This window comes from Rhizobium sp. SJZ105, assembly GCF_007828365.1.
Lineage (GTDB): Bacteria > Pseudomonadota > Alphaproteobacteria > Rhizobiales > Rhizobiaceae > Agrobacterium > Agrobacterium tumefaciens.
In genome coordinates, this window is record NZ_VIUP01000002.1 from 230,012 (window position 1) to 287,682 (window position 57,671).

At 59.5% G+C, this 57,671-nt stretch carries 49 protein-coding genes and 1 riboswitch (2 of these 50 running past the window's edge); of the genes, 16 read left to right on the forward strand and 33 right to left on the reverse strand.

Features of this window, described 5'->3' with window-relative positions; translation table 11 throughout:
• The 12 genes from FB593_RS10230 to FB593_RS10285 form a co-directional block, all read right to left on the reverse strand.
• Window positions 1–157, reverse strand: the beginning of a protein-coding gene (locus FB593_RS10230) for an ABC transporter permease (RefSeq protein ID WP_003511004.1). 662 nt of this gene lie to the left of the window's left edge; the window shows 157 of its 819 coding nt (coding positions 1–157); it begins with the start codon at window positions 155–157; its stop codon lies off the left edge, out of view.
• Window positions 154–1,098: an ABC transporter permease gene (locus FB593_RS10235; RefSeq protein ID WP_003511005.1), complete on the reverse strand. Its 945-nt coding sequence runs from the start codon at window positions 1,096–1,098 to the stop codon at window positions 154–156. The genes FB593_RS10230 and FB593_RS10235 overlap by 4 nt, the downstream gene beginning before the upstream one ends.
• A gap of 180 nt (window positions 1,099–1,278) precedes the next feature.
• Entirely contained in the window at window positions 1,279–2,184 is a 906-nt protein-coding gene (locus FB593_RS10240; protein ID WP_065704200.1) for a LysR family transcriptional regulator, read from the reverse strand.
• Window positions 2,185–2,301: 117 nt separating this feature from the next.
• Window positions 2,302–3,246, reverse strand: a complete 945-nt coding sequence (locus FB593_RS10245) for an isoaspartyl peptidase/L-asparaginase family protein (RefSeq protein ID WP_145166531.1) — start codon at window positions 3,244–3,246, stop codon at window positions 2,302–2,304.
• A gap of 45 nt (window positions 3,247–3,291) precedes the next feature.
• Window positions 3,292–4,830: a hydantoinase/oxoprolinase N-terminal domain-containing protein gene (locus tag FB593_RS10250; RefSeq protein ID WP_145166532.1), complete on the reverse strand. Its 1,539-nt coding sequence runs from the start codon at window positions 4,828–4,830 to the stop codon at window positions 3,292–3,294.
• Entirely contained in the window at window positions 4,827–5,903 is a 1,077-nt protein-coding gene (locus tag FB593_RS10255) for a DUF917 domain-containing protein (RefSeq protein ID WP_145166533.1), read from the reverse strand. Before FB593_RS10255 ends, FB593_RS10250 begins: the two co-directional genes overlap by 4 nt.
• A gap of 115 nt (window positions 5,904–6,018) precedes the next feature.
• A complete protein-coding gene (locus FB593_RS10260; RefSeq protein WP_186438806.1) occupies window positions 6,019–7,614 on the reverse strand; it encodes an ABC transporter substrate-binding protein in 1,596 nt (531 codons plus the stop codon).
• 43 nt (window positions 7,615–7,657) lie between these two features.
• The gene (locus FB593_RS10265) at window positions 7,658–8,791 is read right to left on the reverse strand and encodes a DUF917 domain-containing protein (protein WP_080850012.1); all 1,134 of its coding nucleotides are present in this window, start codon (window positions 8,789–8,791) and stop codon (window positions 7,658–7,660) included.
• Complete coding sequence (locus FB593_RS10270) at window positions 8,784–10,340, reverse strand: hydantoinase/oxoprolinase N-terminal domain-containing protein (protein ID WP_026330690.1); 1,557 nt, start codon at window positions 10,338–10,340, stop codon at window positions 8,784–8,786. The genes FB593_RS10265 and FB593_RS10270 overlap by 8 nt, the downstream gene beginning before the upstream one ends.
• Window positions 10,341–10,357: 17 nt before the next feature.
• Complete coding sequence (locus FB593_RS10275) at window positions 10,358–12,004, reverse strand: ATP-binding cassette domain-containing protein (protein WP_060642307.1); 1,647 nt, start codon at window positions 12,002–12,004, stop codon at window positions 10,358–10,360.
• Between the two features lie 4 nt (window positions 12,005–12,008).
• Window positions 12,009–12,890 carry an ABC transporter permease gene (locus tag FB593_RS10280; protein WP_019564714.1) on the reverse strand — a complete coding sequence of 294 codons (882 nt, stop codon included), beginning with the start codon at window positions 12,888–12,890 and terminating at the stop codon, window positions 12,009–12,011.
• A complete protein-coding gene (locus tag FB593_RS10285; RefSeq protein ID WP_060642308.1) occupies window positions 12,890–13,918 on the reverse strand; it encodes an ABC transporter permease in 1,029 nt (342 codons plus the stop codon). The genes FB593_RS10280 and FB593_RS10285 overlap by 1 nt, the downstream gene beginning before the upstream one ends.
• A 136-nt stretch (window positions 13,919–14,054) precedes the next feature.
• On the opposite strand from FB593_RS10285, the gene FB593_RS10290 reads away from it, so the two are divergent.
• Complete coding sequence (locus FB593_RS10290; protein ID WP_060642309.1) at window positions 14,055–16,406, forward strand: helix-turn-helix transcriptional regulator; 2,352 nt, start codon at window positions 14,055–14,057, stop codon at window positions 16,404–16,406.
• Between the two features lie 33 nt (window positions 16,407–16,439).
• On the opposite strand, the gene FB593_RS10295 is transcribed toward FB593_RS10290, so the two are convergent.
• The 10 genes from FB593_RS10295 to FB593_RS10340 all read right to left on the reverse strand — a co-directional run bounded on the left by FB593_RS10295 (window position 16,440) and on the right by FB593_RS10340 (window position 29,438).
• Window positions 16,440–17,753, reverse strand: a complete 1,314-nt coding sequence (locus FB593_RS10295; protein WP_060642310.1) for an HlyD family type I secretion periplasmic adaptor subunit — start codon at window positions 17,751–17,753, stop codon at window positions 16,440–16,442.
• Window positions 17,740–19,587, reverse strand: a complete 1,848-nt coding sequence (locus FB593_RS10300) for a type I secretion system permease/ATPase (protein WP_060642311.1) — start codon at window positions 19,585–19,587, stop codon at window positions 17,740–17,742. The genes FB593_RS10295 and FB593_RS10300 overlap by 14 nt, the downstream gene beginning before the upstream one ends.
• 14 nt (window positions 19,588–19,601) lie before the next feature.
• Window positions 19,602–20,357 (reverse strand): hypothetical protein, encoded by a 756-nt coding sequence (locus tag FB593_RS10305; RefSeq protein ID WP_145166534.1) that lies wholly within the window; start codon window positions 20,355–20,357, stop codon window positions 19,602–19,604.
• Between the two features lie 105 nt (window positions 20,358–20,462).
• On the reverse strand, window positions 20,463–23,297 hold the full coding sequence (locus tag FB593_RS10310; RefSeq protein WP_060642312.1) for a TonB-dependent receptor: 2,835 nt from the start codon (window positions 23,295–23,297) through the stop codon (window positions 20,463–20,465).
• A gap of 148 nt (window positions 23,298–23,445) precedes the next feature.
• Entirely contained in the window at window positions 23,446–24,441 is a 996-nt protein-coding gene (locus tag FB593_RS10315; protein ID WP_060642313.1) for a FecR family protein, read from the reverse strand.
• A gap of 111 nt (window positions 24,442–24,552) precedes the next feature.
• On the reverse strand, window positions 24,553–25,053 hold the full coding sequence (locus FB593_RS10320) for an RNA polymerase sigma factor (RefSeq protein ID WP_013761633.1): 501 nt from the start codon (window positions 25,051–25,053) through the stop codon (window positions 24,553–24,555).
• A gap of 207 nt (window positions 25,054–25,260) precedes the next feature.
• A complete protein-coding gene (locus tag FB593_RS10325) occupies window positions 25,261–26,013 on the reverse strand; it encodes an ABC transporter ATP-binding protein (RefSeq protein ID WP_003511038.1) in 753 nt (250 codons plus the stop codon).
• Window positions 26,007–27,074, reverse strand: coding sequence for a FecCD family ABC transporter permease (locus tag FB593_RS10330; protein WP_019564724.1), 1,068 nt, complete (start codon window positions 27,072–27,074; stop codon window positions 26,007–26,009). Before FB593_RS10330 ends, FB593_RS10325 begins: the two co-directional genes overlap by 7 nt.
• Window positions 27,071–28,210, reverse strand: a complete 1,140-nt coding sequence (locus FB593_RS10335) for an ABC transporter substrate-binding protein (RefSeq protein ID WP_060642501.1) — start codon at window positions 28,208–28,210, stop codon at window positions 27,071–27,073. The genes FB593_RS10330 and FB593_RS10335 overlap by 4 nt, the downstream gene beginning before the upstream one ends.
• Window positions 28,211–28,304: 94 nt before the next feature.
• Window positions 28,305–29,438, reverse strand: coding sequence for an ABC transporter substrate-binding protein (locus FB593_RS10340; protein ID WP_060642314.1), 1,134 nt, complete (start codon window positions 29,436–29,438; stop codon window positions 28,305–28,307).
• A gap of 113 nt (window positions 29,439–29,551) precedes the next feature.
• Here FB593_RS10340 and FB593_RS10345 point away from each other — a divergent pair, with 113 nt between their 5' ends.
• On the forward strand, window positions 29,552–30,376 hold the full coding sequence (locus tag FB593_RS10345) for a class I SAM-dependent methyltransferase (RefSeq protein ID WP_060642315.1): 825 nt from the start codon (window positions 29,552–29,554) through the stop codon (window positions 30,374–30,376).
• A gap of 173 nt (window positions 30,377–30,549) precedes the next feature.
• Here the strand turns inward: FB593_RS10345 and FB593_RS10350 are convergent, their stop codons facing one another.
• The 5 genes from FB593_RS10350 to FB593_RS10370 all read right to left on the reverse strand — a co-directional run bounded on the left by FB593_RS10350 (window position 30,550) and on the right by FB593_RS10370 (window position 35,201).
• Complete coding sequence (locus FB593_RS10350) at window positions 30,550–31,032, reverse strand: pseudoazurin (protein WP_060642316.1); 483 nt, start codon at window positions 31,030–31,032, stop codon at window positions 30,550–30,552.
• Complete coding sequence (locus tag FB593_RS10355; RefSeq protein ID WP_035199503.1) at window positions 31,029–31,829, reverse strand: ABC transporter ATP-binding protein; 801 nt, start codon at window positions 31,827–31,829, stop codon at window positions 31,029–31,031. Before FB593_RS10355 ends, FB593_RS10350 begins: the two co-directional genes overlap by 4 nt.
• Window positions 31,826–32,854: a FecCD family ABC transporter permease gene (locus FB593_RS10360; protein ID WP_003511052.1), complete on the reverse strand. Its 1,029-nt coding sequence runs from the start codon at window positions 32,852–32,854 to the stop codon at window positions 31,826–31,828. Before FB593_RS10360 ends, FB593_RS10355 begins: the two co-directional genes overlap by 4 nt.
• On the reverse strand, window positions 32,851–33,882 hold the full coding sequence (locus FB593_RS10365; RefSeq protein WP_013761640.1) for an ABC transporter substrate-binding protein: 1,032 nt from the start codon (window positions 33,880–33,882) through the stop codon (window positions 32,851–32,853). Before FB593_RS10365 ends, FB593_RS10360 begins: the two co-directional genes overlap by 4 nt.
• Window positions 33,883–34,046: 164 nt before the next feature.
• A riboswitch (cobalamin riboswitch) is annotated at window positions 34,047–34,283 on the reverse strand.
• A gap of 39 nt (window positions 34,284–34,322) precedes the next feature.
• Entirely contained in the window at window positions 34,323–35,201 is an 879-nt protein-coding gene (locus tag FB593_RS10370) for a GNAT family N-acetyltransferase (RefSeq protein WP_060642317.1), read from the reverse strand.
• A 211-nt stretch (window positions 35,202–35,412) separates the two neighbouring features.
• Between FB593_RS10370 and argE the strand changes: the two genes are divergently transcribed.
• From argE to FB593_RS10400, 6 genes are all read left to right on the forward strand, one after another.
• On the forward strand, window positions 35,413–36,537 hold the full coding sequence (gene argE / locus FB593_RS10375; protein ID WP_145166535.1) for an acetylornithine deacetylase: 1,125 nt from the start codon (window positions 35,413–35,415) through the stop codon (window positions 36,535–36,537).
• 24 nt (window positions 36,538–36,561) lie between these two features.
• Window positions 36,562–37,485, forward strand: coding sequence for a 2-hydroxyacid dehydrogenase (locus FB593_RS10380; RefSeq protein WP_060642319.1), 924 nt, complete (start codon window positions 36,562–36,564; stop codon window positions 37,483–37,485).
• A 26-nt stretch (window positions 37,486–37,511) separates the two neighbouring features.
• Window positions 37,512–37,868, forward strand: a complete 357-nt coding sequence (locus tag FB593_RS10385; RefSeq protein WP_019564733.1) for a cupin domain-containing protein — start codon at window positions 37,512–37,514, stop codon at window positions 37,866–37,868.
• A 307-nt stretch (window positions 37,869–38,175) separates the two neighbouring features.
• On the forward strand, window positions 38,176–39,639 hold the full coding sequence (locus FB593_RS10390; RefSeq protein ID WP_003511064.1) for an aldehyde dehydrogenase family protein: 1,464 nt from the start codon (window positions 38,176–38,178) through the stop codon (window positions 39,637–39,639).
• A 13-nt stretch (window positions 39,640–39,652) separates the two neighbouring features.
• The gene (locus tag FB593_RS10395) at window positions 39,653–40,696 is read left to right on the forward strand and encodes a tartrate dehydrogenase (RefSeq protein ID WP_060642320.1); all 1,044 of its coding nucleotides are present in this window, start codon (window positions 39,653–39,655) and stop codon (window positions 40,694–40,696) included.
• Window positions 40,697–40,711: 15 nt separating this feature from the next.
• Window positions 40,712–42,169, forward strand: a complete 1,458-nt coding sequence (locus FB593_RS10400; RefSeq protein WP_060642321.1) for an NAD-dependent succinate-semialdehyde dehydrogenase — start codon at window positions 40,712–40,714, stop codon at window positions 42,167–42,169.
• Window positions 42,170–42,440: 271 nt separating this feature from the next.
• Here FB593_RS10400 and FB593_RS10405 read toward each other — a convergent pair whose 3' ends face one another.
• Both FB593_RS10405 and FB593_RS10410 read right to left on the reverse strand, forming a co-directional pair.
• Window positions 42,441–43,715, reverse strand: a complete 1,275-nt coding sequence (locus tag FB593_RS10405) for an NAD(P)/FAD-dependent oxidoreductase (protein ID WP_060642322.1) — start codon at window positions 43,713–43,715, stop codon at window positions 42,441–42,443.
• Between the two features lie 14 nt (window positions 43,716–43,729).
• Window positions 43,730–44,398, reverse strand: a complete 669-nt coding sequence (locus FB593_RS10410; protein WP_003511068.1) for a haloacid dehalogenase type II — start codon at window positions 44,396–44,398, stop codon at window positions 43,730–43,732.
• Window positions 44,399–44,722: 324 nt separating this feature from the next.
• Here FB593_RS10410 and FB593_RS10415 point away from each other — a divergent pair, with 324 nt between their 5' ends.
• The 7 genes from FB593_RS10415 (at window position 44,723) to FB593_RS10445 (ending at window position 53,271) form a co-directional block, all read left to right on the forward strand.
• Window positions 44,723–45,559: a GNAT family N-acetyltransferase gene (locus FB593_RS10415; protein ID WP_060642323.1), complete on the forward strand. Its 837-nt coding sequence runs from the start codon at window positions 44,723–44,725 to the stop codon at window positions 45,557–45,559.
• 14 nt (window positions 45,560–45,573) lie between these two features.
• Window positions 45,574–46,947 carry an aspartate aminotransferase family protein gene (locus tag FB593_RS10420; protein WP_025595551.1) on the forward strand — a complete coding sequence of 458 codons (1,374 nt, stop codon included), beginning with the start codon at window positions 45,574–45,576 and terminating at the stop codon, window positions 46,945–46,947.
• A gap of 256 nt (window positions 46,948–47,203) precedes the next feature.
• A complete protein-coding gene (locus FB593_RS10425) occupies window positions 47,204–47,917 on the forward strand; it encodes an HAD-IA family hydrolase (protein WP_019564741.1) in 714 nt (237 codons plus the stop codon).
• Between the two features lie 88 nt (window positions 47,918–48,005).
• Window positions 48,006–49,616, forward strand: a complete 1,611-nt coding sequence (locus FB593_RS10430) for an ABC transporter substrate-binding protein (protein WP_145166536.1) — start codon at window positions 48,006–48,008, stop codon at window positions 49,614–49,616.
• Window positions 49,617–49,814: 198 nt separating this feature from the next.
• Complete coding sequence (locus tag FB593_RS10435) at window positions 49,815–50,765, forward strand: ABC transporter permease (protein ID WP_003511075.1); 951 nt, start codon at window positions 49,815–49,817, stop codon at window positions 50,763–50,765.
• Window positions 50,765–51,616 carry an ABC transporter permease gene (locus FB593_RS10440; protein ID WP_127966152.1) on the forward strand — a complete coding sequence of 284 codons (852 nt, stop codon included), beginning with the start codon at window positions 50,765–50,767 and terminating at the stop codon, window positions 51,614–51,616. Before FB593_RS10435 ends, FB593_RS10440 begins: the two co-directional genes overlap by 1 nt.
• Window positions 51,616–53,271 (forward strand): ABC transporter ATP-binding protein, encoded by a 1,656-nt coding sequence (locus tag FB593_RS10445; RefSeq protein WP_025595543.1) that lies wholly within the window; start codon window positions 51,616–51,618, stop codon window positions 53,269–53,271. Before FB593_RS10440 ends, FB593_RS10445 begins: the two co-directional genes overlap by 1 nt.
• A gap of 103 nt (window positions 53,272–53,374) precedes the next feature.
• Here FB593_RS10445 and FB593_RS10450 read toward each other — a convergent pair whose 3' ends face one another.
• Window positions 53,375–53,851 carry an Lrp/AsnC family transcriptional regulator gene (locus FB593_RS10450; protein WP_013761655.1) on the reverse strand — a complete coding sequence of 159 codons (477 nt, stop codon included), beginning with the start codon at window positions 53,849–53,851 and terminating at the stop codon, window positions 53,375–53,377.
• A 231-nt stretch (window positions 53,852–54,082) separates the two neighbouring features.
• Between FB593_RS10450 and FB593_RS10455 the strand changes: the two genes are divergently transcribed.
• Window positions 54,083–55,408 (forward strand): NAD(P)/FAD-dependent oxidoreductase, encoded by a 1,326-nt coding sequence (locus FB593_RS10455; protein WP_025595541.1) that lies wholly within the window; start codon window positions 54,083–54,085, stop codon window positions 55,406–55,408.
• Between the two features lie 87 nt (window positions 55,409–55,495).
• On the opposite strand, the gene FB593_RS10460 is transcribed toward FB593_RS10455, so the two are convergent.
• The 3 genes from FB593_RS10460 to FB593_RS10470 form a co-directional block, all read right to left on the reverse strand.
• Complete coding sequence (locus FB593_RS10460) at window positions 55,496–56,431, reverse strand: ABC transporter substrate-binding protein (RefSeq protein WP_025595539.1); 936 nt, start codon at window positions 56,429–56,431, stop codon at window positions 55,496–55,498.
• 133 nt (window positions 56,432–56,564) lie between these two features.
• A complete protein-coding gene (locus FB593_RS10465; protein ID WP_145166537.1) occupies window positions 56,565–57,503 on the reverse strand; it encodes an ABC transporter substrate-binding protein in 939 nt (312 codons plus the stop codon).
• A 25-nt stretch (window positions 57,504–57,528) separates the two neighbouring features.
• Window positions 57,529–57,671, reverse strand: partial view of an amino acid ABC transporter permease/ATP-binding protein gene (locus FB593_RS10470; RefSeq protein WP_080670484.1) — the 3' end only. Its footprint extends 1,663 nt past the window's final position; 143 of the gene's 1,806 nt are visible here — the last part of the coding sequence; the start codon falls outside the window, past its right edge; its stop codon occupies window positions 57,529–57,531.

Below are 57,671 nucleotides of genomic sequence, written 5' to 3' on the forward strand. Positions count from 1 at the left end.
TGCCGAGAAGATGGCTGGGACCGGGCGCGGCCAGCCGCGAGGCGAAACCGAGCTTCATCGGATCATAGGGCGTCCAGAACAGGCCGGTAATGGCGGTGATGAGCAGGAGGCCGATGAGAACGCCGCCGATAAGCCCGTTGAGTGTGAACTTTTTCATTCGGCAACCACACGCGGATCGAAGAGAGGATAAAGAAGGTCGACGAAGAGATTGACCAGCACGTAGGACAGGGAAACGAACAGCAGGCAGCCCTGTATGACGGGGTAGTCACGCGCAAAGATACTGTCGACCATCAGCCGCCCGAGCCCTGGAATGGTAAAGACCGTCTCAATGACGGCGATGCCGCCGAGAAGATTGCCGAGGATGAGGCCGATCATCGTCCATGTCGGACCAAAGGCATTCTTGAAGGCGTGCCGCCAGAGGACGGCACTCTCCGAAAGTCCCTTGGCGCGGGCATGGGTAATGTAATCCAGCCGCAGCACTTCAAGCGTGGAGGCGCGGGCCATGCGGATCAAGACACCCATTTCGTGGATCACCAGCGTCATGACAGGCAGGACAAGATAGAGCATGCCGCCAACGAGATTGTCGCTGATCGACACGTATCCCAGCACCGGCAGCCAGCCGAGCTTTAGACCGAAGAACAGCAGAAGCAGAAGCCCGAGCCAGAATGTCGGTATGGACAAAAGCAGGGTTGCCGTTCCAACCAGTGCAAGATCGGTCAGGCTGTTCTGTTTCCAGGCGGCGATCACACCTGCCGGAACCGCAATCAGGCTGGCCAGCAGAACGGCGACGACGACGATCTCAGCACTGACGAGGAACCGCGACACGACCAGCGGCAATACTGCCTCGTCGTTGACGATGGACCGGCCGAAATCGCCCTGCACCACATTACCCGCCCAGATGACGAACTGTTGCGGCATGGACTTGTCGAGACCAAGCTCTGTTCTCATCGCCTCGATCTGTTCCGGTTGCGCCATGTCGCCCAGCATCAGGGCGGCCGGATCACCCGGAATGAAGCGGATGAGCGCAAAGACCGTGATCGACACAAAGGCGATCGTCGGCAGCGCCATCAAAAGACGGCTCAGTATGAATCTTATCATCGGTTCCCCACGATTGATGGCCGGGAACGTGCTCCCGCCTCTATCGGTTTCGTTGCGAATAACTATGACGGATTGATAAATAACGCGCAATATTATGCATAAACGTCATATGCCTATGCAGAATGGTGGCACGTTTCATCCTGACAGGGACAATGAGATTTCTCGCGAAAAACCCTGTTTTCAGTCGATTTTTTGCGAAAGCTGGATTTGCTGCTTCAAGGCGTCGCTGAGTGCCTGCGCCGCGATGGACAGCGGTGCGCCCGAGGCCCGGGCAAGACCGAACTCCTGGGTTGATTGCGGAATGAAGGGCAGCGCCACGACGGGAAGGTGCCTGTAGAGGTTAGCATAAAAACTGCTGATGATCGTAACGCCCAGACCATGCGCGACATAGGCACATGCGGAACTGTTGGTGTGGGTCTCGATCTTCACCATGGGCTTGACGCCCGCTTTCTTGAAGACCTGCTCGAGCGCCATGCGGTTCGGCCGCTGCCGGCCGATCAGAATGAGCGGAATGTTGCGCAGGTCCTTCACCGTTATCTCGGCAAGCTCGGCTAAAGGGTGATCCTGACGGACCACGCAGACGCTTTTGCCGGTGGCGACACGCTCGACATCAATGCCCGGTCCAATCTCACCTTCCATGCGCAGGAAACCGAGGTCGATCACCCGCTCGCCAACCAGCCTGTTGATGGCGGTGGTCGTTTCAAAGAAAGTCTCGATGCGCACGCCGGGGAAATCCCTGACATAGTCTATCAGCATGGCGGGCGCGAAGTTCTCCCACATGCTGCTCGGCAGGCCGATGCGGACGATTTCCGGACCGGCAGCACCATTGCGCAGATCTTCGGCATGGCCGGACATGCGGTCGACAGCAAGCAGCACATTTTCCGCGTCACGCGCGAGAAGCGCTGCCTCCGGCGTCGGGATCAGCCGCCCCTTGTCACGGGCAAACAGCGTCAGCGACAGGTCCGCCTCGAGCTGAGCCAGAAGCCGGCTGATACCGGACTGGCTTAGCCCCATGGCCTTGGCGGTGGCGATGGTCGAGCCGGTGGAAAGAAGCGTGCGAAGGACTTCGAGCTGCTTGATATTCATGAGGCCAGCACCATGGGATGAAAAGACGAGCCGGTTTTGGTTCAGACCTTTTGCCGCCGATAGGCCTTCATGTCACCGGTTTTTTTCGCACTGTCATTCGGCCCGGTCGGTCGCCGGTTACAATTCCACGTCATAGACCCTGTCGTGGGTGGCAACATGGGCCTTTCCTGATGGAGTCACCCAGCCCCGGAACATGCCGGGCGTATTATAGGGTGCGGCAATGCTGCCTTCGGCATCGATGGCAACAAGACCCGCACCGATATCGTATGGCGCCAGATCCTTGTGGACGAGGTTGCCGGCGGCGGTTTCCAGATCCTGCCCGAGATAGGCGACACGGGACGCGATCTCATGGCCGACGACGTAACGGATGAAAAATTCACCCTTGCCGGTGCCGGAAACGGCGCAGGCGCCGTCGCGTGCATAGGTGCCCGCCCCGATCACCGGGCTGTCACCCACCCGGCCGTCAGGCTTGTTGGTGTAGCCGCCGGTGGATGTCGCGGCTGCGAGATGCCCAGCAGCATCGAGTGCCACGGCACCGACGGTTCCGTGTTTTTCGTTTTCCGTCGCTTCCGTACCTGCAGTGGCATGGGCCTTCATGGCCGCCAGCGCCTCGACACGCTTTTGAGTGGTGAAATAGGATTGAGGCTCCGTGGCAAGCCCCTTCTCCTGCGCAAACCGGTCAGCCGCTTCACCGGTGAGATAGACTGCGCGTTCATCCTCCATCAGCGCCCGGGCCGCCTTCACCGGGTTGCGGATGGCGCGGGAGGCGCTGATTGCGCCTGCGGCAAGGGTCTTGCCATCCATGATCGACGCATCGAGTTCGTGAATGCCATTCTCGTTGAGCGCCGCCCCATGGCCTGCGTTGAAATGCGGGCTGTCCTCCATAACGACGACTGCCGCCTCAACCGCTTCCAGCGCAGTTCCGCCAGCCTTGAGCACACCATAACCGGCGCGCAGTGCCGCCGCCAGATCGTGGCGCGCCGCTTCCCATTCCTCCGGAGTCATGCTGTCTTCCGGCATAACCCCGCAACCACCGTGAATGGCCAGTGCGATCTTCGTCATATGCTCACTCCACTGTTGCCCCGCCGCAGGCAGGGCCTCTTACCATCAATGAAAGGCGATATCGCCGATAACACGCACGCGGACCCTGCGAGCGCCGCCAGGCAGATAGGCGATGGGAATATCCTCCACCTCAAGCGTCTTGAGGCTCGCGCGCTCCGCTCCCGAAGCGACCGCTGCGTTCTGCGCTTCGGTCTCGGCTTTCGCAAGGGCCTCGTCGCGGCTCAACCCGGAAAAGACCTGATCCACCTCACCGGACACCTGCGCCATCGCTGCGCCAAGTGCATTGGCAACGCCTGCATTTTCCACACGCAGCACCTCGGATGCGCCCGGCACCTGCTCCGGGATCAGGAATGCGCCGCCGCCGACCGCAACCAGCGGCACGTCTTCGGCTGATGTCTTCATCTGGTCGAAACTGTCGGCCACCATGTCGCGGATACGCCCGAGCGTCGCCTGCACGAATGCCGGATCGAGGCCCTTCACACGATCCCTGTCACCCATCTCGATCAGGCCTGCCGCAACGGCGATATCCGATGCCGTCAGTGTCTCGCCGCCGAAAACGCGGGCTTCGGTCAGGATGCGATACCCAACCGAGCGCGGGCCGATCTTGCCTGTCTGCGGATCGACAATGGTGCCGCCGCCCAGTGCTATAGGTAGAAGATCGGGCATGCGGAACAGGGTGCGGACCCCGCCAATATGGACGATATTATTTGCCTCACGCGGAAAACCACCGACAAGGCAACCAATATCGGAGGTGGTGCCGCCGACATCCACCACCATGGCATCGGAAAGCCCTGTGAGAAGAGCGGCCCCACGCATCGAATTGGTCGGGCCGGAAGCGAAGCTGTGCACGGGGTTTGCGGCAGCTACATCCGCAAGCGCCACGGTGCCGTCATTCTGTGTAAGATAGAACGGCGCCTTCACACCCGCTTCGCGCAGCGCATCCGAAAATGCCTGTACCGTGGTCCTGCCAAGTGTCTGCAAGGCGGCATTCAGAAGTGCGACGTTTTCGCGCTCCAGAAGCCCGATACGGCCCAGCGTATGGGAAAGCGTGATGCGTGCATCGGGGATCACCGAACGGACAATCTCCGCCGCCCTCACCTCGCACTCCGTGGTCAGCGGCGAAAAGGTTGCCGAAATGGCGATCGAGGTAATGCCTGCATCGCGGATTTTCATCGCCGCTTCACGGATTTCATCCGGGATCATCGGCACCAGCGGACTGCCATCGTATTCATGGCCACCATGAACCATGAAGATCAGCGGATCGACAGCCTCGTAGAGATCCTTCGGCCAGTCGCACATGGGCGGCAGTGAAGAACCGGTCGGCAGCGCGATGCGGATGGCCGCAACCCGCTCCAGCCGGGCGCGCTCCACGACAGCATTGGTGAAATGGGTGGTGCCGATCATGACCGCATCGATCGGGCGATCTGCCGCGCCGACATGGCCAGACACGTGAGCGAGGGCCGCCTTCACGCCGGACAGGACATCCTGCGTGGTCGGAACCTTGATCGAGGCAACGATGGCGTCTCCATCGATCAGAACGGCATCCGTATTGGTGCCGCCAACGTCAATACCGATGCGTTTCATGGGAATACCGATCTGAAATCAATGTCATAACCGAAGGCACGCGGGCCAACGGCAGCAATGCCGGCAGGCGTCGTCAAGAGTTCCGGCGCCGGCAGGGCGATAACCGTGACACGCTGGCCATAGCGCACCGATTCCGTGCCGATGGCGCTGCCCGAAACAGTGTCGAGAAGGCAGATCAGGTCCGGCGTCATGGCGACCGGCAGGCCGTCGCGGAAGGCGACCGCCCACTCGTTCTGGAAGGCAAGTTCCATGCGTGAGCCGCGATCGGCGTCGATGCCTTCAATGGTCGTACTGCCGCGCAGAAAGCCACCGGTGGTCTCGCGGGCGACATCCACCACCTTGCCGCGGAACAGCTGTTTGCCACCCTCATGGTTGAGAACCGCCTGAACCGGGTCATCATGGCGTGCACGCGCCTCCATCACCGCGCGCCCGAGTTCGGTCGCCTTTGTGACGGTGTAATGAATGCCCCATTCCTTCACTTCCTTGCCGGTGCGCGGCGCCTTGCAGGTGGCGGCGGTAGAGCCGACTTCGGTGCAGACCTTGCGCGAGATGCGCTCCATCCATTTCCACGATGCAGCGCGCGTCACGATCACCTCATTGTCGCGTACATCGACGAGCGACAGCGGAAACATCGGCAGGTTGCCGATGGCGAATGAGGTCATCTGCGCTTCGGGATAAGCACGTCCCATGGCATCGGCATTGACGACGGGCCGGTCGAGCATGGCGGCGGCGAGGAAGGACGATAACGCATTCGAGCCGCCGATTTCCACGCTCATGATCGCCCGGAAAGGCTTGCCGAGATAATCTTCCATGACCTCGACCGCGCGGGCAAGATGAACGGGGTCTCCCAGCCGTTCCTGACCAACAAGCGGTGCACCCATCTTGGAGACGACCGCAACCATGTCGTCATCAGCAAGCGCCATGGGGTCCATGACCTTCACCCGTCTGCCTTCGGCATAAAGACGGCGCAGATTGAGCGTCGAGATATAGGGATTGCCTCCACCGCCCGTTCCCAGAATCCAGGCGCCGGTGGCAAGAGGTTCGATGTCGTCTTCGGAAAATTCCTGGATCATGCGTCATCCTCGGGCATGCCGCAGCCTTTCCGGCGCAAGCGATGCTCCTTCCCTTTATCGTTCCAAGTCTCATCGGCCCCGCCCTGCGGCGGGACCGCTTTTCATGGGACGGAGATCACTCCGCCTTGCAGTCCCAATGGAAGTTGGAGAAGTTCAGGTCCCAGCTCTGCATGGGAATGAACTCGTAACCCTGAAGGCACTTGTTCGCCGCATAACGGCGGTTCGGCGCAACCGCCCACACATCCGGTTGAAGATCGGCGATCTTGGTCTGCAGTTCCTTGTAGGTTGCGTTCTGTTCGCTGGTATCGGTCGTGGCACGGACCTTGTCGATCAGCCCGTCGATTTCCGCGTTCTGCAGCCATTCCATCGACATCCATGTGCCTGATGCCTTGGAGTGATACTGGTTGTAGAACATCGCATCCGGAGACGGATAGGTCGGCGAGATATTCACCTGCGTCGACGCAGGCGTCGTTTCAGGCTTGGAGGAAAGCTCGACGATACGGTTCCAAGGCTCTGGCTTGATATCGAGCGTAATACCGATTTGCTCGAGGCTGGATTGCAAAAGCAGCGCCACTTCCGCCTCGAAGGCCAGCGAAGCGACATAGCTGTTGACCAGCGTGATCTTCTGGCCGGCATATTTCGACTTCGCCAGTTCTTCCTTCGCCTTTTCCAGATCGTAGACGCCGGGCTGAATATCGCCGTTATGCGCGTCCTTGAAAGCGTCAGATAGCGGCCCCTGCATGTCGAAACCGGGATAGATCACTTCCTGGATCGTCTTGTAATCCGTCGCATAGGCAATGGCGCGACGAACGTGAACGTCGTCGGTCGGGTAAACCTTGGTGTTGAGCTTGATGACGAAACCGCCGGCGGTGCGGGTCTGGATCAGCTTGTAACCCTTCATCCGGCCGATTGATTCATAGGTGTCGTTGCCAAGGCCGTGCGAGGAAAGGCCAAGTTCGCCCTTTTCAGCCAGCGCCTTGACGGTAGCGTCGTCGCTCGTCTGGACGAAGCGTACTTCGTCGATCGGCTTGCCCTTGGTCCAGCCAAGGAAATAGTCCGCATTGCGGGCAATGACCATATCGGCAGAACGGTTGTAGCTGACGAGCTTGTATGGGCCGGAACCGGCGGAATGTTCGCCCACATAGGCCTCGCCCCACTTGTCTTCGGGCTTGGCATTGGCTTCGATCAACGTCTTGTTCAACGCCATCATCAGCGGCGTGGAGGCCATGAAGGGCGAAAACTGACGCTCGATCTTCATGACGAGCGTCGCATCATCGGGCGCGCTGACGTTTTCGGGCTTCAGCACACCGACGATGAGGTTCGACGGACCCTTGTTGATGCCGAGCAGGCGCTGCACCGACCAGACGAGATCGGCAGCCTTCACCGCCGTGCCATCCTGGAACTTCGCATCGTCGCGCAGATGGAAGGTATAGGTCAGGCCGTCTGCAGAAATATCCCAGGACTTTGCCAGCTGCGGCACGATTTCGCCCTTGGCATTCACCGTGGTCAGGCCGTCATACATGTTCACGATGGCCATGTAGCCGGTATAGTCAGTCACTTTCGCCGGGTCGAGCGAGCTGAATATCTGCATGGTGTTGACCGTGACCGAAACCTTGTCATCCGCAAAAGCAGCGGAAGAAACAAGCGGCAACGCGATTGCCGTGCCGAGCGCAAGCACGGCAAGGCGGGAAGGAAGTCCTGGCATTTTCATTGTCGTTCTCCTCTTTATTGCGGGTCATTTGCCCCGCTTATGGTTAGGCAGCCTTGCCGACCGGGACGGGCAGCGGTGAGAAAGGAATGTCCGGGTAACCGAAAGCCGCCGGTCCAACGACTTCGAGCGCGCGGGCGCTGCGCAGCAGATCGTGGCAGGGGATCGCGACGACGGCCACGCGCTGGCCGTAACGCAGGACTTCGGTGGTGATCGGGTAACCGGTATCGACATCGAGCAAGACGATCAGATCAGGGACGGTCACTTCCACCTTGCCGTCACGGCGGAACAGCAGGAATTCGTTCTGGATCGCCACGCTCGCCATCTGGCCCGAGCAATCGTCGAAGCCGGAAAGCTCGACATCGCCCACGGCGAAACCGCCGCGCAGATGGCGTTTCAGATCGGTGATCTTGCCGTTGAAGATGCGCCGTCCGCCTTCAAGCGCGCAGACTGCCGCAATCGGGTCTTCCTGCTGCTTGCGGGCACGGATCACCGCCTCGCCGAGCGCGATCGCCTTGGTGTAGGTTTTCGGAATACCATACTGGTGCACGTAGTGCGCCTGCATCGGCGCGGTCGCCAGCATTGCGCCGCCGCCCTGAGAAACGACGCAGGCGCGGGCCATGCGCTCGTGCCAGACTTCGGAAACGGCGTGGCTGAAGATCACGGCATTGCCGTGCAGGTCGCACATCACCGATGGCGTCGAACTGTGGCCATAGATGGAGAAGGTCGTCATCTGCATCTCTGGGAAAGCCCGGCCCATGCCGTCGCAATCGAGGATCGGCAGGCCACCAAGCGCCGCCGTCACCAGCGGGTTCATGGAGTTCGAGCCGCCGATTTCCTCGCAGACGATGGCGTCTACCGGCGTGCGGATCAGCTCTTCCATGGCGCGCAGGCAACGCAGACCCTCACGGCCCTCGCGAATGCGCTCCACGCCGACAACGGGGGCGCCAATGCCGCCGATGGACATGCAAAGCGCGTCCGGCTCGATGGCGTCTGTCGCAAGGATCTTCATCTCGTAACCGGCCTTCATGGCCTCGAGTGCAAGCAGCTTGCCCAGATAGGGATTGCCGCCGCCGCCGGTGCCGAGAATGCCCGCACCGATTTCCAGCGCGTCGAGATCTTCCCTCGTCAGCGTACGCAATGTCGCTTCGTCATATTTCAGCTTGCGCGTCTCAGCCATGATTGGCTCCCATTTCTCCAACGACTTTCACATGAATGCGGGTGGCATTGCCGGGCAGATAGGCAAGCGGCATATCCTCGCGCTCGATGACTTCCAGCGTTTCGGCCACTGCGCCAGCCGCAATCGCCTTTTCGCGTGCCTCGGCCTCCGCCTCCGCAAGCGCGCTTTCACGCGTGCGCCCCTCGATCAGCGAGAAGACGCGGTCCGTCTCGCCGCTGATCTGCGCGATCGCTGCACCCACGGCATTCGCCACCGCGAAATTCTCGGGGCGGATGACGTCCAGATCACCGATACGGTCAGGCATGAGAATGGAGCCGCCGCCAACGGCGATCACCGGGACCGGTGATGACGAGATGCGGCTGCGCTCCACACAGGACTCGAGCATGTCGTTGATCTTTTTGACTGCGGCATCCACCAGCCGCTTGTCCAGAGTGGAAACCAGAGCCTTCTCGCCCACGTCCGCCTTGCCGGAGGCGACAGCGATATCGGTTGCAGTCAGGGTCGTGCCGCCGAAGCAGAGCGCCTCACGGCGGACGCGGTAACCGACTGATTTCGGGCCAACGGTGAGGCCATGTTCGCCATTGACCACCAGCGAGCCGCCACCGAGACCGATCGAGAACACATCCGGCATGCGGAAATTGGTGCGCACGCCACCAATATCCACCGTCGTGGACGCCTGGCGCGGAAAGCCGTGCGACAGCGAGCCGACATCGGAGGTGGTGCCGCCGACATCCACGACCACGGCATCCTTGAGGCCGGTGAGGAAAGCAGCGCCGCGCATGGAATTCGTCGGGCCGGAGGCGAAGGTGAGCACAGGGAAGCCGCGCACCACATCCGCCGCCATCAGCGTGCCGTCGTTCTGGGTGATGTAGAACGGGCAGGTTATGCCCGCTGCCTTCAGCGCCTCGCCGAAAGCGGCAACGGTGCGGTCCGCAAGCGAAAGAAGGCTGGCATTCATGATCGCAGCACTTTCGCGGGCGAGCAGACCATGCCGTCCGATATCCTTGGACATAACCACCGGCAGGCCGGGGCAGCGCTCCTGCAGGATATCCTTCGCCCGCACTTCCATCGCATCATTGATGCCGCTGAAGACGCAGGTGACAGCCGCGGCCTTCAGGCCCTTTGCGCGGATATCGGCGGCGATGCGGACAATCTCGTCCTCATCGAGGGCTGAGATTTCGCGACCGTCGAATTCATATCCGCCGCGGACCTGATAACCGTGGTTACCAACGATTTCCCGGAGGTCATCCGGCCAGTCGACCATCGGCGGCAGGCCGGCGCCGGACGGCAGGCCGATCCGGATGGCGGCGACCTCGTCCATATGCCGCCGCTCGATCACCGCATTGGTGAAATGCGTGGTGCCGATCATCACGGCACCGATGTGTGCCCTGTCGATGCCCGACGCCTCGATCACCTTTTCAAGGGCTTCGATGACACCGGACGTCACATCTTCGGTGGTGGAGGCTTTCACCCCCGCCAGAACAGTCTTTTCCTGTAACACAACGGCATCGGTATTTGTGCCGCCGACGTCAATTCCAACGCGATACACGTCAGGCTCCTCTTTTATCAATCGGTCGTTTTTACGAGGAAGCGCATACGCTCTTCCTCTGTCACGGTGGGTTTCAGGCGCTCTTCCTCGTCGGTGACGACGGGGATCGCCGCGATAAGGGCGCGGGTGTAGGGATGCTTCGGCTCGGCGAAAACCGCAGACGTCACCCCTTCCTCGACGATCTCGCCACGCAGCATGATGGCGATGCGCGAACAGAAATTGCGCATCAGCGAGAGGTCGTGCGAGATCATTAGATAGGTCAGGCCAAGCTCTTCCCGCAGCTGCAGCAGAAGGTCGATAACGGTCTTCTGCACGGAGACATCAAGCGCCGCCGTCGGCTCGTCGAGGATGAGGATCTTCGGTTCAGCCGCGAGTGCACGGGCAATGGCGACACGCTGCTTCTGTCCGCCGGAAAGTTCATGCGGATATTTACCGAGATAGGATTGCGGCAATCGCACCAGCCCCATCAGTTCCTGCATCCGGCGTTCGCGCGCCTCACCGTCCATACCGATGGATTTCAACGGTAGGGTAAGCGTCTGCCTGACTGTACGCTTCGGATTTAGGGAAGTGCCCGGATTTTGATAGACGATCTGCGTCAGCCGCTTGCCACGGCCGGGAGACGGGGCGTCGATGACAAGATTGCCGGAGGTCGGGCGAGAAAGTCCCATGATCATCCGGGCGACCGAGGTTTTTCCAGAACCGGACTCGCCCGCAAGACCGAAAATTTCGCCGTCCTTCAGCGTCAGGTTCACGTCGCGCACGGCGTGGTAACCGTTGCGTCTGCCGTAAATCTTGTTCAGGCCCTCGATGGTAACGATCGGCGAGCGTGTGCTCTGCGCCAGATCGGCGACACGCGGACCGTAGAGCGGCGGCACCGCATCCAGCAGCGAACGCGTGTAGTCCGCAGCGGGAGCGTGCAGGATTTGCTTGCAGGGACCGGTCTCGACGATGTCGCCATGGTGCATAACCACGACCCGATCCGCCACCTTACGTACGACACCGAGATTATGGGTGATCATCAGCAGCGCCATATTTTCTTCGGCAACCAGCTGGTTGATGAGATTGAGAATTTCGTCCTGCGTGGTGACGTCGAGCGCGGTGCCGGGCTCATCCGCGATGAGGAGCTTCGGCTGATGCAGCAACGCAAGCCCGATCAACACGCGCTGGCGCATGCCGCCCGAAAGCTCGGACGGATAGGCATTCATGACCCGCTCGGTATCGCCAAGCTGTACGCGGCGCAGAACCGCTGCGATACGGGTGCGGCGCTCTGCCTTGGACGAGTTGATGCCGTTGCGCTTGTCGGCAAAGCGCATGACATCATCGAGATGCGTGCCGATCTTGAAGACCGGATTGAAGGAAGACAGCGGGTCCTGCATGATCAGCGAAAACGCCGTTCCCTTCAGCGCCTCGCGTTCCCTTCGCGGCATGGCGAGTACATCCCGCCCGTCGATGACAATGGCGCCGGAGGCAATAGTGGCATTCTTCGGCAAAGTGCCGATGATAGCCTTGGCGGTGACCGATTTACCCGATCCGGTTTCGCCGATCAGCGCCACCCGCTCGCCGGCTGAGACTGTGAAGGCGACATCGCGCAGCACCTGGCGCGTGCGGCCGTAATTGGTGAAGCTGACGTTGAGGTTTTCGACTTTGAGAAGCGGTTCAGTCATGGCTTTAGCTTTCCACGTCGAACATGTCACGCAGGCCGTCGCCCAGCAGATTGAAACCCAGCGTCACGTAAAGCACGGCCGCGCCGGGGCAGAGGACCTCCCACCAGAAATCCGGCATGAACTGGCGCCCATCGGCAACCATCGAGCCGAGATCGGGAGTTGGCGGCTTGACGCCGAAACCGAGGAAACTCAGCGTCGCACCAAAGAGGATGACGAATGCCGCATCCAGCGTCGTCTTGACTGATATGACCGAGACGCAATTGGGCAGAATTTCGCGAAAGAGAATGTGCAGCGGACCCGCACCTGCAAGACGTGCCGCTTCGATGTAGTCCTCGGATGCGATGGATTTCGACACCGAATAGATCAGCCGCGCATGCCAGGTCCACCATAGAAGCGTGATCGCGATCATGGCGTTCATCAAGGTGGGTTCCAGCAGGTTGGAGACCGCCAGCGCCATGACGAGGGGCGGCATGGCCAGCATCACATTCGTCAGGCCGCTGATGATTTTCTCGGTCCAGCCGCCGAAATAACCGGCGACCAGGCCAAGCACGGTGCCGACCGGGACCGAGATGCCGAGCACGCCGATGACGAGAAGAAGCGAGACCCTGAGCCCGAAGACAGTGCGGGAAAAGATGTCGCGTCCTGCCTTGTCGGTTCCGAACCAGTGCTCCAGATCCGGCGGCATGTGGCGGGCACGGAAATCGACGACCGCGCCGATATGTTTGGGATAGGGTGTAAGCCAGGGCGCAAAGATCGCCAGAACCAGCACCGACAACAGGATCAGCGAACCGATGACCGCTGCCGGATTGCGGCTGAAGCGGTACCACATCATGTAACCGGCGCTTAAGCCCCGATCAGTGGGTTCGAGCATTTTCATATCAGCCATCAGCGAGCCTCCTTGCGGCGCAGGCGCGGGTCGATGATCGAGATCAGGACATCAACGATCAGGTTCGCAACGATGAAGAACAGGCCGGCCACCAGCACCACGGCAGTCACGGCATTGAGGTCTTTCTGAAGGATGGCGTTCAGCCCGTAGGACGCGAATCCGCCCCAGGCGAAGACCATTTCGATCACGAAGGCATTGCCGATCAGCGAGGCGAATTCGAGCCCCATGATCGTCAGCGGCGCGATGGAGGAAAGCTTCAGCAGATAACGGAAGATGATGACCCGCTCCGGCACGCCGAAGCTTTGCAGGGTGAGCACGTGATCCTTGCGCTGGTTCTCGATCATCGAGGAACGCGTGATGCGAGTGATCTGGCCGATACCGGCCATGGAGAGCGCAAAGGCCGGCAGCGCAAGGTGCTTCAGCGCATCCAGCACCACATCGAACCGTCCGGCAAGCGTAGCGTCGATCAGGATGAAGCCCGTCGGGCCACCCTGCCAGCCAAGTGAGTGATCGAGCCTACCGATGATGGGCCAGCCGGAGAGAAAGCGAGCGGCCAGCAATTGCAGCGTGATGGCAAACAGAAAGCTCGGGATCGTCACGCCGGTGAGCGAGAGGATACGGCCGATATGGTCGAGCGGACGGTCGCGGTAATGCGCCGTGATGACGCCGAGCGGGATGGCGACGGCAAACATGAAGATGACTGAGACCAGAACCAGTTCGACGGTCGCAGGAACGGTCTGGGCCAGATCGGTGGTGACGGGGCGCTGGGAAACCAGCGAGAAGCCCAGGTCACCGTGCAGGGCGTTGCCGATATAGTCGAGGTATTGGGCGGCGAGCGGCTTATCGAGACCCATCTCGCCGCGCAGCGCATCAACTTGTTCCTGTGTTGCCGCAGGGCCGAGCGCCATGCGGGCGGGATCACCCGGCACCACACGGGCTAGAGCAAAAATCATGATGGACAGGGCGATCATGACCAGTACGAAAGCGCCGAGCCTGTTCAAAATCGCGACCAGCGGATGTTGCTGCATCGGTGGACCGTTCCTTGTGCATCAGTTTCCTGAGCACAAGTTTTCACCACATGTCCTTTTGAACAATCGCAAAAAGGTATAGTTTTTTGATAAATGAGTATAGGTTTTTGAATTCAGATCTCCTATCCCTGTCTGAATGACGCTTCTGCCGCGCACCACACTCTGCCGCCGTATCGCCAGCGAAACCGCAGGCGTGATCTTTCTGCGCGCGCCGGCGGGCGCCGGGAAAAGCATTCTTATGGACTTGCTGGCACAAGAGCTGGGGACCGAGGTATGCCGGACGCACCAGCCCAGAAGTGATGAGGCGGCAAAAGGCTGTCTGCTATGGGATGTGCCGGTCTTCGCACGCGCGGTCCGCATGCCCGCCCCTATTCTGGAAACCGTGCGTTTCGTGGTCATCGCCTGCCGTCCGGATCAACGTATCAGCGGGCTGGCGCGGCAAATATTGCATCGTGGTTCGCTGACGATCGGAGCAAATGAACTGGCCTTTGGCCAAGATGAGACTGCGGGCCTTCCAACAGAACAGAAGCGTCTGGCGCTCGATGATTATGCGGGATGGCCGGCCTTTCTGTCTCTCGCTCGCCTCGCCGACGAAAAACTATGCGTCGACTATCTGCGGGAAAATTATCTGCCGCATCTGTCACCGGCCCAGACGGTCGCGCTTTCGCTCTGGCTGGAAAATCCCTCGGCAGAACCCGACGCTGAATGGGCAGAACTTCTGCCGCCCTTCCTGATCGCAAACCCGGAAAAACACGACACACTGATAAGGCTTCTGACCGTGGCAGCGAGAGAACGTCTCGCCACATTACAGGCTGGCAGGGCAGTGGTAGAGGTCGCTTCCGCATTCGAGAAGGAAGGGCGGGCGCTTGCGGCAATGGCCATGTTGCTTGACCGCGGTTATGAGACCCACGCCGCGCAAATCCTAGAACGCGCCCATGGGCGCGAACTGATCTACCGAAGCAGCGTCGACAGGTTTCGCGAGATCATCATGCGGTTTTCGCAGGACATGATCGCGGCGAATGAAACAGTCCTCTTCGCCGTCACCCGCGCATTGCTGAAACAGGGCGAATTGCAACGCGTGCGCCATCTGCTTGGCAAGAGCCTGGGTTCGGATTATCTCGATCCACTCAAGGTGCTTGCCCGCGGTTCGCGTTTTTCCTTTGCCGCCCGCACCTTCCGGCTTAACCTGATGATTGCCGAGGACCTGACCCCCAATGACGCTGTGATAACGCGCCTCGGGGAATTCATGGCCGATTACCCCATGGACGATCACGGCAAATGGGCCGCCTATTACAATGCGCTGCTGGAATTCGAAATCCGCCGCCGTAATTTTCGCGAGGCCGAGGCCGCTGCCGCCCGCGCGCTTATCTATCTGCGCAAGATGGGCGGGCAGCCGCTGCTCGAATTCTTCATCCATCTGCACCAGATCGTCCTGCGACTGATGAGCGGTGATGTGCTCTTGGCCCGTCGCGCGGCACAGGATGCGCGCACGAGGTTGGAACAGGTGCCACACGACGCCGCGCAGGAGTTCCGAATGCTGCGGCTGGCGGAAGCCTGCCTTGCCTATGAGGCGGGAAAACCGCGCGACCTGTTGCACTTCGTCGAGCATGAATTCGACCACTTCGCCGCCGCCGAGATATGGCCGAGCCTGATGCAGTTTGCCCTGCATTATGCCTCGCAGGTGCTGATCGATCATTTTCCGATGACCGTTCGTCCGGGCTTTCTCGACGGCCTGTGGATTCACCTTTCGGAAGGGCTGCAATTCCATGCGATGATGGAGATCAGAACGGCCATCGCCTACCAGAACGCCAACCGCTGGGCGGATGCGGCAGCGACGCTATCGGCAATTCGCATGCCGATGGGTCGCAACTGGGTGGAGAGCGCGAATGAGGACCTTGCCCGGCTCACGCGGCGCGACGAAATCGCCTATGTGATGGCCTGGCTCCGCGACGCGGTACATCTTTTCACGCCGCGCGCCTATCTCTCCCGGCAGATGGATGCAATGATCGCCAACCCCAAGGTCACCAACCGCGAAAAGGTCGCGCTCAGAATATGGCAGAGCTATGCCGCACACCAGCGTCGTGACAGTGCCGGCGCCCGCGCCCATATCCTCAACGCACTTGAATCGGCGACGCGCCTTGGCTGCAACGGCGTCCTGTCGGAGGAGCGCATATTCCTGTCGCCGCTTCTGAACAATCGCCGTATCCGCGGTTTCATCGAAACCTCTTCCGATGTCCGGAACGCGCTGTCGATTTTCGCCGCCTCGGTCAACTCGCCGCAGGCACGCGCCCTGCATGGCGGGCTTTCGCAGCGGGAAGCACAGATGCTGCAATTGCTGGCCAGCGGCATGTCGAACAAGAAGATCGCGCAGACCCTCAACATCTCGGAAGTGACGGTAAAATTCCATCTCGGAAACCTGTTCCGCAAGCTGGATTGCAAACGCCGCGCGGAAGCGATCCGCGCAGCGAAAGCGCTGGGCTGGCTTTGATCTCAAGTCGTGACTGCCGATCAGAAAAGCCCGCTATTCTTCCCGGAAGGCGCGGTTGATCTGGTCCGTCAGCGGCTTGGCGATATAGGAAAGCGCTGTGCGCTCGCTGGTCTGGATGAACGCCTCGGCAGGCATGCCCGGCATCAGCGGCGCATTGTTCAGCTTTTCCCGCTCGGCAACCGGTATGGAAATCCGCGCCAGATAATAGGAGAGGCCGGTCCTCTGATCGGTGGTGATATCGGCGGCGATGCGACTGACATGGCCTTCCAGTTCCGGCGTGACGCGCTGGTTGAACGCGGTCATCCGCAGCATCGCTTTTTGCCCTACCTGCAACTGGTCTATATCCTTCGGCACGATCTGCACCTCGAGCGCCAGTTCGTCCCCATCAGGCACGATGAGCATGATCGGGTCGGCCGGCGTCACCACGCCACCCACGGTATGCACCGCCATTTCATGCACCATGCCGGATTGCGGCGCGATGATATCGATGCGCTTCAGCTCGTCCTCCGCAGCGACCTTCCGCTCAACATATTCACCCATCTGCGCCTGTATCTCGCGCAGTTCCCGGCCCACTTCGGTGCGCAGTTCCTGATCGATCTGCAGGATCTGCAGTTTCGTTTCGGTGATCCTGCCCGCCGTCTGCGCCTGATAGGCGATTTTTTCGCCACGCTCACCGCCAAATGTCGCGGCCTGGGTTTGCAGGCTGTTCAGCCGCTGCACGGACACGATGCCCTGCTCCCGTAAGGATTTCTGCGAGGTGATCTCAGCCTGCAAAACCGCAAGCCCGTTGTCGTAGGCGATTTCCTGTGCCCTCAATCCTTCGATTTCATGTTCGAACTGAGTGATACGCTCCACAAGCTGCGCTTTGCGCCCCTCACGATAGGATTTGCGGAATTCGAACAGCCTGGTTTCGCTGCGCATGGCGGAAGCGACATCGGGATCGTCCTTGCGCGCCACCAGAGCCTGTGGAAAAACGAGTTCCGGCAGATCGTCCCGTTCGGCCTCCAGCCTTGCCATGCGCGCGCTCAGCTCATCCAGCCGCTTGGTCACTATGGCGAGATTAGCGCGGGTCTGGGTGGCGTCGAGACGCATGACGACGTCGCCAGCCTTTACCCTGCCACCTTCGCTCACCAGAATTTCACCGACGACGCCACCCTTGGGGTGCTGTACCTTCTTGATATAGGAATCGACCACAAGATGACCGGACGCGACGACCGCGCCAGCAAGATTTGTCGTCGCTGCCCATCCGCCGACGCCGGCCAGCAGTGCGACGCTTGCGGCAAGACCGGCAAGAAGATGTTTGCGGATGGAGCGGGACACCTGCGTGCGCTGGTCAATTTTTGACATCCGTATCTCCTTCCTGCCTGTTCTCCTCGCCGCTCTCTTCCACCGCCACCGTCTTAGGTTGGGTATTCGCGACGACACGCAATGGTGAAACCGTGTGCGCGGATGCGGTGAAACCTTTCGCCGCTTGAGCATTCGGAGTGCGCAGCACTTTCGAGAGAACCTCGTCGCGCGGACCGAAGGCCTTCATCCGCCCCTCCTCCATCATCAGAATGAAATCGACGGCACCGATCGCGCTGGGCCGATGCGCGACGACGATGGCGATACCGTTGCGCGCCTTGACCGACGCAATCGCCCTGACAACGGCGGCTTCGCCCTCCGCATCGAGATTGGCATTCGGCTCGTCCAGCACGACGATGAAGGGATCGCCATAAAGCGCACGCGCGAGACCGATACGCTGGCGTTGTCCTGCCGAAAGCGCGGAACCGGCCTCACCTATATCGCTGTCATACCCCTTTTCGAAGCGCAGGATCAGTTCGTGCGCACCGGCGGCTTTCGCAGCGGCAATGATTGCGTCGGGATCGGGATTGTCCTCGAAACGGGAAATGTTTTCGCCGATCGTGCCGTCGAAAAGCTCCACGCCCTGCGGCAGATAACCGATATGGCGGCCGAGGGCTTCGCGATCCCATTGATCGAAGCTCGCACCATCAAGCCGCACCTTACCGGCGGCGGGCATCCAGGCTCCGGTGAGAATGCGCGAGAGGGTGGATTTTCCCGAGCCGGATGGGCCGATGACACCGAGCGCATTCCCGGCGGTCATGACGAAACCAAGGCCCGCGACGGTCGGTTTTCTCTCTCCCGGTGGAATGATGGTGACGTTTTCGACTTTCAATTCTCTCTCAGGCTTCGGCAGTGCCATTGCGGTCGCCGTTACCGGCATCTGCGCAAAAAGCTCCCTTAGCCGCGCCCAGCTCTGGCGGGCGGCAACAAAGGACTTCCAGTTGGATATGGCAAGATCGACGGGCGCCAAAGCCCGACCCATCATGATCGAACTGGCGATCATCACGCCGCCTGAGGCCTCCTGCTGAATGACCAGCCATGCGCCGACCGCCAAAATGGCCGATTGCAGCACGATCCGCAGGGATTTTGCGATATTGCCGAGGCCACCGGCCACATCGCCCGCCTTGCGGTTGGCGGCGAGATAAGCCTCGTTGGAGATTTGCCAGCGTTTGCCAAGCCGGCCGCCGAGCCCCATGGCCTGCACGGCTTCGGCGTTGCGGCGCGAGGCTTCCAGCTGCCGGTTGCGCGCCATGTTTTCAACCATGGTGTCGCGGATCGGCTTCTGCGAGAACATATTGGTCAAGATGGTGAGGGATATTAGCAGAACGGCACCGGCAAGAGCCGTCACGCCGATCCAGAAATGAAACAGAAAACATATGCCAAGGTAGAGCGGCATCCAAGGCAGATCGAAAAAGGCGGTGGGCCCCGTGCCGGACAGAAAACCGCGCACGTTGTCGAGATCGCGCAGCGGCTGCAGGCCGTCCCCCGGCATACGGTTGACGAGCGGCAGGCGCACCACCGCATCATGCACCTTGCCGGAATAGCGCATGTCGAAGTCCTCGCCGATACGGATCAGGACCCGGGCGCGGATGATGTCGAGCAGGCACTGGAAGCCATAGAGGCCGAGCGCAAGAATGGCGATCCCGACCAGTGTCGGCAGACTGCCGCTGGCCAGCACCCGGTCGTAAACCTGAAGCATGAACAGGGGCGACGTCAGCGCCAGGATGTTGACCACACCGCTGATGAGCGCCACACCGAAAAACGTGCTTTTAAGGGGCGAAACAACCGCCGCAGTGAGGGACTGCGGCGGTGTCTGCTGGTGGTTTTGAAAGCCCACAGCCTGATTTTCCTTTAAGCGGCAAGCGCCGATGCGCTGGCGAAAATGAAGTCCGATGCGTCGAGTACGCTGGAATCTACACCAACGAGAGTGATGCTGTCGCCGCCAAAGATGTTTTCAATAACTGCGTCTCCGTTTGCATTGCTGCCTACAATGACGTCATCGATGCTTCCGGCGCCCCAAGCGGAAATATCCAGTTTGTCGGTGCCGTCCTGATAACCGTATGTTCCGGTCGGGCCAGCCTGTACAACATCACTGCCGCCAGAGAAAACGAACGTATCATTACCAGCAAAACCCGTAAGGGTGTTAGAGGAAGCAGTGTCTTCGATCACAGTGCCGGTAGCCGCGAAGTAGTCATAGAAGCCAGCCAGCGAGCCAAAACGGGCAAGCTGGTAAACGGCGAGATCGAGAAGATCGCGCGCGCCTGCGAGCGAGTAGGAGCCGTCGGGATCGATCAGCAGTTCCTGCTGGCTGACGGCGATGCCGCTGGTGGACTGGCTGTAGCCGGTGCCGAGAACGATGCTGTCGACCGAACCTGTCAGGTTGCCCTGGGAGTATTGCAGGGCACCGCTCATGACAATGCCCTTGCCACCGTTGCTGCCATCGCCCCACGCCTCATAGGTCGTGTTCGGATCGATAGTGGTGGTGGCGAGAGAGCTGGTCTGAGCGTCGTAGAACGCACCATAGGTCGAACCGAAACCGCTCATCCAACCGTTGAGGTAACCGATCAAGTCGGAGGAAGACTGCGTCAGTTGAATTGTGGTAGCCATAGGTGTACTCCTTTGCTGGCCAATAGGGATACCTTTGTCATGTGACGAAGGCGTTTCATCTCCGGGACGGGCTGCAACCCCAGCCCGGAGAATTTCTTCCGCGCATCAGAACTTCACGTTCATCGTCGCGACAAAAGTGCGGCCCGGTGCGGTATAGGCACTGGCTGCCGGGATGTATTTGCGGTCGGTCAGGTTGTTGACCGCGAAACGAAGCGTCGCCTTTTCGTTGAAGGCATAGGAGCCGTATAGGTCCACCGTCGTGTAGGGATCGGTTACCTCCCGCAGATTACCCTCCGTATCGAGCGTCCGCGATTGTGTCGGCGTGACATGGTTGAGCCGCGCACCCAGAGAGAATTTTTCGTCGAAGAAACGCATGCCGCCATCGAACGTAAGCTTCACCTTGGGCGCAACATCGCCTGGCCATGCGACAATCTCGCCGCTTGTCGTGGTGGTGCCGTTGGAAAATACCTGCGTGTTGTCCGGCCAGTCGGTCTTCAGCAGCGTCGCTGAGCCACCAAGCCAGAAGCTTCGCGCATCGTAATTGCCCTCGAATTCAAGGCCGCGCATATAGGTCGTGCCGTCGAGATTGACGAAGCTGGTATAGGTCCGATCCGCCACCTGATCCGTAACGAGATAACCGAGAGCGATATAATCCTTAACCTCACGGCGAAAGGCGGCCATTTTGATGCGGACGGAATCGTTGTCCAGCAGCACGCCGTCAAAGCTCATATTCGCGCCGATTTCGTAGGTCGTCGCTTTTTCCGCGCGCAGGGACTGGTTCGGGGCGTATTCGTAGCCGGCCGAATCTCCAGGGCGTGCGCCGGCAAAAAAAGCCTCGAGAATTGTCGGCGGTCGCAGGCTCTGGGAATAGCTCGCATAAGGCCGGAACCAGTCAACGGGTTTCAGTTCTATCGTAGCGGACGGCAGCCAGGCACTGTAGGTACGGTCTATTTCCACGTCGTAAGAGGGATACTCCGTCGAATAAGTCGTATCAAAATACGTAGTTCCAGCATCCCGCCATTGGCCGTTGATGATTTCACCCCTGGTTGCAGGCCAGACGTTGTTCAGAGTGTTGCAGGAACCTGCCCTCTGTGTCGCAGTGAAAGTGCGACCACCAAATACACCCGTGGTGCAGATCGCGTAGACACGATCGTAAGTCGGCCGCGAGTATTGCGATACATAGGTGAGATAATTGTCTATCGCGCCTACAACACGGTTTGAACCCGTCGCAACCGTTACCTGATTGTAGTAAGTCGCCGATCCCTTCAGACGTGACCAGTCATAACGCACGCCGCCACTCAGCTTGATCCAATCGGCGGGCTCTAATTCACCGTTTACAAACAGACTGGCAACATCACGCCGTCCGGCAGGACTGAAAGCCGTGTAGCTACTCGCGAACGAGGGATTCTCGCTAATTGCGGAACTGGTGGCAATCGACGATGCAATATCCCGAAATGCTTCCCCACCATAATTTAAACTTAACGCACCCGCTTTTGTATCGAAGCGACTGGTGTTTTCGACACTGACGCCAAAACTGCGTAAGCCCATGTCAAGATTCGTCTCAGCGGCATACCCAATACGCTCTGCACGCAGTTCGTGCGTCATATTGTCGTTCAGCCACAACGAAGATTTGAAATCGATGAGTTCGCTTTCGGGGTCCCAGTCCAGCTTCGCGACGACGCTGTCGTTACGCACGCTCTCCCGGTCTATCTGTTCGGCGGCACCCTGCACGAAGTCATTCTGCTGGTGCATCCATGACAACGAAGTCTGCACATCCCCGAAGTCACCTTCGCCCTTGAAAAATGTCGACCAACCGTCCCTGCCGAGCAGGTCCTTCATCGTCAAAGCGGTGCTTCGGGCCTCACCCTTGGTTCCGATCTTGTATTCATCCATGATCGTGCGGCTGTAACCGGCAACAAGGGAGAGAGGGCCATTCGGCTCACGAACTGCGGCCAGAACCGAACCCTGAAAATCGTAACCATTGGTGCCGCGGGAAACATTCACCTCTCCGCCCTTGTTTGCACCCTCAGGGATGAGATCGACGGCGTTGACGGTGCGGAACTCGACCTTTCCGCCCAGCGAACCGGCATTGCCGGATGTGGCATTGGTCATTTTTTCCACTTCGACGGCGCGGATGAAGGCCACATCCACATAGGCCTGGCCGTTATTGGCAGAATAAATCGAGGCGCCACCGGTGCTGAAACCACGCTGCGCATTCTGCCGCGCACCATCGATGGAGACGACCACGCGGCCGCTTTCCTGCAAGCCACGTATATTGGGCGAAACGGTCGGGAAGCTGCCGTTGCCCTCACCGGCATAGACGCCGGAGACGCGGTTGAAGACATCGCGCGTGTTGCGCACGCCGGCGGACTGGATCGCCTCGCGACTGACGACGCTGACACTGGCGGGTGTTTCATAAACCCAGTCGGGCGTTCCCTGATAACCGGTGCCGGCAATGGAATTGCGTCCGGTTTTTCCCGTCACGGTAATTTCTTCCAGAACGGTGGTGCCTTCCGCCCTGGAAAGATCGGCAGTGGCCTGGTCCGAGCCGATGACGACAGTTCTGCCATTTCCGGCAAACCGGAAATTCACGCCCGTGCCTGCCAGAAGCCGTGACAGCGCATCCCGCACCGTAAAACTGCCGGTAACGGCATTGGTGCGCACATTGCCGGCGGACGGTGTGGCAAGCGTAACCTGCAGACCGGATTGCCGCCCGAAAACGCCGACAACGGAGGACAGCGGCTGGGCGGGAATATTAAAAGGCCGCGTTGCACCCTGCTCACCACCGGAGCGCTGACCATTGGCGGCATTCGGTCCGCTCTGCGCAAAAGCCGGTACCGACATTGAAACGACCACCGCCGTTGTCGCCAAAAGCACGGTCATACGTGCCGGCTTTGCCGCGTTTTTCCCTGAACCGTTCTTACGTATCTGGAGGCGCATGCTGCTTTTGTCTTCCTGTCTTCGCTCCGGCTATATCTTGACCGGATTACTCAACAAAAAGACGATTGCCTCGGCAGTTTTTTTCAGGGTTTCGGAGAATTTTTTATAAACGACTGAAAATAAATACGATTTTTTGTTTTATTGCGCTTCAGAAACGGGTGATGATGCGGGCAGTATTGGCAATTGCATGAACCTTGCCCTTATAGGGTTCCACCAATGCTTCCAGCGCACGGTCCGGATCGCGAAGATTGTAGAAGCCAGTCACACGCTGCTCTGCAAGCGTCTTGTCCGCCATCGTCAGCCATGCGGGATGATACCGCTGGATTTGCTCGACGACAGAACCGATCGTCGCATCCACAACGTAAAGCTCGCCGTTGCGCCAGCCACCAATATCCTCGACGGGAACGGTCTCTTTCCGGATTGCACCGGAGGCGTCGACAACCAGCATCTCACCCGGAACGAGCCGCGTTGGTGGCGCGTTGCGGAAGGAAGCTTCCACGGAACCATGCGCAAGCGCGACTTGCGTCACGCCATCCGTCATGTCGACATCGAAAGCCGTGCCGAGCACTTGGACGGTCAGGTTTTTCGCCTCCACGACAAAGGGACGGTCGCTATCCGGCACGACATCAAAAAAAGCTTCGCCCTTCAGCACCTTCACATTACGGCGGCCATTGGCAAAATCAGTGGTAAGCGCACTTGCCGCGGCAAGCTGCACCCTGCTGCCGTCTTCAAGGGTTATGGTGCGGCTCTCTGCGGTACTGGTCTGATATTCGGCCTTGATATGGACGAAAAGCGTGGGAACGAACAGCACCGCAAGACAGAGAGACACTGCTGCCACCGCCATGCCGGCATAATGCCGCAAGGACCAGCGCCGTCGCGATGCCTGTTTTCCGGCAACGCCAGGCAGGTGCGGCGCGTCTTCCCAGAGGCTCTTTAAACCCGGCTCGACCAGACCGAGATTGCGCCAAGTCTTGCATGTCCGCTCCCAGGCCAGACGATTTGCCGGCGAAGCAGCCAACCATTGATCAAATTCCGCCTTCAGCCTCGGTTCCGCCGAACCCGTCTGCAGGCGTATCAGCCAGTCGGCAGCCTCTTCCGCCTTCCCGGTCGGCAATGTTATTTTTTTATCGGGATCAATTGTCATTGAGCCGGTCAGTTCCTTTGACTGGGCGGAGGAGATGCCTCGTCTTCCGTGTTGCTATAAAGACGTTTGAGGGAGAACTTTTTTTCACAAGATGAAACAATAAAGGCTATTTTACTGCATTTCTTTGGTAATGGCGGCAATACTACTCTTAATCAGACGGTGGGCGCTAGCCACGGATACGCCGAGGTGACGGGCGATCTCTTCCATATTGTAGCCGCCAAATCTATGCATTTCCAATGCCACACGCGCCTGGACCGGCAGAGAGGCCAAAATAATCTGCATCTGCCGGACCTCGTCGCAGAACAGGGCATGCTCTTCTGGTGTGCCGTGACCCTGCGGTATGCCCCAGAACGGGGTATCGTCGGGCCGCTCCCGCAGGTCCTGCCGGTTGCGGCGGCGATTATCGAGGGCGAGGTTGCGGACGATGCGGAAAAGATAGGATTTGAGGTTGGAAGGATTGCCGGAACCTTCGGGAACGAATTTCAGGAATGCCTCCTGAACCACGTCCTCCGCGTCCGCCCGCGACCCTAAAATAAGCGTGGCGTATTTGATCAGGTCAACCCTGTGCGCGACGTAAGCGTTATAACGCTTGTCATCTTCCCGTATGCCCATGTCTCAACCGAGAGAAATTTCAAGGATAAACGAAACTGCAAGCCCCCAAACGACAAAGCAGTTTTCCCGTCTAAACCTCTAGCACCCAAACTCTCGACCGAACAGCTATTCATGACTATTATTATCAAGAATTTGTGCGGTCGCGGCCCTGCAACAGCCAGAGACTCGCAGACCCGGCGGCAGGCGCGGCCGGGTCGTGTGATAGCGTCAGATAGCGCCGTCGACTATGACCATCGGCCTGCCCTGCGAACAGGGTTCGATGCGCGCATCGATGCGGTAGATATCGCGCAACATGGCCGGGGTTATCACCGTCTCGGTGCTGCCGCTCACCACCATTTCGCCGCGCGCGATCACCATCGTATTCTCGCAATAACGAAGCGCATGATTGAGGTCGTGCAGGGCGATCAGCACGATCATGCCAGTCTTCTGGGCAAGGTCGGTCACAAACCCCAGAACCTCGACCTGCCGGTGGAGGTCGAGAGCAGATGTCGGCTCGTCCATCAACAGCACCTCCGGCTTGCGGGCCAGCGCCTGCGCCAGGGACACAAGCTGCCGCTGACCGCCAGACAATTCGCCGAGCCCCCGGAAGGCGAGATCGTGGATTTTCAGCGCCTTGAGAATAGCGTCGATCTCAAACAGCTCATCGTCGTGAACACGCCACCCGCCGCCCTGCTTGGCGGACAGAAGCACGGATTCGTAAACCGTCAGCACGGCGTTGGCGCCGGTGTCCTGCGGCATGTAGCAGATGGCCCGGTTGCCGCGTGCCGTATCTGACAACTCGACAAGCCCGGGACCGGAGATCAGGCTGGCGATGCGCTTGAAAAGCGTGGACTTGCCGGCAGCGTTCGGGCCAATAACCGCCGTGACACTGCCGCTTTCCAGCGTATCGATGCCGACCTTGGAGAGAACAGTCGTGCGGCCGTAGGCAGCGCCGACATCCTTCAATGCGAGCGCTACCATGCGCGTCTCCTGTTGCCGAAAATGAGCGCGAAAAAGAACGGTACGCCAACCAGCGCCGTGATGACGCCGATTGGCAGAATTGCGCCGGGAATGAGTATCTTGCTGATGACAGAGGTTGCCGAAAGCAGCAGCGCACCGCAGATCACCGAGCCCGGCAGGAAGAAGCGCTGATCTTCGCCCACCACCATGCGGGCTATGTGCGGGCCGACAAGCCCGACGAAACCGATGGTACCAACGAAAGAAACCGGAATCGCGGCCAGAAGGCTGACCGTCAGCATGGTCTGCAGCCGCAGCCGACGCACATTGATGCCCATGCTGGCTGCCTTGTCGTCACCCAGCCGAAGCGCCGTCAGCGCCCATGCGTTGCGCATGAACATCGGCACCGTAACGAGAAGAATACCACCGGTGATATAGACCTTTTCCCACGTGGCCTTGGTCAGGCTGCCCATGGTCCAGAAAACGACGGCGGCGAGCGCCTGTTCGGAAGCCAGATATTCAAGCAGCGACAATGCGGCATTGAAGGTGAACACCAGCGCGATGCCGAGAAGGACGATAGTCTCCACGGTTACGCCGCGCATCGTCGAGGCAAAATGAATGAACAGGGCGGCAATCATCGCCATGATGAAGGCGTTGATCGGCACCATATACTGGACGGCACCGGGAAAGATCGCAACGCCGCCAACAAGGGCCAGCGCGGCGCCGAAACTGGCGGCGGCCGAAATGCCGAGCGTAAACGGGCTGGCGAGAGGGTTGGACAGGATGGTCTGCATCTGTGCGCCCGCAACCGAAAGCGACGCGCCGACGGTGACCGCCATCAGCGCAATCGGCATGCGGATATCCCATATCACCACCCGAAGCTGGTTTGCAGCAGCAGCCGGATCGGCAATCGTCGCCAGAACTTCTGATATCGTGTAGCGCGCCGGACCAAGTGCCATGTCGGCAGCCATACTGAAACAAAGGGCGATGAAAAGCCCGAAGAGAATAACGATTCTTCGTGCGGCAAGGGCGCGATATTGATCGCGCCCACTTACGCCAACGGCGATTTCATTCAACGAACTCATTCATTCGAACCTTTTTCGAGGGATGCGAAGTAGCCCGGCTTGTAGGTGACGGGCAGGAATTTCCGGTGAAAGTCCTCAAAATTCTTCTCGGGATCGAGATCGGCGAAGAGCTCGGGATGGAACCACTTGGCGAATTGCTGAATCGGAAAGAACTCGTAGGGCGCGCCGTAGAACTGGTGCCACACGGCATGGACATTGCCTTGTTTGACAGCATTCAGTTCCGGAAACGGCGTGCGCTTCATCAGGTTTGTCAGTCTTTTCCGGGAAAGAGCCATGTCGGCTCCGCGTCCAACGGGAACGAACTGGTTGATGTCGGATTCAGCTGCCCAGTTTGAGCCGGTTACGATGACATGATCCGGATCGGCAACGACGAGCTGCTCGGGATTGAGATCGCCGAACGTCGTCTTGATGATGCCGTCGGCAATATTATGGCCGCCAGCGAGATCGACCATCGCGCCGAAATTGACCGGGCCGAAGGTGCGGCAGCAATTGTCTTCACCGGAAATGCCGGGCGCGCGCTCGATGAAGACGCCGGGACGCTTCAGGTCCTTGACGCTGGCGAGCCGGTCGGTCACGCGGGCGATTTCTGCACGGCGATAGGCGATGAATTCCTTTGCACGCTCTTGGGCGCCAAACATTTTCCCGAGAATTTCAATCGAGGCTTCGCTGTTCTTTTCGGGATCGATGCGAAAATCGAGATAGACGATCTTGATTCCGGCGGCGGCGGCCTTCTCTTCGAAACCACTTTCCTTGGCGGATTTTTCCGCTTCCAGATTGAGGGTGATCACGTCAGGCGAAAGGGTAATGGCCGTTTCCAGACTGAAATCGCCCTGCGGCACATAACCGAAGCGCGGCAGTTTTTCGATCTGCGGAAAGCGCTCGACATAGGCGGCGTAGCTGTCAGGGTCCTTCTTGAGGAGATCGTCACGCCAGCCGACAATGGTGTCGAAGGTCTGGTCGCCCTTGAGCGCCGCGATGACGTGGATCTGGCGCGCCTCACCGACGATGACACGTTTGACCGGCAGGTCCAGCTCGACCTTGCGTCCGGTGACATCGGTGATTTCTCCGGCATAAGCCGGCAAAGCGAGAAGAGACAAAGCCAGCACCGCAAGATGCCTGAGAGCGTTAAGCCGCATGAGAAGTCCTCTTAGTTCCAAAAGAAAATGATGAAGCCGCATGGCTGCGGCTTCATCCATCGATCGGACGGCGCTCCCCTTCACCGTCCCTGTCTTATTTCGTGTCCTTCAGCGACACAAAGTAACCGGGCTTGTAGTCGAGCGGCAGGAAGCGGGCATGCAGCTCCTTGAAGGTCGCCTCGGGGTCGAGATCCTTAAAGAGGTCCGGGTGCAGCCACTTGGCGATTTCCTGAATGGCCACGAACTGATACGGGTTGTTGTAGAACTGGTGCCAGATGGCGTGGACATTGCCGTTCTTGACCGCCTGTACCCCGGTGAAAGCCGGGCGCTTGGTCAGGTTTTCAAGCTTGCGGTGGGCTTCCTTCATATCCGCGCCATAACCGACACCGACCCAGTTGCCGCCGGGAACATAACCGTTCCAGTTGCCACCCGTGATGATGATCTGTTCCGGATTGGAGGCGATGATCTGTTCCGGATTGACGTTGCCGAACGTGCCGGGAATGATGTCCTTGGCCATGTTGATGCCGCCGGCGAGTTCGACCATCTTGCCGAAATTCTCGTTTCCGAAGGACATGCAGCAATCGTCGGAATAACCGCCGGCGCGTTCGACGAACACGACGGGCTTCTTCGGATTGGCCTTTTCGAGCGTATCGGTGACCTTGGCGATGGCGTCCGCGCGGAACTTGATGAAGTCCTCGGCGATCTTTTCCTTGCCGGTCAGCTGGCCCATCAGACGCATGCTCGGCTCGGTGTTTTCCATCGGCTTTTCGCGGAAGTCGACGTAAACAAGCGGGATGCCGACCTTTTCGAGCTTCTCGATGTAACCGGCCTCCTGCGTCGCGGTCTTCGCGTCGATGTTCATCAGGATCACGTCTGGCTTCAGCGAAATGGCCTGCTCGATGTCGAAGGTGCCGTCTTTCATGCCGCCAAAGGTCGGCAGCTTGGCAATATCAGGGTACTTGGCAAGATAGGCCGCATAGGTTTCCGGGTCGGCTTTCGCCAGGTCGTCGCGCCAGCCGACAACGTGCTGGAAAGGGTTTTCCTTGTCGAGCGCCGCCAGGAAATAGATCTGACGGCCTTCGCCGAGGATCACATGCGAAACGGGCACATTGACTTCCACGTCGCGGCCGGTCACATCCTTGACGGTGACCTTTTCGGCCAATGCAGGCCACGCTGCGGATACGAGAAGGCCAAGGGCAAGTGCCGCGGATTTGGCTGAGATGCGCATCGGATATTGCTCTCCAGTGTTGACTGGCGCGGCTGTATTATTTTCTGACTATACTAGTCAAGTTTTATGTTTTAGAGCCATTCTTAACTGACCGGTATGTGAGCTGAAGACCGATGATCGACACTATCCACTATGGCAAAAACGACAGCCTGAGAGACGAAATCAAAACCTATTGGTCCGGCCGCGCCGCGACTTTCGACCTTTCCCCGGGTCATGAGATTTTCTCCGAAGAAGAGCGCAAGGCCTGGCACGCGCTGGTTTTGAAGCATCTGGGCCAGGGAGAAGGCCGCAAGGCGCTGGATCTGGCTAGCGGCACCGGCGTTATCTCGCACCTGATGGACGATCTCGGTTTTCAGGTCACCGGCATGGATTGGTCGGAAACCATGCTGGAGCTTGCAAGGGCGAAAGCGAAAACCCGCGGGCGCAATATCCGCTTTTTTGTCGGCGACGCCGAAAACACGATGGAGCCGGACGAAAGCGCCAACGTCATCATCACCCGCCATCTGGTCTGGACGCTGGTGGACCCGAAGGCAAGCTTTGCCGAATGGTTCCGTGTCTTGAAACCCGGCGGACGCCTGCTGATCGTCGATGGCGATTTCGTCAACACCGGCTGGCGCGAAAGACTGGTCAAGAAGCTGGCGGCGGGTCTGGAAAGCATCGGCCTTGTGAAGCCGGACCAGCCGCACAAGCCGGCGGATCCGGAAAACACCTTCAACAGCATTCTATCGCGGGTCTATTTTTCACAGGGTGCAAGAGCTGGTGACGTTGCAGCGCTGTTGCGTGAAACCGGCTTCGAGCCCGTTGCCATCGATCAGGAACTTCAGGCCATTCATCGTGCCCAGGCGAAAAATTTCAGTCTGCTGAAAGGCATCTTGCGGGGATTGCAGCACCGTTATGCAATATGCGCCGTGAAGCCGCACACGTCCGGCAAGGGATAGGGCGACCAAAGCCACCAAGCTGCCGCCCAGCTCTCCGTCACCCCGGATGTGATCCGGGGTCCAGTGCGACCAAGTCCTTGATCGCTTAATAATAGTTTCTCACGGTGCAGACGCGCCTTGGCTGGATGCCGGATCTAGTCGTGCATGACGCATGAAAACGCGATGCAGGGACCTCATTTTTCCGCCCGCTCGAATAGCTCCTCAAAGCGCGGCTTCGCCCGGCCTGGGACCTCTACCGTCCTGTAGCTCTGCGGCAAAACCGCGTCCCCCACCTTGATCAGCATGACCATGCCCATGCCGTAATGCGGCGAGCATTTGATGCCGTAAAAGCCTGGCTTTTCGAAACCGGTCTCGAATTCGTCGTTGATCCGGCTTTTGAAACCTTCAATATCTTCGGGAACCATACCATCGATCGTCGCGGCATTATGGCTCTTGTGGCTCGGCACGAAGCGCACGCGGTCGCCGGGAGCGATCTCCAGAAAATCGGGTTCGAACACCATGGAGCCCTTTTCGCCACGGTTCAGCATCTTTATCTCGAAGGTCTCGGCTACGGCTTGAATGGAAAACCCTGTGGCCACAACCATGGCAAGTCCCGCGGAAACGCAAAGCTGCCGCGCGCCAAAGCGGAGATTTACAAGTCTTTTCAATTTCATCATCGTGCCGTTGCTTTCCTTGCGTGATCGGCCGCACCGTGGGCCGGCAGAAAACGAATATGTGAAAATCCGCTTTCATCCGTGGTGACGACGGATTGCACCCCGAACACATCGGCGATGGTCGAAGAGGTGAGGACCTCGCGCGGTGGGCCGACAGCGATCATTTCACCGCGATGCATGATGGCGACGCGGTCGCAGAACATGGCGGCGTGATTGAGATCATGCAGCGCCGCCACAACCGTCAGTCCCTGCCTGCGCACCAGATCGAGCAGACCGATCTGGTGGCCGATATCGAGATGGTTGGTCGGTTCGTCCAGCAGCAGAATATGCGGCTCCTGCGCCAATGCGCGGGCAATGTGCAGGCGCTGGCGTTCGCCGCCGGAAAGGTGATGCCAGTTTCGCTCGGCCTTGTCCGCCATATCGACATTTCCGAGCGCCGCATCGACGATGGCGTCGTCCTTTGGCGACCATGCGGAAAGCGGGCCGAGATAGGGCGTGCGCCCCAGTTCCACGGCCTGTCGCGCGCTGATGCGCTCGGTGGTTTCGGCCTGCTGCTCCACAAAGGCCAGCCTGCGGGCAAGTTCGCGCCGCCCGAATGTGGCAAGCCGTTCCTCACCAAGCATGACATGACCCCGACGCGGCATGCGAATGCCGGCCAGCATGGAAAGCAACGTGCTTTTGCCCGAACCGTTCGGCCCGATGATACCCAGAAACTCGCCCGTGGCGACCTCCAGCGAAACACCGCGCACAATGTCGAGATTGCCGGCATGGAAATGCAGATCATGGGCGGATAATTTCATGACCGGCCTCTCTTCTGCCCGAGAATAAAGGCGAAGGCGGGCGCGCCGACCAGCGCAGTGATCACGCCGATCGGCAGCACCTGCCCCGGAATGACGGTGCGCGAGAGGATATCTGCGATGATCATGAAAATTGCACCGGTCAGCGCCGTCACCGGCAGCAACATGCCGTGGCGAACGCCAACGAAGATGCGCGCCGCATGCGGGATGACGAGACCGACGAAGCCGATGGAACCGACCAGCGACACCATGACTGCCGTCATGACCGCCGAAACCGAGATCAGCACCGCATAGACCCGGCGCACTGGAATACCGAGCGAAGCTGCTGCCTGACCGCCGAAAGCGAAAGCATCAAGCGCGCGTGCGTACCAGAGGCACACCCCAAGACCCGCAATACTGACCGGCAAAGCCAGCCAGACATCCGGCCAGCGCACGCCCGAAAGATTGCCCAGCAGCCAGAACATGATGCCGCGCGCCTGTTCGGCATTGGCGGATTTGGTGACGATGAACGACGTCATGGCGTTGAACAGTTGCGAACCGGCGACCCCCGCCAGGATGATGGCGCTGTTGCCGTGCCCTGCCCGCACCGCCAGAAGGCTGACAAGCGAAAAAGCCACAAAAGCCCCGATCAGGGCGCCGGCCGGCATCGTCAGGAACCCCGCTCCGAAGCCCAGAAGCGCCACGGCCACGGCCCCGGTTGAGGCGCCTGCGGAAATACCGAGGATATAGGGATCGGCGAGCGGGTTGCGCAGAAGTGATTGAAGCACCGCACCGGCCAGCGCCAGCGAGGCGCCACAGCACGCGGCAACAACGGCGCGGCTGAGGCGGTAACTCCAGACGATGCCCTCATCCAGCGGCTCCAGCGGATAACCCGCATGGAAGACACGATTGGCAATGGTCTTTGCCACCACGTCGAACGGAATGGCAGTCTCGCCGATGGCCGCACCGGCCATCAGCGCGACGAGCAGCAGGGCGAGTGCGGCAAAAGCCAGACCCGCCCTGCCAAGATTGACGGAAAGACCGTTCACTTGGCGAGACCGGCTGTGGAAATCGCCTCGGCCAGCGTTTCAATGCCTTCGATCGTGCGGATGGTCGGGTTCATCGCCTGCGCGTCCATTTCGAAGACATGGGCCGCCTTGACGGCGGGCATGATGCTGGCAACCGGATCGGTAGCAAGGAACTTGAGCTTGACGGCGACGTCATCGGCGGGGAAACGCCGGCGGTCCATCTTGCCGGCAACGATCACGGACGGATTGGCCTTGGCGATGGTTTCCCAGCCAACAGTCGGCCATTCCTCATCGCTTTCGATAACGTTCTTCAGTCCGAGCGCGGACATGATGTAACCCGGCGCACCATTGCGGCCCGCCACGTAAGGATCGATATCCAGCTCGGCGCTGGAGAACCAGAAGACTGCTGAAATCTTGCCATTCGCCGAAGCGATCTTGGCGCGGGCGGCTTCCTCACGCTTTTTCAGGTCGGCAACGACTTCCTCGCCGCGATCCTGCACGTTGAAAATTTTCGCAAGGTCGCGGACCTCCTGGTAGATCAGGTCCATGGTGAAAACGGACTTGCGCACGCCGTCGCCGCCGCCGGAATTGTCCTTGCCCATGCAATCGGCAGGGGAGGTATAAACGGGAATACCGAGTTCGGCGAATTGCTCCGGTGTTCCGACAACGCCTTCGGGACCGATCTGCCACTGGAACTGCGTCGTCACGAGGTCCGGCCTCTTGCCAACCACCGCCTCGAAGCTCGGATCATTGTCGGCAAGCCGCTCCACCTTGGCATTGGCGTCTTCGTAACCCTTCAGAACCGGGCCGATCCACAGCGCCGTGCCTACCACCTTGTCGGCCACGCCGAGCAGATAGAGAACCTCGGTCGTGCTCTGGCCGACCGATACTGTGCGGGCGGGCGCCTGCTTGAAGGTGATTTCGTGGCCGCAGCTATTGATCGTCAGCGGATAGGCGGTTTCGGCAGCCTGAGCGGCACCGGCGGGCAAGGCCGCTAATGCGACAGCCAGAAGACCGGCGGAAACCGGCAGGCGTTTGAAATGAAACATATGTTCTCCAGTCTAAATAAAGTGGCGTGATCCGCAGGCCGCGCGTCAAAACGCGTAGTGACAGAGCGACAACAAGTGTGGAGATGGAGAACGGGACTCTAAATACGTTTCCGCGGACGGAAAGGTCATAATCAGCTCCTCTTCCGGGCATCCCCGCCCGTAACGATGGTCAATATTATGACGGCAGGTCTCCTGGCTCACGAATATGCGCCGTTCATCTGCCTTCCCGCACCTTGAAGGGTGCAGTGGCATGACGCTTTTCAGGCGTCACGAGGATGAGCGGCAATCCGCTTACAGTTGCGGGGGCAGCCACGGCATTGGGCGATAGAAATCACCCGCACCATGTTCCCTATTAATCCCTTTGCCCTTCGGCTTCAGGAACCGTCGCTTTCTGACATAAGGGGCAAGCGCCGGGGCGTCAATTGCGATAGTGCTGCAGCTCAGCACAAAGACGGACCCGCCAACGCGAAAATTTTTGTAGCGCCGGAGGGCGCCGGTTGAGGTGCGTCTTTGGACATGGTGGTAAGGGTTTCAATCACCACCAAGCCGGATTGCGCAATAAAATCAATAAAGAGATTGTTGTCGCTGATGGTGTCGAGACGCACCAGCTCATCGTCAAGATCGGTAAAATGCCGCCTTACGAGTGCAATCGCATCCATGTCCGCACCCGCAACGACCGGACCGATAATGTGGCCCCGCCCCGCCGCACGGCGCAGCGCAAAAGCGGTAAGACGGTCCGCCTCAAACACACCGTAACCCGCATTCTGCGTCAAAAGTCGCTGCAAAACGTTCCGGCGCGAAACGCCAAAAGCCGCCCGGTCTAGTTCCACCACATCAGTCAGATGACCTGCGGATAACGGCTCTATTCGTTGTTTTCTGCCGGGCGGCGGTATCTCGAAAAGGCAATTCGCCCTTCCCCGGAACAGATATACTTTTTCCGTATCACCGGCAAAACCCAACCTTGAAAACAACCGCCGCGACGCTCCCGTCGCGTTCAACCGCAGGGAGACAGTGGGAAATTTCGCGACAAGTTTCTGCACCAGCCATGGTGCTACGCCCTGCCCCTGCAAACGGGGCGAAACAATGACCATGCCGAGCGTCGCAAACCCCTGATCATAGGGAAAGAGCATCGCGGTTGCGACAACACGGTCGATCTCATCGAGCGCAGCGAGACCCACGCCGCATTGCCGCAGAAAACACCATTCATTCGCGTGATATCGCCATCCGACGGCCATGGAGAGTGCATGCAGATGATCGGCATCCACGTCCGCGATATCCACGGTCCGCAGCTCGAAACTATCGACTTTGAGCAGGTCCATAACCAACGGCCCTCATCCCCTACGGCTCAGAACCTTCATCCGGTCCCGGCCTAGCCCACGACATCCGACGGTAGCCGGTTACGCCAGCACGAATTTTCTGAAAGCACTGGAAGGTCACAACAATCTACCGAAATCATTCGCATTTCAGCAGATAAACGTCGCAGTCCATTCTAAGCTTTCGGGATGACAATCCGGTCAGCGGAGACGACCATTGAACGCAATCGAAATCCTTGAGCGTCTCGTCGGTTTCCCGTCGGTCGTTGGAACCGCCAATGGCGATATTGCCGGCTGGATCGCCGATTATCTTGAAAGCCACGGCGCGAAAGTATCGCTGCTTGCGGGACCGGAGGGCGACCGCGCCAACCTCTTCGCCACCTTCGGCCCGGCCGATCGCGCCGGATATGTTTTGTCCGGCCATATGGATGTCGTGCCCGCCAGCGAGCCGGAATGGTCTTCCGATCCCTTTACGCTACGGGCGGAAAATGATCGTCTCTACGGGCGCGGAACCACCGACATGAAGGGTTTTCTGGCTACGGTTCTCGCCGCGGCGCCTGCATTTTCGCGCATGGCGCTGAAACGTCCCGTGCATATCGCCTTTTCCTATGACGAGGAGGCGGGTTGCCGTGGCGTTCCGCATCTTCTCGCCAGATTGCCTGAACTTTGCGCCGCACCGGCGGGCGCAATCATCGGCGAGCCCAGCAATTTGCGGGCGGTTCGTGCACACAAGGGCAAAGCAGCAGCTCGCATTACCATCCGTGGCCGTTCCGGCCATTCGTCCCGGCCTGATCAGGGGGTGAATGCCATTCACCTGATGACCGGTATCATGGCAAAGGCCGTAGAGACGGCACATGAGCTGACGAAAGGCCCCTTTGAAGCGACTTTCGAGCCACCCTACTCCTCGCTGCAGATCGGCACGATGAAGGGCGGCCAGGCGATCAACATCATCCCCGATTTCTCGGCCATCGAGCTGGAAGCGCGGGCGATTTCCGGCACATCGCCGCTTGAACTGCTCGGGCCGGTTCGCGCAAGCGTCGAGGCTCTTGCAGCAAAGGGTGTCGATATCGAATGGACGCCTATGAGCGATTATCCGGCGCTTTCGCTTGCAGCCAATGCTCCGCTTGTTCTGCTTCTGGAGGAATTGACCGGCACCCCCTGTCTCGCCGCCGTCAGCTACGGCACGGAGGCGGGGCTGTTCCAAGCGGCGGGCATCGACGCCATCATCTGCGGACCAGGGGATATCGGCCGCGCCCACAAGCCGGACGAGTTCATAACGACGGGCGAAATTTCGGCCTGCCAGTCGATGCTGGAAACACTCGCAAGCCGCTGTACGGCTTGAACCTTCGGGAAGCATAGATTTCAGATGACTTTTCTCTTCAATTCCGACGCCAAGCGCGGCGAGATTTTCCGGCAGGCTCTAGCTGCAGCACTGCCTGATCTGCCGTTTTCGATGGATGCATCAACCGTCGATCCCGACGCAGTCCGTTACCTCATCACCTGGACGGTACCACAGGACATTGCCCGGTATCGCAATCTCGAAGTCCTGTTTTCGATCGGCGCGGGTGTCGACCAGTTTCACATCCAGGCGATCCCTGAGACGGTAAAGGTCGTACGCATGGTGGATGAGGGCATCATCCGCATGATGCAGGAATATATCTGCCTCGGCGTACTTACCCTTCACCGCAACCTGCCGGTCTATTTAAACCAGCAGCGCCAGCAACTGTGGAATGCCCTGCCCCAGCGTCAGGCGGAAGAGTGCCGGGTGGGCGTTCTCGGCCTCGGCATGCTGGGCGTTGCTGCGCTGGAGCGGCTGAAACCTTTCGGCTTTCCGCTTTCCGGCTGGAGCCGCTCACAGCGTCAGATTGATGGCGTCACCTGCCATCATGGCGACGACGGCCTCAAATCCATTCTCTCCACCAGCGATATTCTCGTCTGCCTGCTGCCTCTCACCGACGAGACCACGGGGCTTCTGAACGCCGAGCGTCTGGGGATGCTTCCCGAAGGGGCTGCTCTGGTTCACGCCGGGCGCGGCAAACAGCTCGATCATGACGCTTTGCTCGATGCACTCAACAGCGATAGGCTTTCAGGTGCGGTGATTGACGTTACCGATCCGGAGCCCCTGCCCAAACACCACCGCTTCTGGACCCATCCGAAAATTCTCCTGACGCCGCATATTGCCAGCGTCACCCAGCCCCATTCCGCTGCCCGCACCGTCGTCGAAAATATCAAACGATACGAATCCGGTCTCGAACCGCTCGGCCTCGTTGACCGTAGCCGCGGATATTGATCCTACCGTTCCAAGAAAGGACACCCATGTCTCTCCTCAAGACCATCGACACCAATCCCACCTTTGAACCGAAAGCCTCCAAGGCCCTGCCCGAACGCCTCATCGCCGGCGACCCGTCGTTCAAAACCTGGCCGCTAGATGAAGCCCGTGATGGCACCGTGCATACCGGCATCTGGGAAGCGACCCCCGGCGAAAGCCGCTCGATCAAAGGCGAGACATTCGAGTTCTGCCACATTCTCGAAGGCGTTATCGAGATCACACCGGAGGGCGGCGCGCCGCTGCGTTACACGGCGGGCGACAGCTTCGTCATGAAGCCCGGTTTCGTTGGCGTCTGGAAGACAATCGAAACCGTGCGCAAGATCTATGTGACCGTGAACGGATGATTTGCCGAACAGCATGCCTGGCATCCCGGCTGATGGAGAGGCATTTTTGAGAAAAGCGATGGCTGGCAATCCGCAGGTGGATGCCAGCCATGGTTTACATGGGTATCCTGCCCGGATGCCTTTCGACCGGATTTACGGCCCTCGATCGGACCCGTCGCAAGGTTTTCGGCGCGGTCTTCATGCCCGCCGAAGATTGCGCTGTGGGCCACCAGCAAAACAGGATTTTCGTTCACCGCCCCCGCCGCAGTCGGTCGATGCTGCTTGCCATCAGGGAGTAGCTTTGGCGCATATCCACAGAGGATCATCCATGACGCTCAGCTTCGATCCAGACAGCCTGTCCCTGCCGATCGGCCATTTCATCGGCGACCGGCTGATCCCGGCTAAAAACGGCATTGACATGCATCGTCCTTCGGACGGTATCGAATATGCCGGTTGCCCGAAGGCGGATGCGGCACTTGTCGATGAGGCGGTGCAAACCGCCAAAGCCGCACTGAAGAGCAGTAACTGGGGCGGCGTGCGCCCGCGCGAGCGCACCAGGGTGCTGCAACGCTGGGCAGACCTGATCGAGCAGGAAGCCGAGACGCTGGCGAAAATCGAGGCGCTCTCCTCAACCCGGCCCGTGGGCCACCTGATTGCCGGCGATATCGCCGTCACTGCCGAACAGATCCGCTTCTTTGCCGAATTTGCAGACAAGGAGGGCGGTGATCTCGTGCCGACCGACGATACAAGCGTCGGCATGATCATGACCGAGCCCTATGGCGTCGTGGGCGCCATTACGCCCTGGAATTTTCCGGTGTCCATGGCGGGCTGGAAGCTTGGCCCGGCACTCGCAGCCGGCAATGCCGTGGTGCTGAAACCATCGGAAATGACGCCCTTCTCCAGCATTTTCATGGCGCAACTGGCCATCAAGGCAGGGCTGCCCGCCGGGCTCATCAACATCGTGCTGGGTGACGGGCCAGTGACAGGCAATGCCATCACCGGCCATCCCGAAATTTCCAAGGTCAGCTTCACCGGATCGACGGCAGCAGGTTCGGCCATCATGGCAAATATCGCGCGTACCGGCGTCAAGCCCATGACGCTGGAACTGGGCGGCAAAAGTCCGCAGCTGGTTTTTGCAGACGCCGATATCGAAAAAGCCGCCGCCGCGATCGCCGGCAATATTCTGTCCAATGCCGGGCAGGCCTGCGTTGCCGGCTCGCGCATCATCGTTGAAGAGAGTGTCGCAGAGGCGCTTTCCGCCGCAATCATCGCTCGCATGAAGACAGTTAAGCCCGGCCCGACCTGGGACGAAGCAACACAGTATTCGCCGATCATCTCCGAAGTGCAGCGCCAGCGCATTGACGGCATCGTGCAGGCGGCTGTCGCGCATGGCGGCGAATGCCTGACGGGCGGCGCGATCATGGACGGTCCGGGTTATTTCTACCAGCCGACCTTGATCGCAAATGTCGACCAGACCTCCCCTGCTGTCACAGAGGAGATATTCGGGCCGGTGCTGACCCTGCAAACCTTCAAGACGGAAGAAGAGGCGCTGGCGCTCGCCGATCATCCGACCTACGGTCTTGCCGCGGGTCTTTTCAGCCGCGATATCTCGCGCGTCATGCGCCTGTCTCGCGCCATCCAGGCAGGAACGATCTGGGTCAATCGTTATGGCCGCTCCCGCGACCATATCCTGCCGACCGGCGGTTACAAACGCTCCGGCATCGGCAAGGATCTCGGACGGGAGGCCTATCTCGCCAACCGCAAGAGCAAAAGCGTCCTGATCGGACTGTAACAGGGGAAGCATCTTGAAAACGCATCGCATCGCACTCATTCCCGGAGACGGCATCGGCAAAAGCGTGACTGATGCCGCCTGGCAGGTTCTCAACACCGCAGCAAAAAGCTCCGGTTTTGCGCTTGAAGGCACCGAATTCCCCTGGTCCTGCGCCTTCTACAAGGAGACCGGCGCGATGATGCCGAAGGATGGCATCGAGACCCTGCGCGGCTTCGACGCCATTCTGCTGGGCGCGGTCGGCTGGCCAGCGGAGGTGCCGGATTCGGTATCGTTGCACGGCCTGCTTCTGCCGATCCGCAAGGCATTTGTGCAATACGCCAATATCCGCCCGCACCGGCTTCTGCCCGGCGTGCAGGGACCGTTGAAAGCGGATGGATTCGACATTCTCTGCATCCGTGAAAATACCGAAGGTGAATATTCCGGTGCTGGCGGACGCGTCCATCAGGGCACCGAAGACGAGGTCGCTGTCGAAACCTCCATCTTCACCCGCAAGGGCGTGGAACGCATCCTGCGCTTCGGCTTCGAGCAGGCGCAAAAGCGTCGCGGCAAGTTGGCTTCCGTCACCAAATCCAACGCCCAGAAATATTCGATGGTGTTCTGGGACGAGGTGACGCAAAAGCTCGCCGCCGAATATCCGGATGTTGAAGTTTCCAGTTATCATATCGACGCCATGGCGGCGCGCATGGTGATGGCGCCGGAAAGCCTTGATGTAGTGGTCGCCTCAAACCTCTTCGGCGATATCCTGACCGATCTCGGCGCAGCCATTCAGGGCGGCCTGGGTTTTGCCGCCTCCGCCAATATCAATCCCAACCGCACGGCACCCTCCATGTTCGAGCCGGTGCACGGTTCGGCCCCTGACATCGCCCATCTCGGCATTGCCAACCCCATCGCCGCCATCTGGTCCGGCGCCATGATGCTGGAGCATCTGGGTGAGGCGGATGCGGCCAAGCGGGTCATGGCGGCGCTGGAAAAGGCGACCGGCCGGGGTATTGGCACTGTGCCGGGCAAGGACAAGACAGACGTAATAACTGCCGCAGTTGTCGCGGCTCTCGACTGATTTCGGAGACAGATAATGCAGGGCTTGAAGGATAAGGAACTCTTTCGCCAGATGGGTTTGATCGGCGGCGCATGGAAAGCGGCCGCATCAGGCAAGACGGTCGACGTGATCGACCCGGCGACGCAGGCTGTGATCGGCACCGTGCCGGATATGGGCAGCGTGGAAACCCGCGCGGCCATCGAAGCCGCCAACGCTGCCTTCGGGCCGTGGAAGAAGAAAACGCACGCGGAGCGCGCGGCGCTTCTGGAAAAATGGTTCGCGTTGATGATCGAACACATCGACGATCTCGGCCTGATGTTGACCATCGAACAGGGCAAGCCACTTGAAGAGGCCAAGGGCGAAATCCGTTACGGAGCATCCTTCGTCAAGTGGTTTGCGGAAGAAGGCCGACGCATCAGCGGCGGCACCATTCCCTCTCCGACGCCGGATCGCCGTATCGTGGTGCTGAAGGAGCCGGTCGGTGTCTGCGGCATCATCACACCGTGGAATTTCCCGAACGCCATGATCACCCGCAAGGTCGCACCTGCATTGGCGGCTGGCTGCACCGTGGTCATCAAGCCCTCGGAATTCACGCCCTATTCGGCCCTAGCGCTCGGCGTTCTCGCCGAACGTGCAGGCATTCCGGCTGGCGTCATCAACATCGTCACCGGCATGCCGACGGAGATCGGCAACGAGATCATGGCCAATGAGACGGTGCGGAAAATTTCCTTCACGGGCTCTACCCGTGTCGGTTCGCTGCTGATGCGCGGTGCGGCCGACAGTGTAAAACGACTGTCGCTGGAACTCGGCGGCAATGCCCCTTTCATCGTATTCGACGATGCAGATCTCGATCTCGCCATCGAAGGCGCGCTCGTTTCGAAATTCCGCAATGGCGGTCAGACCTGCGTCTGCGCCAACCGCATTCTCGTTCAGGCGAGCGTTTACGATGCGTTTGCGAAAAAACTGGCTGATCGCGTCGATGCCATGCGCGTCGGACCCGGAACGGAGCTAGGTGTTTCCATCGGTCCGATGATCAATGAGCCGGCAATCGCCAAAATCCGCGCGCACATCAATGACGCCGTTTCCAAGGGCGCCGAGATCATTACCAAGCCTCATGATCTGCCTGAAGGTTCGCAATATACCGCACCGGTGGTGCTGACGGGCGCAACAACCGCCATGCGGCTGGCGAGCGAAGAGACCTTCGGGCCAGTCGCCCCGCTCTTCCGCTTCGAGACGGAAGAGGAGGCGATTGAGATCGCCAACGGCACGCCCTTCGGACTTGCCGCCTATTTCTACACTGAAAGCCTCAAACGCGCCTGGCGCGTGGGCGAGGCGCTGGAGTTCGGCATGGTCGGCCTCAATACCGGCGCGATCTCCACCGAAGTCGCCCCCTTCGGCGGCGTCAAGCAATCTGGCCTCGGCCGCGAAGGCGCACAGGTCGGCATCGAGGAATATCTGGAAATGAAGACGTTCCACATCGGTGGGCTTGCCTGAAGACTGTTTCTTTCTCCCCGCCTAAAGGGCCGCTCTGCGGCCCTTCTTTTTTTTGGCGCGAAATTGAAAAGCAGCATTCCCAGGGGTGGAAGAAAAATCTGGAGGCATGAATTGGTTTGGCAAAGCCACGGCATTCACGTGTCGTAACCCCCGACCAGATCCAGGGTCCAGCGCGATCACGTCATTGATCGTAAAAGACTATTCACCGTGCAGGCGCGCAGTGGCTGGATGCCAGATCAAGTCCGGCATGACGAAGGAATGAACTAACGCGCTACTGAATCTTATCCAGCATCTTGTAATAAAGCCCCACCAAGGGAAGAAACCAGGGCTTGCCGAAATGGCCAGGCACCGCCGGCCAGTCCATCCCCTTCAGCGGGTTGTTGTCCGGGCGGCCCAGAATGGCGTCAGCCATGATCATGCCCAGATGGGTGGAAAGCTGGGCGCCGTGGCCGGAATAGCCCATGGCGTACCAGACGCCGTCATGGAAACCGGCGCGGGGATAACGGTCCTTAGTCATATCAACCAGTCCGCCCCAGCAATAATCGATAGGCACATGCGCAAGCTGCGGGAATATGCGGTGCAGGCTATCCATCAGGATCGCGCCACTTTTGGCATCCGAACGCTGGTCCGATGTCGTGGAAAAGCGCGCGCGGCCGCCGAAGATCAACCGGTTGTCCGGTGCAAGGCGGAAATAATTGCCGATATTCATGGTGTTGACGTAGGTGCGGTTACCCGGGACGGACGCCTTGATCTCGGCATCCGTCAACGGCCGCGTGGCGATGATGAAACTGCCGACCGCGATGATGCGGCGGCGGAAATAGCCGAAACCGGAGGGCGTGTAGGCGCCGGTTGCCACAAGAACATTATCCGCGGTGACCTTGCCGCGCGCCGTTTCCAGCGTGTGTGTCTTGCCGTTCTGAGTATGTTTCGTCACCGCCGCATTTTCGAAGATGACCGCGCCATGGCGGCTGGCGGCCTGCGCAAGGCCGGCCACATAGCGGCCCATATGCATCATAGCGCTCTTCTTGGACAGCATGGCGCCATAAAAGGGAGAGCCGATTTCCGCCTTGAGATCGTCAACCGACAGAAGCGCCGTGTCGGGATCCACCTCGGCATGAACAGCCTCGAAATTTTTAGCCAGACTTTCGAAATGCTGCGGTTTCGAAGCCATTTTCAGCTTGCCGGCGCGGCGGAAATTACAATCGATCCCTTCCTCGGCGATCAGGCTTTCCAGCGTGTCGATCGAGGCATCCAGCGCCTTGTAGAGCGCGATGGCGCGCTCCTTGCCGAGTTCCGCCTTGGCGGAGAGGTAGGAGTGGGCCAGCCCGTTGTTGAGGTGGCCGCCATTGCGCCCGGAAGCACCCCAGCCGACGCGCTGTCCTTCAAGAACAACCACGCGCGCGCCCACTTTTGCCAGCTGGCGCGCAGCACCCAGACCCGTGAAGCCGCCACCAATGACGGCCACATCGTAATGGCCTTCGACAGGACCTTGCGCCGCCCCCGCAAACAGGGGCGCCGTGTCGTGCCAATAGGAGACGAGCTTCATGATCCGGTCCTTCCTTACAGTCCAACGACGCCCGCGAGACCGGAAATATCGGAGATCTCCGTATAACCGTAATAGGGGTTTGCCGGTTCGTGGCCGCGGTTGACCCAGACCTTGTTCTTGATGCCGAGATCGTGCGCGGACATCAGGTCGTAGCGGAAGGAGGACGAGACGTGCAGAATATCTTCCGGGCCGCAGCCGAGCATGTCGAACAAATATTCGAAAGCCTTGAAATGCGGCTTGTAGGCCTGCGCCTGTTCGGCGGTATAGACAGCATGGAACGGCGCGCCAAGCTTTGCCACATTCGACATGATCTGCGAATTCATGGCGTTAGACAGAATGACCAGCGGAATTTCCTTGGCAACCTTCGCCAGACCGGCCGGAACGTCCGCATGCGGACCCCATGTCGGAACGCGCTCATACACCATTACCGCATCTTCGTCCTTGAAGGCCACACCGTTGCGCTTGCAGGTGCGCGACAGGGCGTTATGGACAACTTCGGCATAAGGCTTCCAGTCATGCATGACCTCGTCCAGGCGATAGGCAGAGAAGTCCTTGATGAATTGCTGCATCTCGGCCTCGCCCAGACGATCACCATAGAGATCGCGGGCAGCTTCTGCCATCTGGAAATGAATCAGCGTACCGTGGCAATCGAAAGTGATGTATTTCGGGCGGAAGATGGTCATGTCGTCGTCGTCCTTGCTTGGGGATGGGTGGTGGCTGCAATAACAAGATCATAGAGGCCTTTGCCCGGTCGACGCACTGCAATTGCCATTCGCGAAAGCAGATTGTTGCGTATGCAGCCGCCAGTTTGGCAGAGAGTTGCGTGCGATAAAACCGGAAGCCGCCGCCCACCCCCGTTCTGCGGATGGAAGCAGATGATGTGCGGCATAAGATGCGGCGGCGGGTAAAAGCAACAGTGAAACATATCGAACCTTGCCATTCGTCGGGACAATGTTCTTTTGCCGCCGGTCTATCAATGAACATGAAGAATAAAACGGAGTTGGGCCATGCAAGCCAGCCTCATCGATATCCAGAAATTTGAGCCGCAACACCTCGACGCCGCCGTCGAGCTTTCCCGCCAGGCCGGTTGGCCACACCGCCGGGAAGACTGGGCGCTCGTCCTTTCACTGAGCAAGGGTTTCGTCGCTATCGAAAACGGTCGCGTCGTCGGAACCGCAATGGCCACGCTTCTCGGAGACACCTGCGCCACCGTCAACATGGTGATCGTGGACGAGGCCATGCGCGGCCGTGGTCTCGGACGCAAGCTGATGCAGGCGGTCGTCGATGCTGCGGAAAATCGCGAGTGCCGTCTGACCGCCACCGCTGAAGGCCTCCCCCTCTATGAGAAGATGGGGTTCGTCGCATGCTGCGAGGTGCGTCAGCACCAGGGAATTCCTACGGCCGCCGATAAGCCCGATAACGTGGAATGGGCAGAAACGATTGTACCGGCCGAGCTAGCCGCACTCGACGCGCAGGCATTCGGTGCGGATCGTACGGCACTCTTTACCGAGCTTGCGGATAGGGCACGGTTTGCGGTGGTTCAACAGCATGGCGCCATCATGGGCTTTGCAGGCCTTCGCGCCTTTGGCCGTGGTGAAGTCATCGGCCCGATTGTCGCGGAAACTGCTGAAATCGCAAAGGATTTGATTGCCTTCGTCGTTTCCGAGCGCCCCGGCGCATTCCTGCGCGTAGACACCACTACCGAGACGGGCCTCGGTCCCTGGCTTGCCGAATACGGTCTTGCCCATGTCGGTGGCGGCATCGCCATGCGCCGGCCGAAGGCGGAAACCTCTGCCGACAAAAAACTGAAAACATTCGCGTTGACCAGCCAGGCGCTGGGCTGAATCCGGAGAGACCCATGTTAAGCAATTCACTGATCGAGCTCGACCGCGCCCATCTGGTGCACCCTGTCTCTTCCTTCCGCGGCCATGAAAAGCTTGGCGTTCGCGTGCTGAAATCGGCAAAGGGTGCCACGATTACCGACATGACCGGCCACCAGCTGATCGACGGTTTTGCCGGCCTCTGGTGCGTCAATGCAGGCTATGGGCATGACAGCATCGTGGAAGCGGCGGCAAAGCAGATGCGTGAACTGCCCTATGCCACTGCCTATTTCGACATTGGCAGCGAACCCGCCATTCGCCTGGCCTCCGAACTCGCCGACCGCGCGCCCGGCGAACTCAACCACGTCTATTTCACGCTTGGCGGATCCGACGCGGTGGACAGCACCATCCGCTTCATCCGCTATTACTGGCACGCCAAAGGCCAGCCGCAGCGCGACCAGTTCATTTCCATCGAACAGGGTTATCACGGCTCCACCACCGCCGGTTCAGGCCTGACTGCGCTGCCTGCCTTCCATGCAGGTTTCGGCGTGCCTTACGACTGGCAGCACAAAATTCCGTCTCACTATGCCTATCGCAATCCGGTCGGCAGCGACCCCGCCGCCATCATCGCCTCTTCCCTGCAAATCCTGAAGGACAAGATCGAGGCTATCGGCCCGGAGCGGGTCGCCGCCTTTTATGCAGAGCCCATTCAGGGCTCCGGTGGCGTTCTGGTGCCGCCGCCTGGCTGGATCAAGGCCATGCGAGAACTCTGCCGTTCCTACGGCATTCTCTTCGTTGCCGACGAAGTTATTACCGGCTTCGGCCGCACGGGACCACTGTTTGCCTGTGCCGACGAAGATATCGTGCCGGACTTCATCACGGCCGCCAAGGGTCTGACTTCGGGCTATGTGCCGATGGGCGCCGTCTTCATGGCCGACCATGTTTATGATACAATAGCCGACTTCGCTGGCGATGCCGCGGTCGGGCACGGTTATACCTATTCCGCCCATCCCGTCAGTGCCGCCGTTGGTCTCGAAGTGCTGAAACTTTACGAGGGCGGGCTGCTGGAAAACGGCCGGCGCGCCGGTCAGCGGCTGATGGCCGGGCTGGAAGGATTGAGAAGCCATCCGCTGGTTGGCGATGTGCGCGGCCGGGGCATGCTCGCCGCTATCGAACTCGTGACCGACAAAGAGAAGAAAACTCCGCTGCCGGCTGCAGCGGCCCCTGCACGCAAGGTTTTTGACCGCGCCTGGGAAAACGGCCTCATCGTGCGCGCCTTCGCCAACGGCATCCTCGGCTATGCGCCGCCGCTGTGTTGCACCGATGACGAGATCGACGCCATTATAGAGCGGACGCGGAAAACCCTCGACCAGACGCTCGAGGACCCGGCAGTGCGGGCCGCCATGGCCTGAGGCGAACAGTGGATGGCGTTGCGGCACCTTCTCGAAATGTCGCAACGCCGCACATATTCGCAATATTCTGCCGAAGACCCGATCCTTTTCGGAGAATCCGGCGCGCTGGAACTGCCAAACTATCAACAGAAAAAGCACTAAACGCCATAAAAAAGGGCGTTAGCAAGAATGGGAACGGGACAAGGATCCCGTCCGGGAACAGAATAAAATGCCGCAGCCTTCCCAAGGGCTCTGCGCGGCAAAGCGGAGACCGACATTGCCCAAGAAACTGAGCGACTTCAAATATATGAGCTTCGACGTGGTGGGAACTCTCATCGATTTCGAAGGTGGCTTGAAATCGACCCTGATCCAGATCGGCGCTGAAAACGGCGTTGAGGTCGACGGTGAAAAGGCGCTTAGCCTTTACCGCGCGGCGCGTTACTCCGACGCCACCGATCTGTTTCCGGACGATCTCGTCCGCGTCTACCTGATCATCGCTCCGGAACTCGGTTTGCCGGCGGAGCGCGCTCTGGGTGAGCGCCTGCGCGACGCGGCAAAAAACTGGAAAGGCTTTGAAGACAGTCGTGCCGCGATGGCCGAGCTTGCAAAGACGCATCGTCTCATTGCCATGACCAACGCCCAGCGCTGGGCCTTCGAGTATTTCTCGAAGGAACTCGGTAGTCCCTTTTACGCCGCTTTCACAGCAGATGATACCGGCACGGAAAAGCCGGATCCCGCATTCTTCGAGAAGGTTTTCGCCTTCGTTGAAAGCGAAGGCGCATCGAAGGACGACATTCTGCACGTTGCGCAGAGCCAGTACCACGATATCGGCATTTCACGGAAACTCGGGATGACCAATTGCTGGATAGAGCGCCGCCACGCCCAGAAGGGATATGGCGGCACCATCGAGCCGGAGAACTTTACCGAACCGGACTACCACTTCACCTCGATGGCCGGCCTTGCCGAGGCCACGAGACACTCGGGCCGCTGAAGCGCCTGTGGCATGACGCGCACTGGGGCGTGGATGCCGAAAATTACTGCAGATGCCATTTCAACAAATCATACAAAAGGGGAAGACCATGAGTGACAGGATTACAAATTGGACCCGCTCTGACGATGCCGCCGTTGAACAGGCTATCCGTCGCGGCGCGACGCGGCGAGAGCTGCTTCACATGCTGCTGGCCGGCGGCGTAGCACTTTCCGCCGGTTCGGCCATTCTCGGCCGCGCCTCGCAGGCTCTGGCGGCCACTCCCGTTTCCGGCGGCACGCTGAAGGCGGCCGGCTGGTCCTCCTCCACGGCCGACACGCTCGACCCCGCAAAAGCCTCGCTTTCGACGGATTACGTTCGTTGCTGCGCGCTCTATAACCGGCTGAGCTTCCTCGATGTTTCCGGCACGCCCCAGATGGAGCTGGCCGAATCCATCGAAACGAAGGACGCCAAGACCTGGACCGTGAAGCTGCGTTCCGGCGTCACCTTCCATGACGGCAAGGCACTGACCGCTGATGACGTGGTCTATTCGCTGAAGCGTCACCTTGACCCGGCCGTCGGTTCGAAGGTCGCCAAGATCGCCGCCCAGATGACCGGCTTCAAGGCGATCGACAAGAGCACCGTCGAGATCACGCTGGCAAACGCGAATGCAGACCTGCCGGCCATCCTGGCATTGCATCACTTCATGATCGTTGCCGATGGCGCGACCGATTTCTCCAAGGGGAACGGCACCGGTGCCTTCAAGCTGGAGAAATTCGAACCCGGCGTCCGCTCGATCATGTCGAAAAACACCAATTACTGGAAACAGGGTGGTCCGCACGTCGATAGCTTCGAATTCTTCGCGATTGCCGAAGACAATGCCCGCGTTAACGCCCTCATTTCGGGCGATATCCACCTCGCATCGGCTATCAATCCGCGTTCGCTGCGCCTGCTCGACAAGCAGGAAGGCATCGTTCTGTCCAAGGGAACGTCCGGGAACTACACCAACCTCAATATGCGGCTGGACCAGACGCCCGGCAACAATGCCGATTTCATCGCCGGCATGAAGTCGATCGTCAACCGCGAGCAGATCGTCAAGGCGGCTCTGCGTGGCCTCGGCGAAGTCGGTAACGACCAGCCCGTGCCGCCAATGAGTCCCTACCACAATCCGGACCTCAAGCCGAAGGCCTTCGATCCTGATAAGGCGAAGTTCCACTTTGAAAAAGCGGGTCTTATCGGTCAGTCCATCCCGGTCATCACCTCGGATGCTGCAAATTCTGCCGTGGACATGGCGATGATCATCCAGGCGTCGGCCGCAGAAATCGGTGTAAAGCTGGATGTGCAGCGCGTTCCCTCGGACGGTTACTGGAGCAATTACTGGCTCAAGGCGCCTATTCACTTCGGCAATATCAACCCGCGCCCGACCCCGGATATTCTGTTCTCGCTGCTTTACGCCTCCGACGCGCCGTGGAACGAAAGCCAGTACAAGTCGCCGAAGTTCGACAAGATGATGCTCGAAGCACGCGGCATGCTGGACATGGACAAGCGCAAGCAGATCTACTTCGAAATGGAAAAGATGATCGCCGACGAAGCCGGCACCATCATTCCCGCCTATATCACCAATGTCGACGCCATCACCTCCAAGCTGAAGGGTCTGGAAGCCAATCCGCTAGGCGGCATGATGGGTTACGCGTTTGCTGAATACGTCTGGCTCGAAGCCTGATAGACCAAGGGGCCGGGCGCCGATGCGCCCGGCAACCTTTCCGCCGGTGCGGGAAGCCTCCACAGCTGGAGCGACACTTTGAAAAACAAGCGGTTTTCGCCTGATATCTCGCTCCAGCCATATAATTTGGATCATGATGATTTCAGGTCGATCGGGCCTGAAATCATCATGATCCAGGCAGGTCGCAGGAGCATGTAAATGAACAGCCGGATACTCTCCCTTATCGCCAGGCGGCTGGTCGTCATGCTGACGACGCTGCTTATCGTATCGTTTATCGTCTTTTCCGCCACCAGCCTGCTGCCCGGCGACACGGCAACGATCCTTCTTGGCCAGTCGGCAACGCCGGAGGCCGTGGCTGGTCTGCGCACCGCCATGCATCTCGACGACCCGGCCCTTCTGCGTTTTGTCCGCTGGCTTTTTGGCCTGCTACACGGCGAACTCGGCACGTCCTACGCCAACAATATGGCGATCGCCGACCTCATAGGCCCACGTTTCGTCAACTCCATGAAGCTTGCCGGCATCACCACTGTTATCGCCGTGCCGCTGGCCCTGACGCTCGGCATCAGCTCCGCCATGCTGCGTGGAACGCTTTATGATCGCGCCGTCACCATCCTGACCATCGGTGTCATTTCGGTGCCGGAATTCATGATCGCGACGCTCGCGGTTCTGCTGTTCGCCGTATACCTGAAGTGGCTGCCAGCCCTGTCGCTGGTCAGCGAGGTGCATACCGTATTCGATGTGCTGCGAGTTTACGCCATGCCGGTCATCACGCTCACCTTCGTCGTGTCGGCACAGATGATCCGCATGAGCCGCGCCGCCGTGATCGAGACGCTCGATACGCCCTATGTGGAAATGGCGCTCCTGAAAGGCGCACCGCGCATGCGCATCGTCCTGCGCCACGCACTTCCCAATGCGCTTGGCCCCATCGTCAATGCGGTGGCCCTTTCGCTCTCCTATCTCGTCGGCGGCGTCATCATCGTCGAGACTATCTTCAATTATCCAGGCATCGCCAAGCTGATGGTTGATGGCGTCGCGACCCGTGATCTGCCGCTGATCCAGAGCTGCGCAATGATTTTCTGCGTCGGTTATCTCCTCCTCATCACAACCGCCGATATCATCGCCATCATGTCCAATCCGAGGCTGCGCTGATGACCGACAATATCAAAACAACTTCGGGGACCTCGCGCTTGGGTTACAAAATCAACGTCGTCGGCGTTTTCGGCTTTCTAGTCATTTTTCTCTGGGCCATGGTTGCGATCTTTGCACCCTATCTCATCCCGCATCCCGTCGGTGAAATCGTCGATCTCGATTATTTCGGTCCGGTGACCTCCGATCTCTGGCTCGGCTCCGACTATCTCGGCCGCGACGTGTTTTCCCGCATTCTCATGGGCGCGCGTTTCACGGTCGGTATCTCGCTTGCCGCCGTCACGATCGCCTGCGTGTCGGGCGTCGTTCTCGGCATGAGCGCTGCCGTGGTCGGCGGCTGGTTCGATGCGGCCCTCAGCCGTTTTCTCGATGCGGTGAACTCCATTCCAAGCAAGCTTTTCGGGCTTGTGGTTGTCGCTGCCGTTGGCTCCTCCATTCCTGTGCTGATCGTCACCCTGTCGGTTATCTATACGCCCGGCGCCTATCGCTTTGCCCGGGCGCTCGCCGTCAATGTCAACACCATGGATTTCGTCACCGTCGCCCGCGTGCGCGGCGAGAGCCTCTTGCACCTTATCAGCTCCGAAATCCTGCCCAACATCATCCGTCCCGTGCTGGCCGATCTCGGCGTGCGCTTTGTGTTCATCGTGCTGCTTCTGTCGGGCCTTTCCTTTCTCGGTCTTGGCCTGCAGCCGCCGAACGCAGACTGGGGTGCGCTGGTGCGTGAAAACATCGGCGGCCTGCCCTTTGCCGCGCCAGCCGTGATCTTTCCGTCGTTGGCGATTGCCAGCCTGACGATCAGCGTCAATCTGCTGATCGACAATCTGCCGCAGAAAATCCGCGACAGGAGCGAATAATGACAAATCTTGTTGAAATCCGTGGACTTAAAGTCGAGGCGACCACCGATTCCGGCCGCCGCATCCAAATCATCAGGGGTGTAGACATCGATATCGCCGATGGCGAGATCGTCGCATTGATCGGCGAAAGCGGCTCCGGCAAGACCACCATTGCACTGACATTGATGGGATATGCCCGCCCAGGCTGCCGTATTTCCGGCGGCAGCGTCACGGTGGCAGGCCGCGACATGGTACAGCTTTCCGAAATGGAACGGGCGAAGATCCGCGGTACGAAAATCTCCTACGTCCCTCAAAGCGCCGCAGCCGCCTTCAATCCGGCGCAAAAGATTATCGACCAGGTCATAGAGGTCACCCGCATCCACGATCTGATGCCGCCGCAGGAGGCGCGCCAAAGAGCGGTGGAACTGTTCAAGGCATTGTCGCTGCCCAATCCCGAAACCATCGGCGACCGTTATCCGCACCAGGTTTCCGGCGGCCAGCTTCAGCGTCTCTCCGCCGCCATGGCGCTGATCGGCAACCCGGAACTGGTCATTTTCGACGAACCGACTACGGCACTCGACGTAACGACACAGATCGAGGTTCTCCGCGCCTTCAAATCAGCGATGCGCAAGGGCGGTATCGGCGGCGTTTATGTTTCGCACGATCTCGCAGTCGTCGCCCAGATTGCCGATCGGATCGTGGTGCTGAAAGGCGGCGAGATACAGGAAACCGGCACGACCACGGATATTCTCGAGAATGCACAGCATCCTTACACGCGGGAGTTGCTCACCGCTTTTAACGACAAGGTACGTACCGTAGCGCCGCTAAAACAAAGTGACGCGAAGCCGCTGCTGGATATCGAGAAGCTGATCGCCGGATATGGAACGAAAGGCGAAGACCATATGCCGCTGGTGCGTGCGGTCGATTCCGTCAGCCTTGCAGTCTATCCCGGACGCAATCTCGGCATCATCGGCGAATCCGGTTGCGGAAAATCGACGCTGGCGCGCGCCATTGCCGGCATTCTGCCCGCCGCCAGCGGTCATGTCATCTTCGAAGGTCGGCAGTTGGACGCCGATGCCCGCCAACGCACCAGCGATCAATTGCGCCGCATGCAGATCGTCTTCCAATATGCAGATACGGCGCTCAACCCGGCCAAATCCATCGAGGATATTCTCGGCCGGCCGCTGACCTTTTATCACAGCATGAGAGGCAAGGCGCGCGACGCCCGGATCGACCAGTTGCTGGATATGGTAAAGCTGCCGCGCTCGGTTCGCCACCGCCATCCTTCCGGCCTGTCGGGCGGACAGAAGCAACGCGTCAACTTCGCCCGCGCGCTTGCAGCAGAACCGTCGCTCATCATTTGCGATGAAATTACCTCGGCGCTTGATACGGTCGTCGCAGCCGCAATCATCGACCTGCTCGGCGAACTCCAGCGAGAGCTGAACCTCTCCTACATCTTCATCAGCCACGATCTCTCTGTGGTGGAAACCATCTGCGACGAAATCGTCGTGATGTATGGCGGGCAGAAAGTGGAGCATCTGGAAACGGAAGCGATCAAGTCGCCGACCCATCCCTATTCGAAGCTCCTGTTCTCCTCGGTACCGAAGCTGGACCCGAAATGGCTCGACAATCTTCAGCAGGATGCAGAGTTGGTGCGGGCATTTTCCAAGAGGTGACAACATCAGTTTCGTCATCCTCGGGCTCGTCCCCAGGATGACGTTGAGTACGAAGCGACGTGTCTCGACATTCTGGCGCTCCTGCAAAGGGACGTCTTCCACCTCAAAGCGGAAACAGGCTGGTCAGCGGCATATGCGATTTGATGATCGGAGATTTCAGCACAACGAAGCTGAAATATTTGTCGATACCGACATCCATGTCCGTCAGCCGCTCCATGATCGACTGATATTCGACGATGCCGGAGGTGACGAATTTCAGGAGGTAATCGTAACCGCCTGAAACGAGGTGGCATTCCACGACCTGGTCGATCTTTTCTATAACGCCGAGAAAACGGGCGAAGTCGATCTGGCGGTGGTTCTTGAGCGTGATCTCGGTGAATACCGTCAGCGTCTGGCCGAGCTTGTTGATGTTGATCTGTGCCGAATAACCTTCGATATAGCCCTCGGCCTGAAGCTTCTTGACGCGCATCAGGCAGGGGCTTGGCGAGAGATTGACAAGCTCCGCCAGCTCGACATTGGTGATGCGACCATTTTTCTGGAGTTCGTAAAGGATCTTGATATCGATCCGGTCAAGTTTCATCACGTGCGGAACCCCTTTTATATTTTTTCGTGCACGCGGCATAAAATTCTGACGCGGCCATGGAAATCTTATCACATGAGCGTGCCCTGTCGACGCGGGGATGTTTTTTTCATCCAGCATAAAGAGTTGCAGACATGGCTACGAACAGCAGGAGATTCCGGCAATCGGCGCAGTCTGGCAGCGTTTACCCGGCGACCAAGGTAAATTAAGACGAATACAAGGAGCCCCACCATGCCTGCGCCGCTGCAACAGATCACGACATCACCGGAACTGCCGAAATCGGCGGACGCCGTCATTATTGGCGGCGGTATCGTCGGCGTGTTCGCAGCCTATTACCTCGCCCGGCGTGGCCTGAAAGTGGCTCTTGTCGAAAAAGGTCTTGTTGGCGCGGAGCAATCCAGCCGCAACTGGGGTTGGTGCCGGCAGCAGAACCGAGACGCCCGCGAATTGCCGATTTCAACGCAGAGCCTGACGCTCTGGGAACGGTTTGCCGCAGAAAGCGGCGAAGACACCGGTTTCCGCCGCTGCGGATTGTTCTACCTGAGCGACAACGAAGCTGAAATTGCCGGCTGGGCGCGCTGGCGCGACTTTGCCATCACCGCAGGCGTGACGACGCATATGTTGAGCGCGGATGAGGCGAGCAACCGCGGACGCGCAACTGGAAAACGCTGGAAGGGTGGCGTCTTTTCGCCAACGGACGGCACCGCCGATCCCTCGATGGCGGCCCCGGCCGTCGCGCGTGCCCTCATAAAACTGGGCGGAACGGTGCACCAGAATTGCGCCGCGCGCGGTCTGGAGACGGAAGGTGGTCGCGTTAGCGCCGTCGTTACCGAAAAAGGCACGATCCGCACCAAAACCGCCATCATGTCCGGCGGCGCCTGGGCCTCGTCCTTCTGCCGCCAGCTCGGAATTCGTTTTCCGCAGGCCGCTGTCCGCTCCTCAATTCTGTCCGTCACGGCAGGTGCGGAAGGACTGCCGGATGCGCTGCATACAAAAGCCGTTTCTGTAACACGCCGGAGCAACGGCGGTTACACGCTCGCCATCAGCGGCCTCGGTCGCATCGACCCGACCGCGCAGCAGATGCGGTTTGCACGCGAATTCGTTCCGATGTTCCTCAAGCGCTGGCGCAGCCTGCGACCGGGTGGATTGGAAGGGGTTCGTGGTGGGCACGAAACGCTGAAACACTGGCGGCTCGATGCACCGACGCCGATGGAGCGGGTTCGTATTCTCGATCCGAAACCGAATGCCGCCGCCATCCGTGAGACGCACAAAAGGGCGCTGGAACTTCTGCCTGCACTCCGCAAAACCCAGATATCCGCTGCCTGGGCCGGCTTCATCGACAGCACGCCGGATGGTGTGCCCGCCATCGGCGAGACCAGCGAATTGCCCGGCTTCATCCTCGCCGCCGGTTTCAGCGGCCACGGTTTCGGCATCGGCCCCGGCGCTGGCCACCTGATCGCCGATATCGTGACGGGTTCAACCCCGATCGTTGACCCCGCCCCGTATCATCCCAGCCGTTTCCTTGACTCGTCATGGGGCAAGGTCGCGGATTTCTGATTGTTCTGCGCAGGCCAACAGACAAATAAAACAGCACCCGCAGGCATGACCTGCGGGTGCTGCCGTCCACCGCATTTATTCGACCGATCAGCTTTTCGGCAGGCCGGGTGGGTTGGTTCTCGATTCCGGCAAGGCCTCTTCCGAAAGCTGCCAGCGTTCCAGTATCTTCGCGTAAGCGCCGCTCTTGATCAGATCGTTGGTGGCGAGCGTCAGCGCATCGGCCAATCCCGAACCCTTGCGGGTGGTGATGGCGACATCCGAACGTTCCGGCCAGCCGGCGGAGAGTGTTCCGACACGCTTGATGGTCTTGTCACGCGCGGCGATGAAGACCAGCTGCGCATGCGGCTGGACGATCACATCCGCCCGCCCGGCAGAAAGCGCGACAAGCCGGGTGGCCTCGTCGTCATAATATTGCAGCTCGAGCGGCTTTAACCCGGCGGCTACATTCTCGTCATTCCATTTCAGCAGAATACGCTCCTGATTGGTGCCAGCGCCGACGATGATCTTCAGGCCCGCCGCATCCTTCGGCTCATTTATGGCGGTGATGCCGCTGTCGGACTTCACGAAAAAGCCGTGCAGGCCCTGACGATAGGTGGAGAAGTCGAACTTCTCCTTGCGCTGCTCGGTCACCCCGACATTGGAAATGACAGCATCGTATTTGCCGGAGGCAAGCCCCAGCGGCCAGTCGGCCCAGGCGACAGCAATCAGCTCAAGCTTAAGGCCGAGACTATCAGCCACCGCAAGCGCATAGTCCGGATCGGCACCCACCACGGTCTTGGCGTCCGTCGCATAGGTCGCGAGCGGTGGTCCGCCAGGTGCAACCGCGACCGTGAGTTTGCCCGGGGTGATGAATTTGAAATCTTTCGGGATGGCGGCGATCGCTGCGGGGTCTTTTTCTACCCTGATCCGGCCAGGCTGGTCTGGCGAAAGATCGAAGACATCAGTTGCGAAAGCCGACCCGAAAGCGGCGATAGAGAGTAAAACGCCGAACGTGACTGTGGCAAGACGAGAGGTGAGTGCCATTCTGGCTCCCCGATAAAATGGATTGCGGGACGGAGGTAGCGCGGACGGGAGGAGGCCCGCGCTACCGGCTGAGTGATGTCCCACCTTCAACTCAGCTTTGTGGAAACTCAGCTTTCTGGCAGCAAACCAGCACTCAGCTCTTGGGCAGACCGGGCGGATTGGTCCGGGATTCGGTGATGGCTTCCGAACCGAGGTTCCAGCGGGCGAGAACCTTGCCGTAATTGCCGTTCTTGATCTGGGCGTTCAGTGCCGCCGTGATGGCTGCGGCAATTCCGGCATCCTTTTTGGAGGCAACGGCGATTTCCGCCGCTTCCGGCCAACCGCCGGAGAAGGTACCAACGAGCTTGGTCTTCTTCTGGCTTGCTGCCTGGAAGGCTGACGTCGCGTTGGGGCCGAGATAGGCGTCCGCGCGGCCGGATTGCAGGGCGACATCGAGCACGGCCTGATCGTCGTAATATTGCACATCGGTGTCGGCCAGACCCTTGGCCTTGTTGTCCTTGATCCATTTCAGCAGGATCTGCTCCTGATTGGTGGCAGCGCCGACGATAACCTTCAACCCGGCAACATCCTCGGGCTTGCTGATGCTCGTCACCTTGCTGTTGCTGCCGACGTAAAAGCCGAGCAGGTCGTTGCGGTAGCTGGAGAAGTCGAACTTTTCCTTGCGGGCTTCCGTCACCGTGATGTTGGAGGTGACGGCATCATATTTGCCGGAGGTGAGACCCAGCGGCCAATCGGCCCAGGCGATGGGAACTAGCTGAAGTTGAAGGCCAAGACTGTCAGCGACCAGCTGGGCGATATCCGGCTCCACGCCAACAGGCGTTTTCGTATCGCTCGCATAATCGACCAGCGGCAGCCGGAAAGGCACGGTCGCGACCGTCAGCTTTCCATCCGCGACGAACTTGTGGCCAGCGGGCAGAAGCTTGATCGCTTCTTCCACCTTCTCGGCGCGCACTCGCCCCTTCTGCTCCGGCGACAGGTCGATTTCCTGCGCATGCGCAGCCGGTATCAGCGCGGTGGTAGCGGTGAAAAGACCGCCTGCAAGCAATGACAATAATTTCGATGAAAAAGCCATGCGAGTGTTTCCTTTGTTGTTTTGATTAGAGAACTTTTGCGAGGAATTCGGCGGTGCGGGGATGTTCAGGGCTGTTGAACACCTGGTCCGGCGTGCCTGTTTCGATGATGCGGCCCTGTTCCATGAAGACGACCCTGTCGGAGACTTCACGGGCAAAACCGATTTCAT

Coding starts and splice junctions, on each gene's coding strand:
- FB593_RS10370 (WP_060642317.1), bottom strand. CDS start 35,201: ATGGACCTGCTCAAAGTCGATAGTTTCGAGCTGCGGACCGTGGATATC.
- FB593_RS10235 (WP_003511005.1), bottom strand. CDS start 1,098: ATGATAAGATTCATACTGAGCCGTCTTTTGATGGCGCTGCCGACGATC.
- FB593_RS10400 (WP_060642321.1), top strand. CDS start 40,712: ATGCAGGGCTTGAAGGATAAGGAACTCTTTCGCCAGATGGGTTTGATC.
- FB593_RS10410 (WP_003511068.1), bottom strand. CDS start 44,398: ATGACCATCTTCCGCCCGAAATACATCACTTTCGATTGCCACGGTACG.
- FB593_RS10365 (WP_013761640.1), bottom strand. CDS start 33,882: ATGTTTCATTTCAAACGCCTGCCGGTTTCCGCCGGTCTTCTGGCTGTC.
- FB593_RS10340 (WP_060642314.1), bottom strand. CDS start 29,438: ATGCGCATCTCAGCCAAATCCGCGGCACTTGCCCTTGGCCTTCTCGTA.
- FB593_RS10330 (WP_019564724.1), bottom strand. CDS start 27,074: ATGAGTTCGTTGAATGAAATCGCCGTTGGCGTAAGTGGGCGCGATCAA.
- FB593_RS10320 (WP_013761633.1), bottom strand. CDS start 25,053: ATGGGCATACGGGAAGATGACAAGCGTTATAACGCTTACGTCGCGCAC.
- FB593_RS10450 (WP_013761655.1), bottom strand. CDS start 53,851: ATGAAACTTGACCGGATCGATATCAAGATCCTTTACGAACTCCAGAAA.
- FB593_RS10355 (WP_035199503.1), bottom strand. CDS start 31,829: ATGAAATTATCCGCCCATGATCTGCATTTCCATGCCGGCAATCTCGAC.
- FB593_RS10405 (WP_060642322.1), bottom strand. CDS start 43,715: ATGAAGCTCGTCTCCTATTGGCACGACACGGCGCCCCTGTTTGCGGGG.
- FB593_RS10310 (WP_060642312.1), bottom strand. CDS start 23,297: ATGCGCCTCCAGATACGTAAGAACGGTTCAGGGAAAAACGCGGCAAAG.
- FB593_RS10240 (WP_065704200.1), bottom strand. CDS start 2,184: ATGAATATCAAGCAGCTCGAAGTCCTTCGCACGCTTCTTTCCACCGGC.
- FB593_RS10260 (WP_186438806.1), bottom strand. CDS start 7,614: ATGAAAATGCCAGGACTTCCTTCCCGCCTTGCCGTGCTTGCGCTCGGC.
- FB593_RS10245 (WP_145166531.1), bottom strand. CDS start 3,246: ATGACGAAGATCGCACTGGCCATTCACGGTGGTTGCGGGGTTATGCCG.
- FB593_RS10280 (WP_019564714.1), bottom strand. CDS start 12,890: ATGGCTGATATGAAAATGCTCGAACCCACTGATCGGGGCTTAAGCGCC.
- FB593_RS10445 (WP_025595543.1), top strand. CDS start 51,616: ATGACAAATCTTGTTGAAATCCGTGGACTTAAAGTCGAGGCGACCACC.
- FB593_RS10350 (WP_060642316.1), bottom strand. CDS start 31,032: ATGATGAAATTGAAAAGACTTGTAAATCTCCGCTTTGGCGCGCGGCAG.
- FB593_RS10265 (WP_080850012.1), bottom strand. CDS start 8,791: ATGGCTGAGACGCGCAAGCTGAAATATGACGAAGCGACATTGCGTACG.
- FB593_RS10255 (WP_145166533.1), bottom strand. CDS start 5,903: ATGATCCAGGAATTTTCCGAAGACGACATCGAACCTCTTGCCACCGGC.
- FB593_RS10460 (WP_025595539.1), bottom strand. CDS start 56,431: ATGGCACTCACCTCTCGTCTTGCCACAGTCACGTTCGGCGTTTTACTC.
- FB593_RS10305 (WP_145166534.1), bottom strand. CDS start 20,357: ATGGCTACCACAATTCAACTGACGCAGTCTTCCTCCGACTTGATCGGT.
- FB593_RS10380 (WP_060642319.1), top strand. CDS start 36,562: ATGACTTTTCTCTTCAATTCCGACGCCAAGCGCGGCGAGATTTTCCGG.
- FB593_RS10435 (WP_003511075.1), top strand. CDS start 49,815: ATGAACAGCCGGATACTCTCCCTTATCGCCAGGCGGCTGGTCGTCATG.
- FB593_RS10455 (WP_025595541.1), top strand. CDS start 54,083: ATGCCTGCGCCGCTGCAACAGATCACGACATCACCGGAACTGCCGAAA.
- FB593_RS10295 (WP_060642310.1), bottom strand. CDS start 17,753: ATGTCAAAAATTGACCAGCGCACGCAGGTGTCCCGCTCCATCCGCAAA.
- FB593_RS10290 (WP_060642309.1), top strand. CDS start 14,055: ATGACGCTTCTGCCGCGCACCACACTCTGCCGCCGTATCGCCAGCGAA.
- FB593_RS10335 (WP_060642501.1), bottom strand. CDS start 28,210: ATGCGGCTTAACGCTCTCAGGCATCTTGCGGTGCTGGCTTTGTCTCTT.
- FB593_RS10325 (WP_003511038.1), bottom strand. CDS start 26,013: ATGGTAGCGCTCGCATTGAAGGATGTCGGCGCTGCCTACGGCCGCACG.
- FB593_RS10385 (WP_019564733.1), top strand. CDS start 37,512: ATGTCTCTCCTCAAGACCATCGACACCAATCCCACCTTTGAACCGAAA.
- FB593_RS10465 (WP_145166537.1), bottom strand. CDS start 57,503: ATGGCTTTTTCATCGAAATTATTGTCATTGCTTGCAGGCGGTCTTTTC.
- FB593_RS10440 (WP_127966152.1), top strand. CDS start 50,765: ATGACCGACAATATCAAAACAACTTCGGGGACCTCGCGCTTGGGTTAC.
- FB593_RS10415 (WP_060642323.1), top strand. CDS start 44,723: ATGCAAGCCAGCCTCATCGATATCCAGAAATTTGAGCCGCAACACCTC.
- FB593_RS10250 (WP_145166532.1), bottom strand. CDS start 4,830: ATGAAACGCATCGGTATTGACGTTGGCGGCACCAATACGGATGCCGTT.
- FB593_RS10345 (WP_060642315.1), top strand. CDS start 29,552: ATGATCGACACTATCCACTATGGCAAAAACGACAGCCTGAGAGACGAA.
- FB593_RS10315 (WP_060642313.1), bottom strand. CDS start 24,441: ATGACAATTGATCCCGATAAAAAAATAACATTGCCGACCGGGAAGGCG.
- FB593_RS10275 (WP_060642307.1), bottom strand. CDS start 12,004: ATGACTGAACCGCTTCTCAAAGTCGAAAACCTCAACGTCAGCTTCACC.
- FB593_RS10430 (WP_145166536.1), top strand. CDS start 48,006: ATGAGTGACAGGATTACAAATTGGACCCGCTCTGACGATGCCGCCGTT.
- FB593_RS10285 (WP_060642308.1), bottom strand. CDS start 13,918: ATGCAGCAACATCCGCTGGTCGCGATTTTGAACAGGCTCGGCGCTTTC.
- FB593_RS10420 (WP_025595551.1), top strand. CDS start 45,574: ATGTTAAGCAATTCACTGATCGAGCTCGACCGCGCCCATCTGGTGCAC.
- FB593_RS10390 (WP_003511064.1), top strand. CDS start 38,176: ATGACGCTCAGCTTCGATCCAGACAGCCTGTCCCTGCCGATCGGCCAT.